The 57,671-nt window shown below is 54.9% G+C and carries 41 protein-coding genes (1 of these 41 running past the window's edge); 17 read left to right on the forward strand and 24 right to left on the reverse strand.

What is annotated here, in order from left to right; translation table 11 throughout:
• The 8 genes from ACT3TF_RS08425 to ACT3TF_RS08460 form a co-directional block, all read right to left on the reverse strand.
• Positions 1-5,166 (reverse strand): amino acid adenylation domain-containing protein (locus tag ACT3TF_RS08425; RefSeq protein WP_444672030.1); only part of this gene is annotated, 5,166 nt, incomplete at its 3' end.
• On the reverse strand, positions 5,163-15,029 hold the full coding sequence (locus ACT3TF_RS08430; protein WP_444672031.1) for an amino acid adenylation domain-containing protein: 9,867 nt from the start codon (positions 15,027-15,029) through the stop codon (positions 5,163-5,165). The genes ACT3TF_RS08425 and ACT3TF_RS08430, both read right to left, overlap by 4 nt.
• Positions 15,030-15,074: 45 nt before the next feature.
• Entirely contained in the window at positions 15,075-16,076 is a 1,002-nt protein-coding gene (locus ACT3TF_RS08435; RefSeq protein WP_444672032.1) for a TauD/TfdA family dioxygenase, read from the reverse strand.
• A gap of 31 nt (positions 16,077-16,107) precedes the next feature.
• Complete coding sequence (locus ACT3TF_RS08440) at positions 16,108-16,776, reverse strand: 4'-phosphopantetheinyl transferase family protein (RefSeq protein ID WP_444672033.1); 669 nt, start codon at positions 16,774-16,776, stop codon at positions 16,108-16,110.
• Positions 16,754-17,494: a thioesterase II family protein gene (locus ACT3TF_RS08445; protein WP_444672034.1), complete on the reverse strand. Its 741-nt coding sequence runs from the start codon at positions 17,492-17,494 to the stop codon at positions 16,754-16,756. Before ACT3TF_RS08445 ends, ACT3TF_RS08440 begins: the two co-directional genes overlap by 23 nt.
• A complete protein-coding gene (locus ACT3TF_RS08450; RefSeq protein ID WP_064236157.1) occupies positions 17,484-17,729 on the reverse strand; it encodes an MbtH family protein in 246 nt (81 codons plus the stop codon). The genes ACT3TF_RS08445 and ACT3TF_RS08450 overlap by 11 nt, the downstream gene beginning before the upstream one ends.
• A gap of 253 nt (positions 17,730-17,982) precedes the next feature.
• Positions 17,983-18,189 (reverse strand): FecR/PupR family sigma factor regulator, encoded by a 207-nt coding sequence (locus tag ACT3TF_RS08455; protein WP_444672035.1) that lies wholly within the window; start codon positions 18,187-18,189, stop codon positions 17,983-17,985.
• 123 nt (positions 18,190-18,312) lie between these two features.
• Complete coding sequence (locus ACT3TF_RS08460) at positions 18,313-18,840, reverse strand: RNA polymerase factor sigma-70 (RefSeq protein WP_444672036.1); 528 nt, start codon at positions 18,838-18,840, stop codon at positions 18,313-18,315.
• A 707-nt stretch (positions 18,841-19,547) separates the two neighbouring features.
• Here ACT3TF_RS08460 and ACT3TF_RS08465 point away from each other — a divergent pair.
• Positions 19,548-20,315: an ABC transporter ATP-binding protein gene (locus ACT3TF_RS08465; protein WP_193063482.1), complete on the forward strand. Its 768-nt coding sequence runs from the start codon at positions 19,548-19,550 to the stop codon at positions 20,313-20,315.
• The gene (locus ACT3TF_RS08470) at positions 20,312-21,166 is read left to right on the forward strand and encodes an ABC transporter substrate-binding protein (protein WP_441686569.1); all 855 of its coding nucleotides are present in this window, start codon (positions 20,312-20,314) and stop codon (positions 21,164-21,166) included. The genes ACT3TF_RS08465 and ACT3TF_RS08470 overlap by 4 nt, the downstream gene beginning before the upstream one ends.
• Positions 21,167-21,187: 21 nt before the next feature.
• Here ACT3TF_RS08470 and ACT3TF_RS08475 read toward each other — a convergent pair whose 3' ends face one another.
• Complete coding sequence (locus tag ACT3TF_RS08475; protein ID WP_441686568.1) at positions 21,188-23,356, reverse strand: TonB-dependent receptor; 2,169 nt, start codon at positions 23,354-23,356, stop codon at positions 21,188-21,190.
• A gap of 202 nt (positions 23,357-23,558) precedes the next feature.
• Here ACT3TF_RS08475 and fhuF point away from each other — a divergent pair, with 202 nt between their 5' ends.
• Positions 23,559-24,353: a siderophore-iron reductase FhuF gene (gene fhuF, locus ACT3TF_RS08480; protein WP_193063477.1), complete on the forward strand. Its 795-nt coding sequence runs from the start codon at positions 23,559-23,561 to the stop codon at positions 24,351-24,353.
• A 41-nt stretch (positions 24,354-24,394) separates the two neighbouring features.
• On the opposite strand, the gene ACT3TF_RS08485 is transcribed toward fhuF, so the two are convergent.
• Entirely contained in the window at positions 24,395-26,047 is a 1,653-nt protein-coding gene (locus tag ACT3TF_RS08485; RefSeq protein ID WP_444672037.1) for a multidrug ABC transporter permease/ATP-binding protein, read from the reverse strand.
• Between the two features lie 266 nt (positions 26,048-26,313).
• Here ACT3TF_RS08485 and pncB point away from each other — a divergent pair, with 266 nt between their 5' ends.
• A complete protein-coding gene (gene pncB, locus ACT3TF_RS08490; RefSeq protein WP_441686566.1) occupies positions 26,314-27,513 on the forward strand; it encodes a nicotinate phosphoribosyltransferase in 1,200 nt (399 codons plus the stop codon).
• 108 nt (positions 27,514-27,621) lie between these two features.
• Here pncB and ACT3TF_RS08495 read toward each other — a convergent pair whose 3' ends face one another.
• A complete protein-coding gene (locus ACT3TF_RS08495) occupies positions 27,622-28,179 on the reverse strand; it encodes a cytochrome b (protein WP_444624536.1) in 558 nt (185 codons plus the stop codon).
• Positions 28,180-28,284: 105 nt separating this feature from the next.
• Positions 28,285-29,157, reverse strand: coding sequence for a LysR substrate-binding domain-containing protein (locus ACT3TF_RS08500; RefSeq protein WP_441686564.1), 873 nt, complete (start codon positions 29,155-29,157; stop codon positions 28,285-28,287).
• Between the two features lie 101 nt (positions 29,158-29,258).
• Here ACT3TF_RS08500 and ACT3TF_RS08505 point away from each other — a divergent pair, with 101 nt between their 5' ends.
• Positions 29,259-30,137: a DMT family transporter gene (locus tag ACT3TF_RS08505; RefSeq protein ID WP_441686563.1), complete on the forward strand. Its 879-nt coding sequence runs from the start codon at positions 29,259-29,261 to the stop codon at positions 30,135-30,137.
• Between the two features lie 83 nt (positions 30,138-30,220).
• On the opposite strand, the gene ACT3TF_RS08510 is transcribed toward ACT3TF_RS08505, so the two are convergent.
• Positions 30,221-31,666: a hypothetical protein gene (locus tag ACT3TF_RS08510; protein ID WP_441686562.1), complete on the reverse strand. Its 1,446-nt coding sequence runs from the start codon at positions 31,664-31,666 to the stop codon at positions 30,221-30,223.
• A gap of 323 nt (positions 31,667-31,989) precedes the next feature.
• Between ACT3TF_RS08510 and ACT3TF_RS08515 the strand changes: the two genes are divergently transcribed.
• From ACT3TF_RS08515 to ACT3TF_RS08525, 3 genes are all read left to right on the forward strand, one after another.
• The gene (locus ACT3TF_RS08515; protein ID WP_096281849.1) at positions 31,990-32,370 is read left to right on the forward strand and encodes a septal ring lytic transglycosylase RlpA family protein; all 381 of its coding nucleotides are present in this window, start codon (positions 31,990-31,992) and stop codon (positions 32,368-32,370) included.
• 261 nt (positions 32,371-32,631) lie between these two features.
• The gene (locus ACT3TF_RS08520) at positions 32,632-33,630 is read left to right on the forward strand and encodes an NADP-dependent oxidoreductase (RefSeq protein ID WP_096281851.1); all 999 of its coding nucleotides are present in this window, start codon (positions 32,632-32,634) and stop codon (positions 33,628-33,630) included.
• Between the two features lie 231 nt (positions 33,631-33,861).
• Complete coding sequence (locus ACT3TF_RS08525; RefSeq protein ID WP_444624534.1) at positions 33,862-36,405, forward strand: glucose/quinate/shikimate family membrane-bound PQQ-dependent dehydrogenase; 2,544 nt, start codon at positions 33,862-33,864, stop codon at positions 36,403-36,405.
• A gap of 174 nt (positions 36,406-36,579) precedes the next feature.
• Here the strand turns inward: ACT3TF_RS08525 and ACT3TF_RS08530 are convergent, their stop codons facing one another.
• Positions 36,580-38,556 (reverse strand): TonB-dependent receptor family protein, encoded by a 1,977-nt coding sequence (locus tag ACT3TF_RS08530; RefSeq protein ID WP_441685783.1) that lies wholly within the window; start codon positions 38,554-38,556, stop codon positions 36,580-36,582.
• Positions 38,557-38,786: 230 nt separating this feature from the next.
• Between ACT3TF_RS08530 and ACT3TF_RS08535 the strand changes: the two genes are divergently transcribed.
• Positions 38,787-38,960, forward strand: a complete 174-nt coding sequence (locus ACT3TF_RS08535) for a YqaE/Pmp3 family membrane protein (RefSeq protein WP_096281858.1) — start codon at positions 38,787-38,789, stop codon at positions 38,958-38,960.
• A 145-nt stretch (positions 38,961-39,105) separates the two neighbouring features.
• Here ACT3TF_RS08535 and ACT3TF_RS08540 read toward each other — a convergent pair whose 3' ends face one another.
• Positions 39,106-40,368, reverse strand: a complete 1,263-nt coding sequence (locus ACT3TF_RS08540) for a dicarboxylate/amino acid:cation symporter (RefSeq protein ID WP_444624532.1) — start codon at positions 40,366-40,368, stop codon at positions 39,106-39,108.
• A gap of 117 nt (positions 40,369-40,485) precedes the next feature.
• Here ACT3TF_RS08540 and ACT3TF_RS08545 point away from each other — a divergent pair, with 117 nt between their 5' ends.
• Entirely contained in the window at positions 40,486-40,725 is a 240-nt protein-coding gene (locus ACT3TF_RS08545) for an Atu4866 domain-containing protein (protein ID WP_444624531.1), read from the forward strand.
• Positions 40,726-40,825: 100 nt separating this feature from the next.
• Here the strand turns inward: ACT3TF_RS08545 and ACT3TF_RS08550 are convergent, their stop codons facing one another.
• The 3 genes from ACT3TF_RS08550 to ACT3TF_RS08560 are packed head-to-tail and all read right to left on the reverse strand — an operon-like array spanning position 40,826 to position 43,793.
• Positions 40,826-42,322: a tripartite tricarboxylate transporter permease gene (locus tag ACT3TF_RS08550; RefSeq protein ID WP_444672038.1), complete on the reverse strand. Its 1,497-nt coding sequence runs from the start codon at positions 42,320-42,322 to the stop codon at positions 40,826-40,828.
• Between the two features lie 20 nt (positions 42,323-42,342).
• Positions 42,343-42,804 carry a tripartite tricarboxylate transporter TctB family protein gene (locus tag ACT3TF_RS08555; RefSeq protein WP_444672039.1) on the reverse strand — a complete coding sequence of 154 codons (462 nt, stop codon included), beginning with the start codon at positions 42,802-42,804 and terminating at the stop codon, positions 42,343-42,345.
• A gap of 44 nt (positions 42,805-42,848) precedes the next feature.
• Positions 42,849-43,793, reverse strand: a complete 945-nt coding sequence (locus ACT3TF_RS08560; RefSeq protein WP_441685779.1) for a Bug family tripartite tricarboxylate transporter substrate binding protein — start codon at positions 43,791-43,793, stop codon at positions 42,849-42,851.
• Positions 43,794-44,051: 258 nt separating this feature from the next.
• Between ACT3TF_RS08560 and ACT3TF_RS08565 the strand changes: the two genes are divergently transcribed.
• From ACT3TF_RS08565 to ACT3TF_RS08580, 4 genes are all read left to right on the forward strand, one after another.
• The gene (locus tag ACT3TF_RS08565; RefSeq protein WP_176483416.1) at positions 44,052-44,837 is read left to right on the forward strand and encodes a GntR family transcriptional regulator; all 786 of its coding nucleotides are present in this window, start codon (positions 44,052-44,054) and stop codon (positions 44,835-44,837) included.
• Positions 44,838-44,916: 79 nt separating this feature from the next.
• A complete protein-coding gene (locus ACT3TF_RS08570; RefSeq protein WP_096281869.1) occupies positions 44,917-45,405 on the forward strand; it encodes a DUF6438 domain-containing protein in 489 nt (162 codons plus the stop codon).
• 53 nt (positions 45,406-45,458) lie between these two features.
• Positions 45,459-45,674, forward strand: coding sequence for a TIGR02450 family Trp-rich protein (locus ACT3TF_RS08575; protein WP_096281870.1), 216 nt, complete (start codon positions 45,459-45,461; stop codon positions 45,672-45,674).
• Between the two features lie 252 nt (positions 45,675-45,926).
• Positions 45,927-46,133 (forward strand): cold-shock protein, encoded by a 207-nt coding sequence (locus tag ACT3TF_RS08580; protein ID WP_096281871.1) that lies wholly within the window; start codon positions 45,927-45,929, stop codon positions 46,131-46,133.
• A 118-nt stretch (positions 46,134-46,251) separates the two neighbouring features.
• Here ACT3TF_RS08580 and ACT3TF_RS08585 read toward each other — a convergent pair whose 3' ends face one another.
• Complete coding sequence (locus ACT3TF_RS08585; protein WP_444672040.1) at positions 46,252-47,205, reverse strand: putative RNA methyltransferase; 954 nt, start codon at positions 47,203-47,205, stop codon at positions 46,252-46,254.
• A 25-nt stretch (positions 47,206-47,230) separates the two neighbouring features.
• Complete coding sequence (locus ACT3TF_RS08590; protein WP_096281873.1) at positions 47,231-48,148, reverse strand: DMT family transporter; 918 nt, start codon at positions 48,146-48,148, stop codon at positions 47,231-47,233.
• 97 nt (positions 48,149-48,245) lie between these two features.
• Between ACT3TF_RS08590 and ACT3TF_RS08595 the strand changes: the two genes are divergently transcribed.
• The gene (locus ACT3TF_RS08595) at positions 48,246-49,175 is read left to right on the forward strand and encodes a LysR substrate-binding domain-containing protein (protein WP_444672041.1); all 930 of its coding nucleotides are present in this window, start codon (positions 48,246-48,248) and stop codon (positions 49,173-49,175) included.
• Between the two features lie 16 nt (positions 49,176-49,191).
• Here ACT3TF_RS08595 and ACT3TF_RS08600 read toward each other — a convergent pair whose 3' ends face one another.
• Positions 49,192-49,932, reverse strand: coding sequence for an XRE family transcriptional regulator (locus ACT3TF_RS08600; RefSeq protein ID WP_444672042.1), 741 nt, complete (start codon positions 49,930-49,932; stop codon positions 49,192-49,194).
• Positions 49,933-50,071: 139 nt separating this feature from the next.
• Here ACT3TF_RS08600 and ACT3TF_RS08605 point away from each other — a divergent pair, with 139 nt between their 5' ends.
• Together ACT3TF_RS08605 and ACT3TF_RS08610 are read left to right on the forward strand one after the other, a co-directional pair.
• Positions 50,072-53,542, forward strand: coding sequence for an acyl-[ACP]--phospholipid O-acyltransferase (locus ACT3TF_RS08605; RefSeq protein ID WP_441685773.1), 3,471 nt, complete (start codon positions 50,072-50,074; stop codon positions 53,540-53,542).
• 183 nt (positions 53,543-53,725) lie between these two features.
• Positions 53,726-54,325, forward strand: coding sequence for a nitroreductase family protein (locus tag ACT3TF_RS08610; protein WP_444672043.1), 600 nt, complete (start codon positions 53,726-53,728; stop codon positions 54,323-54,325).
• A 129-nt stretch (positions 54,326-54,454) separates the two neighbouring features.
• Here the strand turns inward: ACT3TF_RS08610 and ACT3TF_RS08615 are convergent, their stop codons facing one another.
• The 3 genes from ACT3TF_RS08615 to ACT3TF_RS08625 form a co-directional block, all read right to left on the reverse strand.
• Positions 54,455-56,188, reverse strand: a complete 1,734-nt coding sequence (locus tag ACT3TF_RS08615; protein WP_441685771.1) for a mechanosensitive ion channel family protein — start codon at positions 56,186-56,188, stop codon at positions 54,455-54,457.
• A gap of 243 nt (positions 56,189-56,431) precedes the next feature.
• Positions 56,432-56,956, reverse strand: a complete 525-nt coding sequence (locus ACT3TF_RS08620) for a GDYXXLXY domain-containing protein (RefSeq protein ID WP_444624526.1) — start codon at positions 56,954-56,956, stop codon at positions 56,432-56,434.
• Positions 56,946-57,671: the 3' portion of a DUF4401 domain-containing protein gene (locus ACT3TF_RS08625; RefSeq protein ID WP_444624525.1), read on the reverse strand. The gene runs 402 nt beyond the window's last position; 726 of the gene's 1,128 nt are visible here — the last part of the coding sequence; the start codon falls outside the window, past its right edge — the gene reads right to left on this strand; it ends in the stop codon at positions 56,946-56,948. Before ACT3TF_RS08625 ends, ACT3TF_RS08620 begins: the two co-directional genes overlap by 11 nt.

A 57,671-nucleotide genomic window follows, 5' to 3' on the forward strand; every position in this document is an offset into this window, starting at 1 on the left:
CTCAACAACGTTTAGCCCATCGGACACCGGCAACGCATCGCGAAGTTGCTGCTGGGTAAGCAGCAACTCGATGCCGCTGTCTTCGACCATATAGGCCAATCGATCACTCGGATAATCGGGATCTAGTGGCACATAAGCACCACCCGCTTTGAGAATAGCCAGCAGCCCTACCACCATCTCGATGGAGCGCTCCACGGCAATACCCACTCGGGTTTCGGGTGTTACGCCTAACCCGATCAGATAGTGGGCCAAGCGATTGGCACAGGTGTTAAGCTCGGCGTAGCTAAGTGACTGATCTTCAAATACGAGTGCTGTGGTTTCTGGGGTTGCCGCCGCCTGTTGCTCAACCAGATGATGGACTGGAGAAGAGCCTGAATACTGTTGCGCATTCTCCCCCCACTGGCTCAACAACTGCTGCTCATTTTTTCCTAGCAGACTAATCTCGCTGACCGCTTGCTTAGATGCATTTTGCAAGCTATCTACTATGCCAGCCACAGCAGCTCTCATGTAATCACACAGTCGCTGCGCACCAATCGTGCGACTTACCTGCCCTACCAGTTGGAACCCCTCCCCCAGGTCATCTACCGCCATAGTGATTGGGTAGTTGGTGCGCTCTTGACCGCCTAGAGTCTCTATCCCCTCCCAAGTAGGAGCGACACTCTCGCCCCGTTGAGGCACAGCCTGGCGGTAGTTCAGCAAGCTCGAGAACAACGGAGCGCCGCCAGGTAAGCCACTGCAACGCTGCGCTAGGCTAAGACTGGCATGTTCATGGTGCAGCAGCTCAGAGAGAGCATCATGAGTTTGCCGTAAGCATTCATCGACAACTTGGGAACCCAGTGTAATGCGCAACGGCAGCGTATTAATAAATACCCCTAGCGCTCGCTCAGCGCCTTCGATGCCTTGCATACGTCCGGAAAGTACCGTGCCAAAAACCACATCGTCCTTGCCGGTGGCTTTGGCAATGACCAGCGACCAGGCGAGATGGAAGAAGGCCGCCGCACTGACGCCGTGGCGCCGAGCGTGATCGCGAATCGCCGCTGCCAGCTCGCCGCCCACTACCATGCGCTGCTCGTCGATGTCATCACCGTTACCCATAACATCGTCGAGACCGAAGGGCAGCGTACCCTCGTCAAGATCGCCAAGGCGCTGGTGGAAGTAGGTTTTGTGCTCGCTATCGGACACACTCAAGCGAGCCTGAGCGATGAAATTGCGAAACGGCACGGGCTCGGGCAACTCTGCGGAACGCCCCTGCTCGATCAGAGCGATCTCTTTGACAGCCTGCTTGACGGTCATGTTGTCATCGATTAAGTGATGGATAAGTAACTGCAGCAGACAACTATCATCGGTCGTGTCCTCGATAGCCATGGCTCGCATCAAGGGCGCCTGGCGTGCATCAATCAGGCAACGACCGGGGGTGGCGGCGTGACGCAGACGTGCCAGTGGAGACAGCATCGAGCTTTCAATGCCATCGTCGGATGCCTTCCCGATCCACTCCACCAGCAGCGGTGCTTGGCGGATAACAACCTGTACCGGTTCCTCAAGTGCTTCCCAGAAAAAAGCAGTGCGCAGAATGTCGTGACGCACCATTACTTGGTTAAAACCATTGATGAAACTCGCCATGCGAGCACGGTCGTCGAAACGTATGGCATAGGAAGTGATGTAAGCATCACGCTCGACGTTCAGCCGGTGATGGAAGAGGATGCCCTCCTGTAGCGGCGCCACAGGATAAATGTCCTGGATGTTGGCACCACCACCCGGCACCGTCGATTCAATGCGCGCGATTGACTCCCGGTTGAGCGATACCAGGGGGAGCATCCAGGGCTCGAGAGTATCGCAGCGCTCAGGAATGAGGTTAGGTGGAACCTCCACTTTATGCAGGTCGTTCGCCGCTTCTAGCACCTGCGCGAAATCGCTTAGACGCGGATGTTCGAATAACGCACGGATGGCAATATCGCGACCGCGTTCGCGCAATCGCGCAATCAGCCGCAATGCGAGCAACGAATGCCCGCCTAACTCGAAGAAATTATCGTGACGGCCGACCCGCTCAACTTCCAGCACCTCACCCCAGAGTGCTGCCAGACCAACCTCCCACTTGCCGCACGGTGCCTCGAACTCGCCATTCCCGGTGCCAATGTCGGGATCGGGCAGCGCAGCACGATCAAGCTTGCCATTGGCGGTTAACGGCAGAGCGCCCATGGCGACCAGTGAGCTGGGTATCATATGGTCGGGGAGATGATGGCTCAGCCGTTTGCGCAGTACCTGAGGATCGACGTCAGCCACGGCCTCGACCATATACCCCACCAGCCGGTCGCCTCCCGGCCCTGAACATACCACGACCACAGCATCACGAATTTCCGGCTGAGCCAACAGGCAGGCCTCGATTTCGCCGAGTTCGATACGGAAGCCACGGATCTTGACCTGCTGGTCACCACGCCCCAGATACTCGAGCTGGCCGTCATCACGCCAGCGCCCCAGGTCGCCGGTGCGATATAACCGCCCACCGCCACTATCGAAAGGGTTGGCAACAAAGCGTTCGGCACTCAACCAGGCGCGCTTGAGATAGCCACGGGAAAGTCCTGCGCCCGACACGTAGAGTTCGCCGACAACGCCGATCGGCACGCGATTAAGGTCGTTATCCAGCACTTCGATACCGAGGTCGGGTATAGCGACACCCACCGGACTGCATTGCCCCTGCAGATCCGTGGCGGTGATCGGGCGATAGGTCACGTGAACCGTCGTTTCGGTGATGCCATACATATTGATAAGGCGCGGGTGCGTATCGCCGAAGAACTCAATCCATGGCCGCAACATTGCAGGCTCCAGGGCTTCGCCGCCGAAAATGACGACCTTCAGTGCGAGATCCTTGCGTATCTCGATACCGGGCACGTTGATTAATTGACGGAAGGCAGATGGCGTCTGGTTCAGTACCGTCACTTGCTCCCGGCAGAGTAGCTCTAGAAACTCTTCGGGGGATCGGCTGATCCAGAACGGCACCACGACCAACTTGCCGCCCGTGCATAGGGCACCGAATATCTCCCACACCGAGAAGTCGAAGGCGTAGGAGTGAAACAGTGTCCAGGTGTCTTGCTCAGAAAAATCGAACCAACTCGCCGTAGCGTCAAGTAATCGCGTCACATTGGCGTGACACAGCTGCACGCCTTTAGGCTGGCCGGTAGAGCCTGAGGTATAAATAATATAGGCGAGGTTGTCACCACTCAGCGCTATACCTGGGTCGTGCACCGGTCGCTCGGTGACGTCCAGGCTATCCAACGCGACATTAGTTAGCCATTCGCGTTGCGGGAGTTTCGTCGTTAGCCCCGACTGGGTAAGTAACAGCTCAATGCCGCTGTCCTCGACCATATAAGCGAGTCGTTCGGCAGGGTAATCCGGATCCAGTGGCACATAGGCGCCACCCGCCTTGAGAATACCCAACAGCCCCACCACCATCTCGATGGAGCGCTCAACGGCAATACCCACTCGGGTTTCGAGTTTTACGCCTAAATCAATCAGATAGTGAGCCAGATGGTTGGCACGAGCGTTGAGTTCTGCGTAGCTGAGAGACTGCTCCTCAAATACTAGCGCCGTGGCCTCTGGGGTTACCGCAGCCTGGTGTTCAATTAGGTGGTGGATAGGCGATGCATGGGGATACCGTTGAGAGCTTTTACCCCAGTCCTGTAACTGAAGGTGCTCGCCTTTATCAAGCAACTCAATATCGCCCAGCGCTCGCTCTGACGGTTCTGCAAAAGCCTCTATAATAGCGGCATAGTGATGCGCTAGGCGTTCAATGGTCGTTGAGTCGAACAACTCTTCTGCATAAACGAAGTTTGTTTCTAAGCAGCCATCCGCGCGCTCCACCACATTTAGCGTCAGCTCGAACTGCGCCTCGCCCTTATCTAGTGGCCAACTGCTCAGTTCCAGTCCTGGTAGTGTCTGCAACGCGCTATGATCCTGCCGCTGGTGGTTAAACATCACCTGAAATAGTGGCGTCTGGCTCATACTGCGTTCCGGCTGCAGCACTTCTACTAACTGCTCAAAAGGGAGATCCTGATGCTCTTGTGCGCCCAACGCCGCACGTTTGCTCTGTTGCAACGCCTCGGTCAAGCTCAGGCGACTATTCAATTGGTTACGCAGTACCTGAGTATTAACGAAAAACCCCACCACGCCTTGGGTTTCCGTGCGATGGCGGTTAGCGATAGGCACCCCAACCCGGATATCTTCCTGCCCGGTATAGCGATGCAGCAACGCCTGGAAGCCTGTCAATAGTGCCATAAACAGGGTGGCACCCTGAGCGTGGGTTTGCATGCGTAGCCTGCTTACCAGTGGCTCTGAGAGAACCATATGGTGGCGTGCAGCGTGATAGTGGCCATCGTTGCGACGAGGATGATCGGTCGGCAGTTGCAATATAGGGTGTTCATCGCCCAGCTCCACCTGCCAATAGGACAGTTGACGCTCTTTCTCACCCGCCTCCATCCACTGGCGCTGCCATAGCGCATAGTCGGCATACTGAGTCGGCAGAGCTGACGGCTGCCAATCCTCTCCTGTCACTCTATATGAGTAGCCTGCAGCAAATTCATCAATGATCAATTGCATCGACCAACCATCGGAGACGATGTGGTGCATTACCACCACCAGCAAGTGCTTCTCTTCTGCTAAGTGTAGTAGCCCCACCCGCAACAACGGCCCCTGTTCCAGGTCGAAAGGGGAATTGCAAAGCTGATCAACCTGACTCTCTACTGCCGCTTCGCGCTCAACCATCGGCATATGGCCTAGGTCGACCTCATGCAATGCGAAGTTGCTATCAGCCCGTATAACTTGAATTACCTCGCCGTCACCATTGTCACGGAACACCGTGCGCAATGCCTCATGACGAGATATTAAGGCGGTGAAGCTACCCCACAATGCGTCAGTATCCAGCAAGCCCTTAAGAGTAAGAGCACCAGTGATATGGTAAGCGCTGCTTTCGGGATCCAAACGCCAAAGAAACCATTGGCGCAGTTGCGCATAGGAGGGTGAGCAAGTACTCAATTGAGAATCAGGGCGCTTAAGAATAGGGAACTGGCCGATGCCCAACCCTTGAGTACGAATTTTGTCATAAACCACACGGCGTTGTTCGGCTGACAATCCGATGAAGCGCTCCGCAATACGACGGGTATCGATGTGACTCATTGAACGGTATCCATGCTGTCGATGAAGGAATCAATATCGGAGAGCGACTGCTCAAAGGAGTATTCGCTGTTTAGTACGGCAATACATTCTGCTAAGTCGCGAAGTAGGGGGTGTTTAAATACTGCAGATATTTTGAGTTCAACTTGCATATCAGCTTGAACGCGAGCCACCATTTGCACAGCAAGTAGCGAGTGCCCCCCCAGCTCGAAGAAATTATCGTGACGACCGACACGCTCTACGCTCAAAATTTCAGACCAGATCTCCGCCAGCGCTTCTTCCACCTCGCCTTGAGGCGGCTCGTACTGCGAGCCACTGGCCAAATCTGGCTCGGGTAGGGCTTTGCGGTCTACTTTGCCATTGGCATTCAGCGGCAGCGCTTCGAGCATGGCCACGACGCCCGGCACCATATAGTCCGGCAGTCGCTGTCCCAGCGTCTCACGTAGTGAGCTGGTGTCGAATTCACTCTCGGCCTGGGGCACCACATAGGCCACCAGCCTAGAACCACCGGGGCCTTCTTGAGCGACCACTACTGCCTCGCGAACCTCCGACTGAGAGAGTAGTTCGGCTTCGACCTCGCCAAGCTCGATACGCAGGCCGCGGATCTTCACCTGGTGATCGAGGCGGCCCAGGTATTCGAGCTGACCATCTTCTCGCCAGCGCACTAGGTCGCCGGTGCGGTAGAGACATTCGCCCTGCGCAAATGGATCGGCGATAAAACGTTCTGCGGTAAGGTCAGGGCGGTGCAGATAGCCGCGTGCCAACCCAATGCCTCCGAGATAGAGCTCCCCCGCAACACCCGGTGGCGCTAAGTTAAGATCTCCATCCAGCACGTAGGTGCGGATACCGGCGATTGGCTGGCCGATCGCTACGTGGTTGCGCCCATCGTCTTGGCAGGCCCAGTGAGTGACATCAATGGCCGCTTCGGTGGGGCCATAGAGGTTGTAGAGTGCCGTGTGAGGCAGCCGAGCAAAGACTTGGTTCTGCAATTCAGCAGGTAGCGCTTCGCCGCTACACACCAAGCGCGTCAGGCTGGTACAGGCTTCTACCTCGCCATGCGCCAGGAAGGCCTGCAGCATTGAAGGTACGAAGTGCAGCGTGGTGATCTTGTGGCTACGGATTAGCTCGACCAGCTGTGCCGGTTCGCGATGGGCACCTGGTGGCGCCATCACCAGCCGCGCCCCCTGCATCAGCGGCCAGAAGAACTCCCACACAGAAACATCGAAACTGAATGGCGTCTTCTGCAACACCGCATCGTCAGCCGTCAGGCCGTAAGCTTCTTGCATCCACTGTAGGCGGTTAGTAAACGCGTGGTGGCGGTTGGCCGCCCCCTTGGGTCGCCCGGTAGAACCCGAGGTGTAAATCACATAGGCGAGATGTTCGCTGTGCAGGGCCACGTTCGGATTGGTCGGCGCATGGTGAGTAACATCCAACCGATCCAGCTCAATGACGCTCAACCCATCAGCCACCGGCAACGTATCGCATAGATGCTGCTGGGTAAGCAGCAACTCGATACCGCTGTCCTCGACCATATAGGCCAGCCGCTCGGCGGGATACTCCGGATCCAACGGCACATAGGCGCCCCCCGCCTTGAGGATAGCCAGCAGCCCCACCACCATCTCGACAGAGCGCTCAACAGCGATACCCACCCGCGTCTCAGGTTTTACGCCTAGGCCGATCAGATAGTGGGCCAGACGGTTGGCGCAAGTATTGAGTTCGGCGTAGCTGAGTGACTGATCATCGAAGACTAGTGCCGTGGCCTCAGGGGTTATCTCGACACGCTGTTCAATTAGACGGTGGATCGGATCGGCTTTGGCATAGTGCTCGCCATTGACGCTCCAGGCCTCGATTTGCTGCCGCTCCTCATCACTTAACCACTCGATTCCCCCAACTCGTTGAGTAGCCGAATCGCTCAACTGCTCAAGCGCTCTCACCAGATGTTGAAGCAACATCGCGGCAGCAGAATCGTCTAGCTTTGATCGTGAATAGCTGCAGCAAAGTTCTAAGGTTTCCTTCTGGAAAACGGCCAGTGTTATGGGGTAATTGGTTTGCTCACGGTTAACCACCTCGCCGAACGTCAGCTCGCCCGGCAGGTTCTGATGCAATGCTGCATCCACGGGATAGTTCTCGAACACCAGCAAACTATCGAACAATGACTGGCCACCCTGCCCCGCCCAGCGCTGGATGTCGTAGAGAGGCGTATGCTCATGTTCGCGACTCGTCACGTTTTGTTCCTGCAACTGGCGCAACCACTTATCGACGCTCAGCGAGGGATCCAGTGAGACAATCACCGGCAAGGTATTGATGAAGGGGCCGATCAACTGCTCTGCCGACGTTAGCTCCGCAGGTCGCCCGGCCACGGTCGCGCCAAAGCAGATGTCATCTTGCCCTGTATAACGTGCCACCAGCAGCGACCAGGCGCCTTGCATTAGCGTATTGAGCGTTATGCGCGTCGCTTTGGCGAAGTTCTCCAATCGCTGAGTGGTCGTGCTATTCAGTGACAGGGTGATCTCTTGATGCCCAGCTTGCGCTTCATGGGGTCTAGGCATGGCGCTGACGAGGTGCGTAGGCGCATCGAGATGCTGTAATTGGTCACGCCAGTAGGTTTCACTGGCCTTAGCGTCACGGCGCTGTAGCCAAGCGATGTAGTCGCGATAGCGCCCTTCTGCAGGTAGCAGGACCTCCCCGGCGTAACAGCGCAGTACCTCACCCACCAGTTGCGAGGTACTCCAACCATCCAGCAGCAGATGGTGGCGCGTCCAGATAAAGCAGTGTCGGGTATCTGCGACTTTCACCAGCGCCAAACGCATCAGCGGCGGCGCTGTCAGATCGAATGGCGCCCGTTGCTCCTCGGCCAGCTTCTCCAGCGCACCTGACAGATCCGCTCGTTCGCGCCAATCCGCTTCGAACCACGGCAGCTCGACGGCGCGCGCTACCCACTGCAGCGGCGTTCCAGCAGGCTCCAGGAAACCGCTGCGCAATATCTCATGACGTACGAGTACGTTTTGCCAGGCGCACCGGAAGCGTTCGACATCCAGGTGGCTAATTTCCACCTGCAACTGGTTGAGGTAGGCCACACCTTGGTCATCGTAGAGGCTGTGGAACAGCATGCCCTGCTGGAGTGGTGACAGCGGATAGATATCCGCCAGTTGACCGGTGGCAATAGGCAAGCCGTCCAACTGGACTTGACTCAGCACAGCCAGCGGAAAGTCCGATGGCGTAGCGCCGCGAACGCCACTAGCACAGTGCTCAATCAATGCCTCTAGCTGCGCTTGGAAACTTGCCTGCAAGGCATGCATCGCTGCCTCGCGATGAATCTCACGACTGTAATGCCAGTCGAAGTGCAGTTGGCCCTTCTGAATCCAGGCCACTACCTCAACCCAGGTACGGCGCTCGCTTTGAGGCGCGCGGGGCTGCCCGGCGCTCTCTTTGGCTAGCTGCCAAACCGCATCGCCCTGCAGGGAGCGATCAAACTGGCCTAAATAATTGAAAGTGACCTGGGGGTAGGCGCCACCGACCAGCGCGGGTTCTTCTTTCAAATAGCGCAGCACGCCGTAGCCAAGCCCCTTGTCAGGCACTTGGCGTAGTTGCTCTTTGATGGCTTTTAGGCTCGACCCTGGTTCCGCATTACCCGGCGTCAGGCGAACCGGATACAGCGAGGTGAACCAACCCACGCTGCGGCTGAGGTCGAGATTACCGAACAAGTCTTCGCGACCATGGCCTTCCAGTTCGATCAGTACGCTGTCTCGCTCCGCCCATTGGCACAGGGCGCCCGACAGTGCCGTGAGAAGTAAATCATCCACCTGGGTGCGATAGGCTTTATGCACCGGCCCCAGCAGTTGCGTGGTTGCCTCAGTAGACAAGCTGCCTGCAAGTGATTCGGTATCGGCAACGATGTTGCTGCCCTGGGGATTCTGTGCCGGTAGGCTGGGCTCTGGCGCTGTGACGAGGCTTTCCCAATAGGGGCGTTGCTCAGCCAACGCCTGCGATGAGGCGTAGTCGACCAGGGTGCGCGCCCACTCATCTAGCGAGGTGGTGGCGGGTGGCAGGTCGAGCGCCTTTGCTGAACTTAACTGCGTGTAGGCCGTTTGCAGGTCATCGAGAATCACGCGCCACGAGACGCCGTCTACCACCAGATGGTGAGCCACTAGCAGCAGTCGCCCGCCGTGCTCGCCTCCCAGTTCCATCCAGATGGCGCGGAACGGCCGCGCCAAACTCAGACTGCGTTGCGCAGCATCGGCGGCCTGGGTGATGGCCTGCGCCGGATCCGCATGATCGCTTACATCCACGTGCTCGAAGAGATCGTCGGCTAGCGTGCCATAGGCTTGTTGCCAGCTATCGCCAACGCGTTCAAAGCGCAGCCGCAAGCCGCCATGGTGATCGACCACTGCCTCAATGGCGCGCCTTAGCCGCGCGGCATCAACACCACTGTCCGCCTCCAGCATCAACGACTGATTCCAGTGGTGTGGCTCGGCAAAGTTCTGCTCGAAGAACCAGCGCTGTACCGGCAGCAGTGCGAAGGGAGCCACCTTATCGGGCGCAACCAACTGTTTAGGGGCGGCCGCCACCAGGGGCATGGCCATCGCTGCCACGGCGGCCACGGTCTGCCCTTCCATCAACTGCTTGGGCGTTACCTTGTAGCCACGCTTGCGCGAGCGCGCGACGATCTGCAAGCTGAGGATGGAGTCACCACCCAGCTCGAAGAAGTTATCGTTACGCCCCACCTGCTCGCAGCCAATGACATCGGCCCAAACCGCTGCCAACGTTTCCTCTGCTTCTCCCTGGGGCGCCTCGAAGGCTTTGCCACTACCGTCTTGCTCTGGCTCGGGCAGCGCCTTGCGATCCAGCTTGCCATTGGCGGTTAGCGGCAAGGCATCCAGCCGTACCATGGCGCTGGGTACCATATAGTCCGGCACGCGCTCGCCTAGTTGCGTGAGTAACGCGGCATCATCGACGTCGCTTCCGGCTGCCATCACCACGTAGACATACAGTTGGGCGCGACCTTCCTCGTTATCCCGCGCAATCACCTCAGCCTCCGCGACACACGATTGATCGCGCAACAGGGCAGCGATTTCGCTCGGCTCCACCCGATAGCCGCGAATCTTGACCTGATCATCCACGCGGCCAAGGAACCCCAGGCTACCGTCGGCCAGTTGGCGCACGCGGTCACCGCTGCGATAGAGCCGCTCCCCCGCATGGAAGGGGCTTGCAACGAAACGTTCCGCCGTTTGCCCCAGCCGCTGTTGATAGCCTTGAGCCAGCCCCGGGCCACCCAAGTAGAGCTCACCGGCAACGCCCTTCGGCACCGGATTAAGCCAGGGGTCGAGCACATAGGCCTGAGCATTGGCCAGCGGCGTACCAATCGGCAGTGTGCTGGCACCACGATCGGCCATGTCGGCTTGCTGAGTGAGAATACCTACCGTGGTTTCCGTAGGGCCGTAGTGATTGAGCACCTGGCAGGTTGGCTTCAGCTCGGCGATACGCGCCAGTAGCGCCCAGTCGGTCGCTTCGCCGCCCAGGATCAGGCGCTTGTGGGGAAGCACGTCAGCCGGGGTTGCCGCACTCAGCAGTGCCCGCAGGTGGCTAGGCACTATCTTCAGCACATCCACCTGCTGTTCCCGCATATAAGCCGCAAAGGCATCCGGGTCGAAGGCGCACTCGGGGGAAATAAGATGCAAGGTACGCCCGGTGCACAAGGCACCAAACAGCACGGTATGGCCCAGATCCGCCGCTACCGTCGACACCATCGCCATATTGCGGACACCATCTGATAGCGCCAACGCTTCCAGAACGCCCTGAACGTAATTGGCCAGAGCACCGTGACTCACCGCCACCCCTTTAGGCTTGCCCGTGGAGCCAGAGGTATAGATCACATAGGCAGTCTGCTGGGGATGGATGACGGGCAGTTCGTGCTCTACGGCAGCCGGAATATCGTCGATAAACGCCAGCTCCATTACCGGAACGTCATCACTCCAGCCGCAAGGCGTACTGCTCAGTAGTAAGCAAGCGCCACTATCAGCCAGTTGATAGGCCAAGCGCTCGCGCGGCAGTTGCGGATCCAGCGGTACAAACGCCCCGCCCGCTTTAAGTACGGCGAGGATACCGAGTACGTACTCGCACGAGCGCTCAGCCTGAATGGCAACACGTACCTCGGGGCCAACGCCCTGTGCGATTAACTCTGCCGCTAGCTTTTGGGCCTGAGCATCCAGGCTAGCGTAGGTATAGCGGTATTGCCCATCGTCTACGGCTAACGCATCAGCATTAGCTGCCACCGCTTTCGACAGCAGAGTGGGGATATCCTGAGCAAGACATTCGCTTTGGTTGCCTTCCAGCACGGAGATAGGCTCGGGTAGCGCCAGCATCGCCGTGTGAGACCGCGGATCAGCGACGACCTGCTCGGCCAGGCATCGGAATGCCTGACAGAAACGCTCGATCGTAGTGGCATCGAAGAGCTCTGCGGAGTAAGCAAATAGACCTGCTACTCCCTCGGGCTCATCGCAAAAATCGAGACTCAGATCGAAGTGAGCAATGCCCGTGAATACCTGCTCGGCTTGAATGGCCAAGCCAGCCACGTGACGCTCCGCCTGCCACATTTCCTGCTGAGTACACTTCACCTGAAACAGGGGATGTACTCCCAGTTGCCGTTCGAGCTGTAGCGCCTCCACCAACTGATCGAAGGGGACATCCTGATGCAGTTGTGCATCTATCAGGGTGGCGTTCACTTCCTCAAGCAGCTGTTCGAAGTTTTCAGTGGGATCAACCTGAGTCCGCAGCACTACGACATTGATAAGGTACCCAATTAAGCCCTGAAGCTCGGCTTTATGCCGATTGGCAATCGGCGCCCCTACCTTGATATCTGTCTCACCGCTAAAGCGATACAGTGTTAGCTTTAGTAGTGCCAAGATCACAGCATAGAGCGAAACGCTTCGTTCACGAGCTAGGCTACGTAGCTGCTCGCTCAACTCACCCGGAAGCGTAAAGCGCAGCTGGCCTTCGCTCGGTGCAGACATCGCGTGGCGTGGGCGATCCAAGGGCAACGCTAGCGGGGGATGATCCCCGGCGAGGCGTTCACACCAGTGAGCAAGTTGGCCCTGCCGCTCACTACTATGTTGCTCACTACTATGTCGTTCACTGCTATCCTGCTGACGCTGCTGCCAAACCGCATAATCTGCGAACTGTATTGGCAGTGGTGCAAGTTTGACTTCTCGCTGTGTGCAGGCGCCTTCATAAAGTGCGCATAGATCATCGATGAGCACCTGTACTGACCACCCATCGCCAGCAATGTGGTGCTGCACGACAGCTAACACATGGTGCTCCGTGGACAAGCAGTAGAGGGCGACGGTTAAGGGAGGAGCCTGATCCAGGTCAAAAGGCTGCCGCGCCAGTTGAGTGAGTGCGTCATGCAGTGCCTGCTCTTGTTCAACCACGGTATCGCCGGGCATCTCGTTACAGATCAGCTCAGGACTCCAGCCCTGCGCTAGCCGCTGAACAGGGTCTCCCGCCTCACTCAAGGGGTAGTAAGTCCGTAAAACATCATGACGCTGCACCAGTGCCGCCAGCGCTGTTTCGAGCGCTGATAGATTCAATACTCCCTTGAGGTGCAGCGCACCAGCCATATTGTAGCCAGCGCTCTGGGGGTCGAGTTGCCACGTCAGCCATAGGCTACGCTGCCCTTCTGACAATGGTATATCGCCTTGACGTTGAGCATCTTCAAGGCGTGGGATGACCAGCACCCGTTGATCCAATGATGCCGCCAGGCATGCTTCGATAGCTTTGGCCATGGCAGACAAGCGCGGTTGTTCGAACAGCGAGTGCAGCGGTAGCTCGACGCCCCATTGATCACTGATGGCAGCGGCTAAGCGCACCGCCGCCAAAGAATTACCACCGCTGGCGAAGAAGTGAGCGTCGCTGCTTAGCGGTTGACTCTGCGACTGGGTGTCGTCATTGCCCAGCACTTGCCACCAGAGCTTCGCCAACGTCTGCTCCGTTTCGCTCCCAGCTTCCGCCGTAGATTGCGATGACGTTCCTCCGCCCTCAGCGTCACCACCACTGACAAAACGCCCAAAGGCGTGAATGGCGTAGGCATCCAGGCTACCCGCCTCCCAGCCTTGGCGGCAGGTGCTGCGCTGCAATTTACCGCTGGAGGTTTTGGGAAGACCGCCGGGGTTGAGTAGTAGCGCGACAGAAAGCGGTTCATGGCAGGCGGATCCTACCGCCTCACTGAGTGCTTCGATCAACTTCTCGGCGGTTACGAGCTTCTGCATACCACGTGAGACCTCTGCCGCCACGCCGATTCCTTCAGCGCCTTCAGGAGTGGTCACGGCAAAGGCCGTCACGCGCCCTTTGCGTACTGCTTCCACTTCAGCTTCGACAGCGCTCTCGATATCCTGGGGGTAGACGTTATGGCCGCGCAGAATGATCAGGTCTTTAATACGCCCGGCGATATACAGCTGCCCTTCGTGCAGAAAGCCTAGATCGCCAGTGCGCAGCCAGCGATCATCGCGAGCGTCGTGGTTCTGTGCATCAGTATCATCGGTGAGCTGCCAACTGCCCCCATCGCGGGCAACAAAGGCTTGAGCTGTTGCTTCTGGGTTCTGCCAATACCCGTGCGCCACGCTGGGCCCATTGACCCAGATCTCGCCGACTTCACCACTGGGAAGCGAGTGAAGCCCCTCAGGATCGACAATATCGATAGCGTGACCGGGTTCCGGTGTACCGCAGCCCACCAGGGTGTTGCCTTCAACCGCTGAGGCAGCCTTTCCCTCGGCCATCGACTGTTGAGAAAAAGCCGTGCCCACCACGCCTGTACCGCGTGAATTACAGCTAACCAATAGCGTCGCTTCGGCCAAGCCATAACAGGGTGCTGCGGTGTCAGCGGCAAAGCCCGCCGGGCGGAAGCGTTCAATAAAGCCAGTGAGGGTTGCGTGGCGTACCGGCTCGGCGCCTGAGAACGCGACCCGCCAGCTGGATAAATCGAGCGTCTCAATCTGCTCGTCGCGAATACGATCAAGGCACAGCCGGTAGGAGAAATCGGGGCCACCACTGATGGTACCCCGGTGGCGGGAGATAGCTTCCAGCCAGCGTACCGGCCGCTGTAAAAAGAAAGTGGGGCTCATCAATACCGCGGGGATACCGCGATAGATAGGCTGCAGCAGGCCGCCAATCAGGCCCATATCGTGGTAAAGCGGCAGCCAGCTAACGAAGACATCATCAGCACCAACCGAGAAGCCTGTCTCGATAGCACGCTCGTTGGCCATCAGGTTGCCATGGCTGACCATGACGCCTTTGGGCGTGGCCGTGGAGCCTGAGGTGTACTGCAAAAAGGCGATATCATCGCGCTTGGGGCGATGTTCGACCCAGTATTCAGAGCGGTTCTCATCTACGGCATCCACGGAGATCAGTTCGGCGCTACCGAATCCCTTGCTGGCCGATGCGACCACATCAATAATCGTCGTAGAGGTAAGCACACAGACGGCCTGGGAGTCAGTGGCGATAGCGAACAAACGTTCCAGATGCTGCTGTTTAGCTGATTCCGGCGGGAAGACCGGTACCGCAATCACTCCGGCATACAGGCAGGCGAAGAATGCCACCACGTAGTGCTCGTCGTTATCCAGCAGGATCAAAGCACGCTCACCCGCTGGGAACCGCTGCTGGAGCTCGCTGGCCAGGGCACGCGAACGCCGCTCCAGAGTGGCGTAATCAAGGGTGATTTCACCTTGAGCGTTTACCACAATCAACGCACGGTCGCTGGGCCTTTCACGAGCTAAGCGACTTAAATGCTCGACGAAGCTGTCAGCAGCACAGCTTTGCGAAACATCGTTGCGGGACGGATTGCTGTTACTTGTCTGGGCGTGCCTAATATTCATATGCGTACCTGCTGGGGCTCCTGGCCGTGGGATGAGGCGTTATGTTCAGTCGTTGGAGAGGTTGCCGTGGCCTTCCGCCATGGCGACGACGACTTTGCGCGACCCTTTAAACGGCGTGCGTGCGTGGGCGACCAACATATTGTCGAGCATCAACACATCGCCCGCCTGCCAGGGGAACATCACCGTTTCGTCGGCCAGGACGCCGCGTATCTCGTCGAAAATGGCATCGTCAATGGGGCTGCCATCGGCAAAGAAGACGTTGCGCGGCATGTCTTCGGGGTCGAGCAGCTCTTCTAGCGACTCACGTACTTCAGGCTGTAAGTTGGAGACATGGAAAAGGTGGCCCTGGTTAAACCACACCTGCTCACCAGTGACCGGATGGGTCTCTATGCTTTGGCATAGCTGGGTAGTACGCAGGTCGCCATCGGGTTTCCACTCACAGCGAATCCCCGCGCGCTGGCAGAATGCCTCCACTTCGGCGCGGTCTTCGGTGTTAAACACCTTTTCCCAAGGCATATCGAAATCGCCGTAGTTGCGCACGTAGAGAATGCCGGGGGCAAAGCGCTCGCGGATCTCTGCGGGCATACGGCGGTAAATAGCGCGGCTATCGGCTATCGGAGTTTCACCGCCCTCGGATGAAGCGGTGACACAGTGGAACCAGATTTTCATCGGCCACTCACGGGTATAGGCCTGCTCGTTGTGGAGGGGAATATGTTGATGGGCGGGGTATTCCGTGGAGGTATAAATGCCCGATGACACCGCTGAGCGTGGTGTTGAAGCGAACTCGTAACTCAGCAGCGGATGGCCAAAGGCGGCGGCAAACTGCTGAAAATCGTCAACGGAGGGAACATCAAAACCTCTTAGCAGCACGCCACCCACTCTGGTCAACAGTGACTCAATATCCGCACGCAAATCGCCGAAGGCTTCCAGCAGCGGCTGCCCTGGGTAGGCTGGGGAAATCATAATGGGCAGCTCCGAATCAGCTGGCCCCTGACGTTTGGATATGGCGTTGGTTTGTTGCGTTGGCACTGTGCTTTGGCTGTCCATTATTGATCTCCTAAAAAATCGTTGAGTAGCGTTATCCCTGGGCAAAGCCCAAGGCAGCGGCATAGCCACTCGGCGCGGGCAGCGGCCATGCTTGCAAAGGTGATAAAACGGGAAGCGAGTGCTCAAGGCAGTAACTAGTGGGCGACACCGAAGCTGGGCTAACCGAGAGCGCCTGTAGATGGTCAGCGATTCCTAAACCCAAGGTTTTGAGTACCGCTTCTTTAACCACCCAGCGCTCCATAAAGGGCAGCGTGGCGCCGCTAATGTGGTCGCGCTGCTCGCTCGGCGATAGCACCAACCCGTGTAGCGGCGCCAATTCCGCATCGGGTCGGCGACGCTCAATATCGACCCCCACCGCGCCGCCGGGGGCTAGTGCGATTAGGGCGACGTTGCCAGAGTGGGAAACATTGAAAGCAGGCCCATCAGCGTTTTCCAACGCGGGTTTGCCGTAGACGTTATGAGTGAACACCAGCTTTTCGGGTGCTATACCGGTGTGCGCGGATAACAGTCGCCGCAGGGCAGCGCGTGTCGCCACGGCGCGCACTACATCGGCGTGATGGCGAAGCCGCTGGGCGCGCTGCCACTCGGCTCGGCTTAGCAGCCGGTCATCGTCGTCGGCTATCGGGGCGTTAAGGTCGAGCGCTAAGCACCAAACCTCAAGCCCTTCGGGCACCCCTTCAGCTAACTGCAGTCGCTGCATGGGGAACCTCCTCTAGCCGTCGGGCCAACGCCCGCTCAATGGTCTCCAACGCTTGTGCTTGCTGCTGGCGAATAAAGAAGTGGCCGCCTTCGAACCAATCTAACGAGAACGCTCCGCCCGCTTCTCGCTGCCAAGCTTCCAGGCGCTCTCTTTCGATATCGTCATCGCGCCCAGCGAGCACCTGCAGGGGGTATGCAAGCGGCTCCCCGCCGCGATAGCGAAAACTACGACAGAGGCGATAGTCCGCCATCAAGATATCGAGGGTAAGGCGCAGCAGCTCTGGGCTTTCGAACACTTCTTCTGGGGTACCGCCCTGTTGGCGCAGATCTGCGATTAGGGCCTTATCGTTATCAAGCCCTGCCAAGCGCTCTGAGTCGCGCATTGAGGGCGCCGCGCTGCCTGAGGCGAATAGCATCCGTGGCTGAGGGCGCCCCACATCGCGTAAGCGTGCCGCCATGCCATAGGCCAGCAGCGCCCCCATGCTGTGGCCAAACAGGGCAAAATCACCGCGCATCCGCGTTGCCTGCTCTTCGCACAGCCGCACCACCTGGGTCTCGAAGTCATCAATAAGCGGCTCACCCAGGCGTTCGCCACGCCCAGGCAATTCGACAGGATATACTTCAACCCAGGCGGGCAATTGGCGCTTCCAGCGTAGATACATGGTGGCGCTGGCCCCGGCGCAGGGCAGGCAAAGCAGCCTTAAACGCTTAACCTGCATTCACCTGCTCCGCCTCAGCGCTGGCCTGCTCATCCATCCACTGGCGCAGCGAGAGTGGCCGCATATCGGTCCAGGTCTTTTCGACGTAGGCTAAGCAGGTTGGCTTATCGCCCAGCACGCCGGTATCCGTCCAACCGGCGGGAATCGCCTTCCACTCGGGCCAGAGGGAGTACTGCTCTTCGTGGTTAACGAGTACACGGAAAACACCATCTTCACGATCAAAACAGCTTGTCATGGGTCTAACCTCACCGTCGCTTAAGAAATGAGAAATAAAACGCAATTGCTTCTCATTACTTAACGACGAGTGAGTCGTTAGAAAATTTAGTGCTGGGGGAAGAAAATAGAAAAAACAAGGGGATGGTCTGCTAGGACGCCGGCTTGGAATTACCCTTGCCAAGCTAAACACTGCACCGGTGGGCGGCAGCTGTAGCTCGCGACCATTTAGTTAGCTTGATAATCTAAGGTGGGAGTAAAAAAACAGTGGCTTATCAGCTGCGTTCATCACCACTTGGGATCAATCCTGTTAGCAGCCAGAGCTGTTCTGCTTCATGAAATACACGGCGGTGCTGGGAAGAAGCCGCTAACCACGCATGCAGCGCTTTGCGATCAGCGTCGCTCAAAGTCTGCTCGTGCTCGCGCATCAGCCAGTCTAGCGCTGTTTGCCAAACGGCATCGTCGCCGCTGTCGTTATCCATCGTGACTGTCAAACCTCGCTATTGCTGCCTGCCTAATACCTGTCTATGGAAGCGTCTAATAGCATCAACGCTATTTGCTGACAGTGTAACAAAACGACAACAAAGAGAGGACGGAACGTCGGTTTACCTATCTGGCAACGACTGACCCTGTAACGACTGGCGGCAATGAGTCAGCGCATCACGAATCATAAAGTTAACTGACGTGGTAGAAACCCCTAACTGCTGGGCCACTTCCCGCTGGGTATGGCTTCCCGAACGGTAGAGCTCAAAAGCGCGTCGCGTACGCTCTGGTAGCTCGTCCAACGCTTCAACCACCTGGGCCAAGGCCTGGCGATCAATCGCAATTACCTCGGGTGAGTGTGAGGCATGAGAGGCGTTACTCCCCTCCTCCTCTTTCGCAAACAGCGCAGACTCAAACGCCGACCGGCGACAGCGATCAATAGCGAGGTTGCGCACCACACGTGATACGTAGGATATGGGCTGTTTTACCTCAAAAAGTGTGGTTGCTTTTGAAATTTTTAGATAGGCATCCTGCACGACATCGTCGGCTTGATCAGCATTGCCCAATACTTTTGCAGCGACAAAGCAGAGCCGGGGCCGCTGATTAATGAAGACGTCTTCTAACTCAGCGCTCCAGGTCTGGGTATCCACAGCACGGCCTCCTGCCTTGATTAACGCCACCGAATAAATAGCAATAATTATTATTTGCGTTAACGCACAGCAAGTCAACCGGTGAGAGCTGACCCACTTCTTATAACGATATGCTTGTTGATTTAGCTAATAGCGACATGTGATAGGGGCGTCTCTCATACACCAAATGCATAGATGATCTACCATTAACCCACGTTACCTCTGTCATCTCCGCATCATGAATGGATACAGTTTTTGCCATCCACTAAGACACGATACATGCCCAGGGGGACATACAGTGCTCGATAGCAATAATGACACTCGGCATGGTGAAGCAGGTAGCGTACGAGGCGGGCGCGCTGTTACGCGAGGGATATCCGCTAAAGAGAAGAATTGCCTTTGAGCAAAAGAGGGCGTCAGATTTTGTCGACTACTACGGTACGTCCGCCGGGAATATCATGGTAACAGTTTACTGGCGGCACACCCCGAGCGGCACAGCCAACTGCTAGCGTGTTTAACTTCTGCCTGATAAACGACCCAAGTCATTTCTACTCTCATCGGCTAGCCAATCAAACGTGGGCTAGCTGACCGAGACCGCCCCCTTGCCTGCTTTTCCCAGGCGGCGTTTGCCCTATCTCACGTGAATCTTTTCATTTTTTTGTTAAAAATGAGAACTATTAGCACTAGAATGGAGCCATTATCATTAACCCTATCGCCAGGAGTGATTCATGTTCGAGGTCAAAGGCGCCACTTTTGAGATTAATGGCAAACCAATTCTAACCCCCATTGACCACAGCTTTCATGAAGGCAAAGTTTACGGCCTGATTGGCCACAATGGCTCAGGCAAGTCGACCTTGATTAAATTGATGGCCCAGCAGCAGCCGGTCAGCCAAGGTGAGATTGACTTTGACCAGCGCCCGCTAAGTGATTGGGGAAACCGTGAGTTTGCCCGCCAGGTGGCTTACTTGCCCCAGCATTTGCCCAGCGCCGAAAGCCTTACCGGGCGCGAGCTAGTGGCCTTTGGCCGTTATCCATGGCACGGGCTGTTGGGGCGCCACACCCCAAAAGACAAAGAGGCCATTGATCGGGCCATTGCCCTTACTCACACCGAGGCCTTTGCCGACCGCCTGGTCGACACGCTCTCCGGCGGTGAACGCCAGCGCGTATGGCTGGCCATGCTACTCGCCCAGGGCAGCCGGTTTCTGCTGCTCGATGAGCCATTAGCAGCGCTGGATATCGCTCACCAAATCGAAGTATTGGCGCTGATCCGCAAGCTGTGCGACGAGCTAAATCTCGGTGTTATTATCGTGCTGCACGACATCAATATGGCCTCACGCTACTGCGACGAGCTGATGGCATTGCACAGCGGTCGTTTACTGGCCTGCGGCACGCCAAACGACATGATGTGCGATAGCACGCTGGAAGCTATTTACGGGCTCCCCATGCAGGTAATGAAGCACCCTAACGGAGAGCATAATATCGCCGTTGCCCAGTGACACCTCGTCTTCGCAACGGGCTATTCGCGTTGAGCTGCCTGAGCTCTCTCTCTAGTCAGGCCATCGCCTCAAACACTATTGTGACGCTGGACTGGACGATTGCCGAAACATTGATCGCCCTAGACAATCCGCCCGTAGGGTTAGCAGAGATTCCCCAGTATCAACGCTGGGCCGGCGCCGAGCAGCTACCGCCAGGCGTTGTTGACGTTGGTCTTCGGGCGCAGCCCAACCGCGAGTTAATGGCTCAACTAGCGCCAGATCATATTTTGCTTTCGCCACTGTATATGCGCTTAAGCGAACAGCTTAGTACCGTTGCCCCCGTGACCGCGCTAGACACCTACCAGCTCGGCGAGCCCTTGTGGCAACGCCTTGAGCGCACAACCCACACCTTGGCTGCGCTGAGCGGCAGCGAGGATGCAGCGGTCGCTATGATCAATGCCTTAGAAACCTATTTGGATCAGCAAAAAACGCAGTTAGAAGAGCAGCCATCGCTACTCGTTGTGCAGTTTATCGATGCGCGCCATCTACGCGTGTTTGGCGAACACAGCCTTTTTCAAGCGGTACTTGAACGCTTGGGGCTGAGCAATGTTTGGCAGCATCCGACCAACCAGTGGGGATTTTCAACGGTGGCGCTAGAGGAGTTGCTGTCCTATCCCGATGCGGCCATTGTCGTCGTCGAGCCACTGCCCGCGGGGATGAGCGACCGTTTTTCGAACAATCCACTGTGGCAGCACCTGCCCGCCGTGCAGGCAGATCGCGTTATTCGCCTACCGGCGGTGTGGAGTTTTGGCGGGTTTCCATCAGCAGCACGCTTCGCTGAGTTACTCAGCGAAGCGCTATTAGCTCGTTAAGCGAAATTCTTTAAAGAAAGCTTAAAAGTCTAATGCAGCAGAAAGCTTGACCGTACGAGGCTCGCCTTGCGTCAAATAACCGCCGGTCGCAGAAGCCCAGTAGTTCTCATCGGTGAGGTTTTCGATATTGGCACGCAGGGTGAGCGTGTTCTGATTTAACGGCATGGCGTAACGAACCCCAAGGTCCCAGCGGGTCCAAGCGTCAACCTCAAGCTGGTTGGCGGGGTCTAGATACTGACTGCCGTTACGCACCGCGCGGCCGCTCAATGTCCAGCCCGGAGCCTGAGGAATATCCCACTCGCTGCCAACCACTAAGCGGTAGTTGGGCACTCCCACCGCGTCGTTGCCTTGATTAGCGCCGTCATCGGTGCGAACCAGCTCAGGATCAATCCACATGGCGCTGCTCAGCAAACGCACCCCCTCCACCGGCTCACCGTACACACTGAGCTCCACGCCACGATTACGCTGCTCGCCGTAATAGCCAAAAACACCGGTTTCAGCGTCAATAAAGGCATTGGGTTGCTCGATTTCAAACAGACTCAAACTGCCGCCGATAGTACCCAAATCCAGCTTAGCACCCACCTCGTTTTGTCCTGCTTCGACCAAACCAATGCTCTGGCCCGCGTTTACCGCTCTTGTTGGCGCGGTGTCGCCTGGCTGGAGCGCTTCAATGTGATTGGCGTAAAGCGACAAGCTATCCGTCGGCTTTACTACGATGCCATACACGGGCGAAAGGCGCGTATCGCTAAAGCGAGCATCAAAGTCGCCGTCATAATCATAGTTGGTGACCTCGACCTCCTGGTAGCGCGCCCCTAGCGTGAAGAGCAGGCGATCATCCAGAAAGCCCAACGTATCAGACAGCGATACGCCGTTGTTGCGGGTACGGCTACGTAAACTGGGGTCATTCATATCTCCACCTGCAAACGCAGGCTCGCGTACGGCAATGTCAGCCGGTCGGTAAATATTGGACGGCTGACCGGGTGAAGCTAGCTCATAGGCCGAGCGCGTCGTGCGATAGACGCTTGAATAGCCAAGGTCCAGCTGGTGACTCACTGCACCGGTGTCAAACGCTCCGCGCAGACCCGCTTGGCTGCCAACGCTTTCCGCACGATAAGGAGCGCGCAGTTGGCCAATGGTGGAATCACCTTGCGCATTGTTAACCGTTGACGATGCATAAAGCCCGCTTTCGCGCGTGTTATTGCCACCCAGTGCGGCATACGCGGTCCAGCTGCCGGTGATATCGTACTCTCCACGCAGCATCGCGAAATTGGTGCGCAAATCGGTATTCGCCCACTCTGGCGAATAGTTGGCATCCGCTGAGGGTGCATTGGGAACCGCCGTTAGCCCAGCACCAGCATAGACTACCGAACGCCCACCGTTGACGTTATGAGTTTGATGGCCAATATCTAACGAAGCACGACCACGGTCACCGCGATAATCGAGTCCAACCACGGCAGACGTTGCCCGCCTCTCCTCATCGTTGATCGCGGTGTCGCCGCGACCGCGCACAACGTTAGCGCGCACGCCAAATCGATTCTCATCGCCAAAGCGTCGCCCAACGTCTATGCCACTTTCCACATAGCCGCTGCCCGTCACCCCGGTGGTTAGTCTTGTCAGCGGCGCATCCGCAGCGCGTTTTGGCTCAATGTTGATCGCCCCACCCACACCCGAGCCGCTGGGCGAAACGCCGTTAGCAAAGGCATTGGCGCCTTTAAACAGCTCGACGCGCTCGGCGATATTGGTCGCGACCACCTGGCGAGGTAATACGCCATAAAGCCCACCATAAGAGATATCTTCGCCATCAAGTTCAAAGCCACGAATCTGAAACTTTTCAGCATAGTTGCCAAAACCAAAACCGCTTTGCACCGACGCATCGTTAATAAGCACATCGGCCAACGTGTCCGCCTGCTGATTATCAATAAGCTCAGCGGTAAATCCAATGACGTTGAACGGCACATCGGCAGCATTACGCTGCCCCCAGGAGCCAACGCGCGCTCCGGCAGCCACCTGCCCCCCGGCAAACGCGGGCGACGGTGTATCACCGTGAGTGGCCGCTTCACCGATCACCGTGACCGTATCAAGCGGGGCATTATTACCAGAGGATGCTTGCGCCCACACTATCGTGGGCATCGGCAGCGCTCCCAGTAATACAAAGGTGAGCGTGCGCCAGGAAGGGGAAGGCAGCGACATGAAGCGAGTTCCTCAGTATCGATTAATAGCGGGCAGCAAGTGCTGAAAACATAGCGGGAATGCGAATGCTACAGCAAAGCAAAATTATTTTCATTTGATATTAAAACGCATTTAACACACACGCCACTATTTAACTGAGATGCATTACCGTTTAAAGTAAGCGCATTGTTATTCACCCAGCGCCCTGTGTTGGAGTCCGTTTATGCCCCTCGCCCTGCGTCAGCCGCAAATCTTCGAACCTTCATTAGCTGCCTGCTATATAGGGCCGTTAGCCAACTTTACGCCGCCTCTTATTGGCGGGACGCCCCCGCTGGAAGCCTTTAACGCTGCCCGCTGGCTCGATGCCCATTGGCTGAAAGAAGATATCGCCCTCATGGCGGAGCAATACCCAGGTGGGGACCTACGAGCCGTTGCCTCTATTTGGTCGAAGTGGCATTTCAGCGCGCTGGCACTGCCGACGCTTGTGGCCAACCTGCTGCTTAATCGCAAACTGCCGGTGGGATTGAATGATCTCCAGGTCGTCCTTAACGACAAGGGCTGTACCTCACGGCTGTGGCTGCCTCACGAAGGCACGCCATTAACTACCCACTCCCCATATGAACGCTTTGCGACGTTAATCGAGCAGCACTGGACACCGCTAATTGAACAGCTAGCGGCTATTTCCGGCGCGGCAACGCGGGTATTTTGGAGTAATGCAGGGAGCTACATCGATCATTTCATCAATGTGTTGGCTGAGCATCCCCTCGTCAACGAGGGCGCCCTTGAAGCGGCCAAAGCACTGCTAGAAACACGTACCTTGGCGAACGGCAAACGCAATCCGCTCTTTCAACCGGTTCGTTACGTTCAGCCTAAAGGCAGCGAAGAGGTAAAGCGGGTGCGCAAGCTGTGCTGCCTGCGCTACCTACTGGATGAATTAGGCACCTGCGGCACCTGCCCACTTGAAGCCTGCAATATCGAGGCAAGCAAGCACGCCCGAACCAACCAAGCCGCTTGCTAATTGAGCGACTTGCTCAGAAAAACAGGCAGGCGATAGTTGATCTAGATATTAATTTGCGCCACCGCATCGGCGCTAGCCAGCGCCCGCTGCTCGCCCTTAAGCTCGCTTAACTGCCCTTTCGACATTTCCAACAGCCTGTCAGCATGTTCGAAATAGCTATCGTCATGGCTGATAGCAAACACCGTGATGCCCATATCGCGCAAATGTGGCAGCAGCTCACGATAGAATAAACGACGAAACTGCGGGTCCTGATCGGCGGCCCACTCATCCAACAATAAAATTTCCCGCTTTTCAGCAATCGCAAGCAGCAGCGCCAGACGCTTACGCTGTCCTTGTGAAAGCTGCGTATTAGTGACTCGATCCCCTTCCCACTGCAATTTATGCTGCATTTGCAGCCGTTCTAGCCACGTCGCCACCGTTTGTGGATCAGCCGGCAGCCCACCTGGGCCCATGGCTTGATCAAACTGGTGAAAATCGGTAAACACGCTCGCAAAACGCGCTCTAAAGGCATGCCATTGGGCCGACGTCAGCACCTGGCCATCCACCTTTATTTGGCCACTTTGGGGCCGATAGAGCCCCGTTAATAGCCGCGCCAACGTCGACTTACCACTACCGTTGCCCCCAATAAGAAACACCTGCTCTCCGCGCTCCAGCGTCAGGCTAACAGGGCCGACTTGAAACCCTTCACCCTGTGCACTGGCCGGGTAATGATAGCTGACGTCGACCAGCTCAAGCCGTTGCCAGTCGTGCAGCGAATCGTCGACGCTAAAGCCTGGTTGGTAGTCGGCAAGCTCCAGGCTTGCCAGCTTATCAAAGGCTACCTGCGCGCTAATCAAGGTAGGCCACGCGCCGATGGCCTGAATCAAGGGAGTGCGTAAAAACAGCAGCGCTAGCGCAAACGTAGCGGCGACGGCAGGCGTTGCCCAGCCCAGCCCGTTAGCCATAAAGAAAACCACGCCAATGGCTCCAAGCATCATAATATTGGACCAGTTGCCGGCGCTTAGGTGATAGGTATCGGCACGAATAATGTGATAGAGATAATCACGGGCATTAGCAGTATAAGTTTCGTCGAAAAAGCGCTGCGCACGATCGCGGTTGAGCGCAAGCTCTTTACGCCCTTCAATAGCCGATTGATAGTCTTTATATAAGCGGTCTTCACTTTCACGCACTAAGCGAAAATGGCGATAGACCCGCGACACCAACACCCAGCCCACCCCCATGGTGAATGCGATCCACAGCACGGTAATCACCACCATTTGCGGCGATAGCCAAGCCAGGTAAGCGATTGAAGCCAGCGTTAAGGCCACCCCTTGAATCAGCTCTGGCAGGCGCACAAAGCCAATGGTGATATTTCGCACATCGCTCGATAAACTGGCAAGCAACGTGGAATTGCCCAGTTGCTCCAGGCGCTCGATATCGCTATCCAGGATGCGCTTCACCAAGCGTGAGCGCAGGTCAAATACAAAGTGATGCCCAAGCACGGTCAGCGCCAGCTGTGTCGCCAGCGTGATGGCGAGTAGCAGGGCCAATAAGCCCAAAAATTGCGGTAACGCGGCCAAGCTGCCTACTTCAATCAGCCGCTGATTAATAAACGCAATAACGCCCACCCCTAAGCCAGCACTTAACAGGCTCAAACCTATCGCGCCCAAAAATGGCCAGCGATAGTGGTGAAGTACTAAGCGCACCAGCTCCATGGGAATTTTCACCTTGTAAATAAAAGAGCGCTGAAGTTTGACGTACTGCCCAGCGATGTCAATAAAGGCATCAAATCTCGCTTACCTGTAAACTAGGCGGATGGCATGATTCCCATTCATAACGGGCAATGCATAAAAGCGGTGTATAAAAGGCGCATAACCGCCGCGGCTACACCCTCAGCTAGTCGTTACAATAACCAAGGAGACCCCATGCACTCAGTGAGGGCCCCGTTTACCAAGCACCAGCGCTACATTAGGAATGTTTCATGACAGCCACTTACCGCGACGGGCCTATCATCACCTCGCTGCTGGATACCGACTGGTACAAGATCACCATGATGCAGGGGGTACACCACAAATACCCCAATGCCAGTGTTACCTGGGAATTCCGGTGCCGTAATTCGGAAGATTTGGCGCCGTACCTGAGCGAGATTCGCGATCAGATCGATCAGTTAGGCACTCTCAAGCTCAGCGTCGAGGAATCGGCTTATCTCAGCACGATTAACTACCTCACGCCGGACTTTATACGTTTCCTAGAACTGTTTCGTTTCCGTCCCGAGTACGTTGACGTGTTTATGGAAGACCAGGAGCTATGTATCGTCATCGACGGTCCCTGGTCGCACAGCATACTGTTCGAAATCGTGTTATTGGCGATCATTAGCGAAGTACGTAACCGCGTACTCTACCCTGATATTACTATTGAGCAGGCGGTGAATCAGCTGCGCTATAAGCTCGATACGCTGCGTGACAACTACACGTCCGAACAGCTGGCAGGTCTGAACCTTGCAGACTTTGGCACCCGCCGTCGGCTTTCTCAGCCGGTGCAGGAAGCCATCATTACGGTGTTGAATCAGGAGTTCCCAGGCAATTTCGTGGGTACCAGCAATGTCGATATCGCCAGGCGCCACGGGCTCGCTCCCATGGGTACGATGGCCCACGAATGGGTCATGGCACACCAGCAGCTAGGTAGTCGCCTAGTCGATAGCCAGCGCGCGGCACTGGAAGCCTGGGTTCAGGAATACCGCGGACATCTTGGTATCGCACTCACCGACACCATCACGCTGGACGCCTTCCTGCGAGATTTCGATCTGTATTTTGCCAAGCTTTTCGATGGACTTCGCCACGATAGCGGCGACCCACTGCACTTCGCGGAAAAATGCATCCAGCACTATAAAACATTGGGCATCGACCCCCGCAGCAAGACGCTGATTTTTAGCGATTCGCTAACGTTCGATAAGGCAATGGCGCTTAAGACAACGCTTGAAGGCAGAATCAAAACAAGCTTTGGGATTGGCACTACGCTTACCTGCGACGTGCCCGGCCTAAAACCGATGAACATGGTGATTAAAATGGTGGCCTGCAACGGCCAGCCGGTGGCCAAGATCTCCGATGAACCCGGCAAGACGTCGTCACGAGATCAGGGCTTCGTCAAATACCTTAAGCGGGTATTTCAGGTAGAGCATTGAGACCGACGAAAAAGCAGGAGCAGGGCCAGAAACAGCCCCGACTCCCGCTTTTCCCGCCGTTACGGTGCCGCTCAGCGGGCGGCTATCGCAACGGCACGCTCGCCCGACTCAATCAAATAAGCTCATCCGCGTCATCACATTGTCGCGCTTGATTCGCCAATGGAACAGCGCCCCCGCGACATGCAGAACCACCAGTCCTAAAATGATCCAGGCTAGCCATCCATGCCATACAAACAACTGCTCGGACAGTTGCTCATGACGGCCGATTAAGCCCGGTAACTGCCACTTGAAAAACTCCACCGGAAACCCACCGCTTGCCGTCGCGGCCCAGCCCACTATCGGCATAATAATCAGTGCCAAATACAGCAAATGATGCACGCTAGTACTGACGGTACGCTCAAAGGCATTCAGCGGCGGTGAATGGTCCGGCACCACAAAGGCTAGGCGCGTAATGATACGCAGCGTCATCAGCAGTAAGATCAATACGCCGAGCGTTTTATGGCTGGTGTATAGCAAATTGGTAAGCACGCTTCCCGCCAAGTCAAGAATACGGTCAAAACCTACCAATCCTAATGTTAAGCCACTGGCCAATGAGAGCAGTAACGCCCCAGCGACTAGCCAGTGCAGTACCCGATGCGGGTAAATATAGTGATCCAGTTCGTGCATGCCATGCTCCTAACCGCCAATTTATTTGCTTATCATTCTAGTCAGTAACGCTCCCTCACGCTGATTAAAGCATTGCGCCACGTTCAACGCTAAACGTTACTTACCTTATAGCGCTTGTTCAGGTGCGGCTAGCTGCTCGCGAATCAACTCTCCTAAACGGCGCGCCGGCTCTGAGGGGCGATGCGGCGCACGGTGAAGTGCCAACTCAATCATTGGTAGCGCGGGCAGCCCGCTACTTTCATCTAAAGGCCGTAAGGATGGCGTCAGCATACTGCGCGTGACGACCACCACCGCAAGCCCAGCCGTCACGATAGGCGCTAACCCCGCCATAGACTGGCTGGTATAGGCAACTCGCCAACTGCGCCCCGCCGCCTGCAGCGCCTGCTCGGCCACTTCACGAAACACATCAGCGCCGGGGGAATAGAGCGCCAGCGGCAGTGGGTCACTGAGCAACGGCTGCTGATTCACGCCCACCGCCCACACCAACGGCTCGCGGCGAATGACATCGCCACCGGGGGAGTTGCGCTGGCGCGTGACTAAGGCCAAATCTAACTCTTTGGTCTTAACTTGCTCAACAAGCAGTGCGCTGGTGCCACAAATAACCCGCAAGCCAACTGACGGATAAAGCTGATGAAAGTAAGCAAACACGGAGGGCAATAACGACGCGTAATCTTCAGGAATCCCCAGGGTAAGATCACCGGTGACTTGGCGCGCCTGCATGTCGCTCCACGCTTCGTCGTTAAGCGCTAACAGGCGGCGCGCGTGGCTAAGCAAACGCTCTCCTTCCGATGTAAAGCGTATTCGTCGCCCTTCTCGCTCATGCAGCGTAAGCGTTAACTGCGCTTCTAATCGCTGCAACTGCATGCTGACCGTCGACTGCGTGTAATCCAAGCGCTTAGCCGCCGCGGTCACGCTACCGGTATCAGAAATAGCCACTAGCGTACGCAGCAAGGTGAGATCCAACGTCGGTGCGCGCATATATCATAATCCTTGATGAATACCATCAATAAAGATTGATATTGTGATGCATTGGCAATAAGTATGCTGCTCTGCACATGCTTAAATCAAGGAGATCGCACATGCATCCCGTTCACGCCCCCGTCATATTTCCACGCTGGTACAGCATTGGCGCGGCGCTAGTGGCCGTGATGCTTTGGAGTGCGGCGCCGCTGCTGGCTGAATTCGCAAAGGCCACGCCACCCCTGCAGCTAACGACGGTAACGCTATTAGCTGGGGCACTAGCAACGCTCCCCCTAAGCCGCCGCGTCAACGTCGCGGCCAGCAGCTTTGGCTGGCAGTTCAGGATCTGGGTAGGCGTTCCATTGCTCATTTTTGGTGCGGTGAGCACGTACTTTATCGGCATGCGTTTAGCGCCCGCCGCTGAAGCGGCGCTGATTACTTATACCTGGCCCGTGCTGTTTGTATTACTCACCCAGTGGAGTCGCTTTGGCCGCTTACGCTTAGCCGGGGCTTTAGGCGCACTGATTGCGTTTTCAGGCGCGGCGCTGCTACTCGTGCCCCAAGCGATCAGTGGCGGCCTAGGTGGCGCTACTACTGGCTACGCCTTGGCACTTTTAGCGGCTTTTTGCTGGGCTATCTATTCATGGTTGAGCCAAGCAGCTCCGGTGGCACTTACGCCGATATTACCTAGGCTGCTGCTTGTTGCTAGCGCTATCGCTACAGGTGCTAGTCTGCTATTAGAAGGGCACATTGCGCTGCCCAGTGGCGAAGCACTTTTGGCAGGTATCGCGCTGGGGCTAGGTCCGTACGGGATAGCGATGGTGGCTTGGGATAAAGCCCTTCGCTGGGGGCACACCAGCTTGGTTGGCAGCCTTGCTTACGGCGTACCCATTTTAGCCGCCCTGCTGCTGGTCTTGGCAGGAATGAGCGTTCTTGACTGGCGCCTACCCGCAGCGGCGGTGCTGGTCGTCGCGGGCTGCATCAAAGCAGGCCGCTAGCGGCAGTGTGCTAAGACAAATGAAAACGCCCTTGTCGCTATCAGCGGCAAGGGCGTTATGGACTGCGTCAAAAGCGCGGGAAATTACATATCTGGCGCAATATCCGCGGCTTCAGTCTCAACGTTCAGCTCAAACAAACCGCTGCCTGCGGTGCTGTATCCGCGTGCACTCACGGTATAAGTTCCCGGTAGCAACTGTTCCTGCAACTGCGAATTGGTACCGCCTGCGCCATCATCGTCACTTACAGCAACGCCTGGGCCGCTAATTTCTAAAAAGGTGTCGAAATCTGAAGAACGCATGGCAATCGTCACCAGCGAGCTTTCCTCGATCGTAAGCTCGTAAGTAAGCGGTTCACCGCTGTACCAGCCATTTAACGTCTCGCCAGACGTGAGCGCGCCTTCGTTTTGCAACTCAACGTCATCGGGCAATTCACGCGGCTCAACGGCAAGCGCGAATAGACCGCTCTCGGAACCATAAGCCGTGCGTGCTGTTAGCTGATAGGTGCCGGGTGCTAAAAAGTCAGCAATGCGCGCATCCAAGTTACCTGCACTATCGTCATCTTCGCGGTAGTAGCCATTGGGGCCTTCCAATACCAGATAGGAGTCGACTTCGCTGGAGCTCATCTCAATTTGGTACATGCCAGCTTCTTCAATCTCTAGCTCATAGCCAAGATCTTGACCGCTGTACCAGCCATTGAAGGACTCATTGGGCGCAATAGGGCCATCATTGCGCAGCTCACCATCACCTGGCAGCTCGCGCGGTTCTGCCGTTAGCGAGAACAAGCCATTGGCATCGCCATAGGCCGTGCGTGCGCGCAGCGTGTAATCACCCGGGGCAAGAAAATCCGAAATGCGTGCGTTTAAATCACCAGCACTATCATCATCTTCACGCAGATAGCCATTGGGGCCTTCCAACACTAGATAGGCATCGAAGTCATCGGCACGCATCTCTATTTGATACATACCGGCTTCTGCGATCGTTAGGGTAAATTCACGGGCTTCGTTATTGAGCCAACTATCGATAGGCGCATCAACGGTTAGCGTATCGGAATCACTGAGCTCGATAGTACGGCCATTGACGCTAAACGGGCCGTAGCTATGCGCATCAGCTCCGCTCACTACCACTACATAATCACCGCTCTCTTCAATGCGCTGGCGTACCGTTGGCGCACTTGCCAGCAGCTGCAGCTGATCATCATACAGAGCCACTATGCCCTGCAATGCGCCACGCAGAGAAATTTCGACTAAATCTTCTGCTTCCAACGTCATGGCATAGCGCAAAAAACGGCTGCCATCTTTACCGTTGAGCTCGCTAGCCGACGTTATTTCACCATTCATACGCTCGTTGAGTGTAAATTTCTTCAATCCCGCAACAGCAGAAGAAGGCTGTTTACCAGTCCCATCAACGTTTTCGACGGGCGTCGCGTCGGTTGACAGCCCCTGCAAAGGAATAACTTGAGCGGCCAAAAAACCAACGACAGCGCCGCCAACAGCGACAAGTACAAAACCCAAGGAAGAAGATTTAGCCATGAATAATTTCCTATTAAGTCGCAATGACAATGATTAATTAATGCGTCAATCGTAAGTATAAGATGCTTACGCTATTCAAGTGAGCGTTTCATGAAAAGCACTGTATTTCAGTCACGCTATTATTGACACAGTTCCTGCACAATTCGGTAAGTAGCTGAAATTCAAGGTCGCATAAGGCAAGTGTAAAAATCTCGAATATGAACCTAATTGCACCGATCTTCTTAAAGCTTGCTGAGCTTAAGCGACACGGGTACTATCGTTTGGCCTATAAGGCACCTCATCAAGAGTGCGGGATTCGTGACACGCAAAACTGAGGTACTCCCATGGGAGCCCGAAAAAGACTGATCCGAACGATTTGCTTGGCAGCGATCGTAACATGTAGCGCTGCCAATAGTGCCTTTGCACACGAAACAGAAATACAGGAAGGCGTCGCATCGTTTTACAGCGACCGCTTTCAGGGAGCCACCACTGCTAGTGGGGAACCCTTTGACCAACAGGCATTAACGGCGGCTCATCCAAGCCTGCCTTTTGGAACGAAAGTACTGGTGACACGCCCGGATACTGGGCAAGAAGTAGAAGTGTTGATCAATGACCGCGGCCCTTTTGTGCAAGGGCGAATCATTGATTTATCTAAACGCGCGGCGGTTAAGCTTGGCATGCTCCGACGCGGTACGGCACCGGTGATGGTAACGCTGTTGGATTAACGGATAACACATTCTTGGTTGGTGTGTGATACCCCTTAGCCTAATCAATGCGACAGCACACGTAGTATCGTAACAGCATCATATAGACAGGGCGACCAGCAATGGATCGCCCTGTTTTTTTGTGCGCCCTGTGTCTAAACGCGCGATTAACCTACATTGACGAACTTGCCAGCAGGCTAATGGTCTCTATGCTACAAGGGACACCGCACGCGTCGTACAACGCGTAATGTTCATCATGTAACGTATTCGCAGGAGACATTTATGCAGTCGCGCTTTTACACGCTTACCGCTTATCCCAACGGCCTACCCGACCGCTCTCTGTTCGCGCTTGAGACGCAAACGTTGCCTGACCTTGCCGAAGGCGAAGTGCGTATTCGCAACCACTGGCTGTCTGTGGACCCCTACATGCGTGGCCGCATGAGTGGCTTGCGCACCTATGTAGAACCGTTTGGAATTGGTAAACCGATGGAAGGCGGTGCGATTGGCGAGGTTATCGAGTCCAATGATTCACGTCTTAAGGTCGGTGATAACGTCAGTCACATGGGTGGTTGGCGTGATATTGCTCAGCTTCCCGCAGAAGGCCTCACGCCCTTACCGGAAAATGACGTGCCTGAACAAGCGTACCTGGGTGTTCTAGGAATGCCCGGCATGACTGCCTGGACCGGCCTCAATCTGATAGCCGAATGCAAGCCGGGCGACAACGTTTTAGTGAGTGCCGCCAGCGGCGCGGTTGGCTCGCTGGCTGTTCAGCTAGCGAAAGCAAAGGGCTGCCATGTCGTTGGCATTGCGGGCGCGGCTCATAAGCTCGCATGGCTTGAATCATTAGGCGTCGAGCCTGTCAGCTATCAAAACCGGACCGCGCAAGAATTAAGCGATGCGATCAAACTTGCCAGCCCTAACGGCATCGACGTGTATTACGAAAATGTGGGCGGCATCTGCCTTGAAGCAGCGCTCAGCCAGCTAAATGAAGGCGCGCGCATCGCCGTATGCGGCATGATCGATAGCTACAATGCTGAAGCGCCCTCGCCCGGCCCCAGCAATCTTTCTCAGCTGGTGATTCGCAAAGCGAAGATGCAGGGCTTTATCGTTGCTGATCACTGGTCAAGCTACCCCTATTTCCTAAACGAAGTGACTCCCCAGGTAGCGGCAGGCAAGCTGGCTTATAAAGAAACCGTCAAAGAAGGCCTGGAGAGTACGCCTGATGCCTTCCTTGCGCTGTTTGAAGGTGGCAACACCGGCAAAATGCTGGTTAAGCTATAACGCTCTCACCTGCTGTCCCACGTTACCGCAACGACTGCGACGTTGCGGTAACGTGCTCGCCTCAGAAAAAAATCAAACCGTTAGACCAATAGCGGCTTGATTACTAAAATAGCCACTGAAAAGGTGTGTCTTAACCCATCGGCGCTGTCGATGGGTTAAAGCGCGTTGTTGGCATGTTGCTTGTCTATCTAAATCAAGCAACGTTAGTACGTTTTCATAAGGGGACATCTCATGAAAGAAAGCACGCGTGACCACTGCAAATGGCCAGCTATCATCGCGGGCCTTGTTTTATTAATAGTGGGTTTAGTGCTCGCCGTTGGCGGCGGAAAGCTAATCAGCCTGGGCGGCAGCGCCTACTACTTAATCGCCGGATTGAGCATTATCGCGTGCGGCATTTTATTCATCTTGCGCCGAGGCGCCGCTCTCTGGCTCTACGCACTGGTACTTTTAGCCACCCTGGGCTGGGCACTTTGGGAAGTGGGCCTGGACTGGTGGCAGTTGGTTCCTCGGGTCGCGATTCTCTGCTTAATAGGCATTTTGCTACTGCTTCCCTGGTGGCGTAAGCCGCTCCATTCACGCGGCGGCAGCTTGGCACTGATGGCCAGCATTAGCGCGGCGATGATCGTGGCCATCGCCAGTCAGTTCAGCGACCCCGGCACTATTAAAGGTACCCTAGCCACAAACAACATACCCGGTGCCGGCGCCGTTAACCCCGCCCAGGTGGCAGGTGACGACTGGCCTGCCTACGGCGGCACCAACGCTGGCACTCACTACTCCTCGCTTAATCAGATAACGCCTGACAACATTAGCGAGCTTGAAGAGGTGTGGCGCATTCAAACCGGCGATCAGGCGGGCTCTAATGCACCACCCGAAATTACCAATCAAAATACGCCGCTAAAAGTTAACGACAGCCTGTATATCTGCACCTCGCACAGCCGTGCCATGGCACTCTCTCCTGAAACGGGTGAAACCCTTTGGGAGTTCGACCCGGAAATCAGCACTCAGGGGGCAGATGACTTTTCCAGCTGGGCGCACATGACCTGCCGCGGCCTCGCCTACTACGATGCAGCCAGCTATTCTTCTGACGCCACGCCTAACGACGACGCAACTAACATAGCGACAGACAGCGCACCGGCAAGCGACACGGCAATGTCTTTTGATATCTTCGATAACAACGATATTTTCAGCCTGGATCTTTCTTTTCTGTCGCTGCTGTTTGGCGTTGCAGACGATAGCACTACGCCCGCAATGCTGAGCGCCACGGATGTCATGTGCCCACGCAGGCTCTACCTGCCAACGGCGGATGCTCGCTTGATCGCCTTGAATGCCGATAACGGCGAACGCTGCGCTAACTTTGGCGATAACGGCGAAATTGATCTGACTAACAATATTGGCGATTTTGCACCGGGCGGCTACTACTCAACCTCCCCTGCCACGGTGACCGAGAACCTGATAATCCTGGGCGGCCATGTCACCGACAATAGCTCCACCGATGAGCCATCTGGGGTTATTCGTGCTTTTGATGTGCACACCGGCGAGCTGGTATGGAACTGGGATAGCGGCAATCCAGACAATACCGATCCATTGGCTGAAGGCGAAACCTACACCCGCAACTCACCCAACGTATGGGCGCCGATCAGCGTTGACGAAGAACTTGGCATGGTTTACCTACCCATGGGCAATGCCACCCCCGATCAGTATGGCGCCGACCGCACAGCAAATGACGAAATCTATGGTGCGGGCTTAGTAGCACTCAATCTGGACGATGGCCAAGTTGAATGGGCTTATCAGTTTGTACACCATGACTTATGGGATATGGATACCCCCGCCCAGCCGGTGCTGATAGATCTAGCCACCAACGACGGCACACAGCCTGCGGTAATCCAGCCAACCAAGCAGGGCAGCCTGTATATATTAAATCGCCAAACCGGCGAGCCGATTGTACCCATCGAAGAAGTGCCCGTGCCTCAAGGCGCTGTAGACGGCGACTGGACTGCTGAAACCCAGACTCAATCGGCGCTGAACCTACTGCCTCCGCCACTCACCGAACGTGATATGTGGGGCGCGTCACCGTTTGATCAAATGATGTGCCGCATTCAATTCAACTCATTACGCTATGAAGGCCAATACACCCCGCCGTCGCTGGAAGGCAGCATCATCTATCCCGGCAATGTGGGTGTGATGAACTGGGGCGGGGTTGCGGTTGACCCTGAGCGTCAAGCGCTGTTCACCGGGGCTAAGTACCTAGCGTTTGTGTCCACGCTGATCCCGCGTGACGAGGTGGAGGAAGGCCAAGGTTCTGCCAGCGAACAGGGCTTACAGCCCAATGAAGGCGCGCCCTACGCGGTTGAACTCGGCCCGCTGCTTTCCGTGCTAGGCCTTCCCTGCCAAGCGCCCTCTTGGGGTAACGTGGTTGGAATTGACCTACAAAGCGCAGAGGTCGTTTGGCAACACCGCAATGGCACAACTCGCGACAGCATGCCGTTTGGCCTACCGATTGGCTTGAACGTGGGGGTGCCTGCGCTTGGCGGCCCATTAACCACGGCGGGCGGCGTTTCGTTCTTAAGCGGCACGCTGGATCAGTATCTGCGTGGTTACAACGTCACCACTGGCGAAGAGCTATATAAAGCGCGTCTGCCGGCCGGCGGCCAGGCTACCCCAATGACCTATACCGGCACAGATGGGCGTCAGTACGTGGTCGTTACGGCGGGAGGCCACGGCACTTTTGGTACAAAAATGGGTGACTATGTCATTGGCTACGCGCTACCGGAATAATGTGAGCCAAGTAAAACGTTAACTATGCTCAGCTACGCTATTTTTTAGCGGCCCGCATTGGTAACGACAAACACAACGGGCGGCCTCAGGGCCGCCCGTTCTGTTGATGGGAAGTGGAGAATAAGCGCCTAGGCCATTCTCAGCGCAGCGCTTATTAGTACCTCAATTGCAGGGTTAGAACCTTACTTCCACTCCGCCATACACACTGCGTCCTGGCGCGGGCTCGTAAAAGCGCCCAAAGGTGCCGTTCAGGCGCACGTTAGCGAAATGCTCCTCATCAAGTAGATTACGTATGCCGACATAAGCATTCAGCCTGGTGTCGCTGCCCAGCGCCCAGCCATCCCCCACCCGCAAATTGACCAGCCAGTAGCTATCAACCTCTGTGTCGTTGGCATTGTCTGCGACCATATCGCCCACGTACTGGGTTTCCAGCGTTGCAAAGCGTTCATCAAGGCCTTGCCAACTTAGCTGATTGACCCATGTTTGCTCGGGCAAACCGGGAATACGATTACCATCAAAACGCTCAGCTGGCGTTGCAAAACCATCAAATTCGTAGCGCGCCAACGTTAAGGCGCTGTCCAATCGCCACTGGCTGGCTAACTGCCAACCTAGCGCCAGCTCAATCCCATCACGGTCGGTATCGCCCGCGTTTTGATAGAAGGTGCGAGCACCCTCGTCATACGGCACTAACTCATCGCGCACACGCACCGAAAACAGTGCCAAGTCGTAATCCATCGCCAGCGGTTCAACGTAACCGCGCAGACCTATCTCACGATTCCAGGCCTTTTGCGGCGAAATTGAAGGGTTGAAACCGCCACCCGAGGGGTTAGCAAACTCTGAGAAGGTGGGCGTTTCAAACGCGGTACCGGTATTCACATATGCCTGATGCTGTGGGCGATAGCGGTAGCTCAAACCCGCTGAGCCACTCCATTCGTTGAAGGTTTGCTCACCGCTTTGATCGCCATCGTCCAGGTAGCGGTCGTCGACCTCTAACTCTACTCGGTCAAAGCGGGCACCCAGCGAGAGTGTTACCTGCTCGGAAAGCGCCAAATCCCCCTGAGCAAAGACCCCGGCCGAGGTTGCCGTTTGCGTCTCTTCCGCCAATTGCTCACCCACCACGCCCTGAGCGTTTACATCATTACGAAAGCGCTCATCGTTTTGACGCGCCACATCCACACCGGTGATATAGCTCAGCGGCAGGCTGCCTACATTAATTTCATGATGATACTCAGCGCTCGCGCCCAGGTAATCACGCTGATAGCCCAACCGGCTACTGCCCACGAACGGCAGCTGCTGCTCAAAATCACGCTGCGCAACAAAACCCTTTACATAGAGCTCGCCAGGGCCTGCGGACAGATCTTCGTACTGTAAGCCGAGCAGCTGCTGATCAACGTTTTGCCTAGCATCCAATGCTATGGAGTTTGGGGCGGCCTGATCACGCCCGTTCGCGACTTCGCGTGCATTTAGCGCACCAGGATCTTCGGAGCGCGGGTTTTCAAGCAAATTGATAATGGCCGTTATCGCCCTTCCGCTGCCTAACTCACGGCGCAGTTTGGCATTTAGCAAATACTTTTCAGTCGAGCTCTGCTCACGATAGCCATCAACATTGAGCGCCGAAAGACTTACATGATGCGACCAGTCTCCTTGAGAACCGCCGGTTTGCAGCGACGTTTTTCGATAGCCGTCACTCCCAACCTCCGCGCGCAGGCGCGTTCCTGGGTTATCGCGACCGTCGGCGGTAGTCACCGCGATCACTCCGCCAGCCGCGTTGCCGTAAAGCACCGAAGAGGGCCCGCGGATGACCTCGATACGCTCGGCGCTGTCTAAATCGATGGCATCAAGCTGCGCTTGACCGTCGGGCAGCGTGTAGGGAATGCCATCGACCATCACGGTAATGCCACGCACGCCAAACGGTGCCCGCGCGCCAAAACCTCGAATAGAGATTCGCTGGCCCTGGGCAAAGTTATCGCGGTTTTGCACAAACACGCCCGGTACGCGCACTAATGCCTCATCCAGGCGAGCACGCTGCTGCCCCTGTGCAATGGCGTCACGGTCAAGCGTTGAGACCGCGGCAGGCGTTGCGTACAGTTCGCGCGCCAGGCGCGGTGCCGTGACCTCTAGCGTGTCCATCGCGCTGGAAGTCACTGGCATATTTTGGCCCCAGCTTTGGCTAGCCGTCAGACAGCTTAATAAACAAAAAGACGTGGTCGCTACTCTTCTCAACACGGGGTCCCTCCCAGATACCTCAACGTGAAAATGCATGGCAGGATTGAACGATTTCCTGATCTGGCTAGTCTCTAGTAGTTAATTGAGGCATAGATAAATTGTTTGGTAATGCTTAAACTTGTACAGGCTACACCCCTGAAAGCAAAGGAGGCTTCATGGCGTTTACAGCGACAGATCCAATCAAAATGATTTTTGCGGTTCTATTTCCGCCACTCGGCGTATTTCTTGAAGTCGGATTTAAAGGACATTTCTGGCTGAACATTATTCTAACGCTGTTTGGATTTATACCCGGCATCATCCATGCGTTTTATGTGATATTAAAGCACTAACATTTAGTTCTCATCGCTTGATAAATGCAACGCCGCCTAAGGTCACACTTAGGCGGCTTTTTTATGCCTAGTCAACGTGGCCATGGAGGCGCCGATGCCAGGAGTGAATGCATTCTCACGGGACTACAGGGCAAGCGCTTTTAAGCTACCCCTTTGCAACCTCTGACGCTTCTTCTACAGGCGTCTCACTTAACTGCTCGCCTTCGCTACGCGCAATCACCGATGTGCCGACTAAATCGCCGGTCACGTTCAAGGCCGTGGCGCCCATGCCTACCAGTGCATCAATAGCGGCGAGCAACGCAACGGTTTCAATCGGCAGCCCGACCTGGGCAAACACCGTGGCAATCATAATGATACCGGCACCCGGCACCCCGGCAGTGCCCACCGAGACCAGCGTACCAATCAGCACAATCTGTACCATGCTGATGAAATCCAGCGGCGCGCCAATCACGTTGGCGGCAAAGACTGCCGAGATAGCGATACGAATCGCCGCCCCATCCATATTCAAAGTGGCCCCTAGCGGCAGGCTGAAGCCATAAATACTCTTAGAAATTCCTAAACGGCGGGCCGCGTTGACCGTTAACGGCAGCGTGCCAGAGCTACTTTGAGTGGCAAATGCCGTGAGCATGGGCGTGCGTGCCTCACGGAAGAAGGTGCGTAGTTTCACACCAAATAAACGCATGATGCCGCAATAAAGCAGCACATGAACGCCCAGCGCGATATACAGCACAACCACCATATCACCCAACGATAGCAGCGTTTCCAAGCCTTGACGGCTCACCGTTTCGGCGACAATTGCAAAGACGCCGATGGGCACATAGTGCAACACCCCTGACATAACTTTTAGCGTGACATCGTTTAGTGCCTCAATCACCTCGTACAACCGCTCGCCCATCGCATGCTGGCGCGGTGATTGGCGCATTTTTAGCAGCGCAATACCAAACACTAATGCCGTAAAAATAATGCCCAGCATATTAAGCTCGGCAAAAGCCCCGATAATATTATCCGGCACGATGTTAAGCAGCGCCTCGACAACGCCAGGGTTTTCAGGCACCGAAAAACTGGCTTCGTCGTTGAGCGTCATGCCACTTCCTGGGCTAAACAGCGTAGCAACCGTTAAGCCCACCATAATGGCCAGCGCTGAAGACGCCAGATAATAGCCAAAGACCTTTCCGCCTATACGCCCCGCGCTACCCTCGCGCGACTGGTTAACCCCCACCATCAGCGTGAACAGCACGATGGGCACAATCAAAAAGGTCAGTAGCCGCAGCAGTAAATCACCCAGCGGCGCCAGCCAAACGGCCACTGTATCCCCGCCAACAAGCCCGACTAACACGCCCAATACCAGCGCGATGGTGACGCGTAAAATCAACGACGCGTTCAAATAGGCCTTCCATATGCGTGTCATTTGAGTCCCTACAGGTTTGAATACGTTGATGGGCCTATTTTGATAAGCCTGCACACCACCTTATTAGTGTGGCACAGCAAGATCGACAAGGTGAGTAGGCGGCAGTAAATCGAAGCTATGGCAGACCATCCGTATGTTGGTATGTGGGTAACTGAAGATGGACGTATTCGTCATGATCTTTTACCCAACAATCGCTACGACGAGGCCCGTGGTGAGCATAAAAGTGCTTACCAGGGCCGCTATCGAGTAACGAATAACTACATAGAATACTGGGATGACACCGGTTTTACCGCTGATGGTGAGTTCATCGATGGCGTGCTCTATCACGCAGGTATGGTGCTATATCGTAAAAAGTAAGCAATGCCATTCTTTACAGCGCTATTATTCAGTAACGGCAACAGCCACCGGCTTACTAAAAGCCAGTGGCTTTAGAGGCACAGCAATACAGTGGAGCAGTTTAAGATTTCTTCCACTTAGAGACGCTTCCTACAATGCGAGGCAGTATAGACAACAGTAGTAAAGCCAGAAAAATCAGCGTAATAGGCCGTTCCAATATAAACCCTAAGCTACCTCCGCTGATCTGCATACTTCTTACCAGCTCACCTTCAGCCATACTACCGACTAATAGACCTACCACCGTAGCGGCCACTGGAAAGCCATACAAACGCATCAGCCATCCCAGGATACCCGTAACCACAACGGTAATCGGGCCCACCATATTTCCTGTAATGGTGTAAGAACCTGCGACAGAAAGCACCATTACCACGGGAATCATGAATTTAAGCGAAATTTTGACGATATATCCCGCCAAAAAAATAAAGCCCAGCCCAACCACCAACAATAAGGCGGCCTGAGCCATATTGCCAAGAATCAGGGCATAGACAATGTCGGTATTTTCGCGGATGAACCGTGGGCCTCCCGTCACATTATGCAAAGCAAACGCGCTGAGCAATACAGCGGTACCCGCGCCGCCCGGCAACCCCAGCGCCAGAAGGGTAATCATTGAACCCCCTTCAGAACTGCTGTTAGCCGACTCTGCCGCAATGAGCCCGGAAGGATGGCCTTTGCCAAAAGACTCTGGCTCTTTCGACTGCTTTTTCGCCGTTGCATAAGCGGCAAGGTTAGCGATACTTGCCCCTACGCCAGGAATGGCGCCTATAACCGCACCCATCCCCCCTCCCCGCAGCACCTGTAGTGGCCTGCTTGCCGCAAACCCCATTCCTTCCAAAATACTGCGAAACCGGACAACACGATTTTCCTGTGCATCCACGATGTAGTTTTTACCAACCAGATTAAACAACTCAGATGCCGCGAAAAAGCCGATGAGCGCAGGTATGGCCGGAATACCATCCAGCAAGTACATACTGCCAAAGGTTCCTCGCATCTGTCCTGCATCGCTGTAGCCGACAGTGCTAATCAGAATACCCAGCGCGCCCGCTGCTAGCCCTTTAGAAATGCTAGCGTCATTTAACACGGCAATCAGCGTGACCCCCCATAGAGCAATAACCAACATCTCCGTTGGCCCTAGCTTAAGAACCCAATGGGATACTGATTGAACTGTCAGCAGTAGCAGCAAGTATCCGACTAACGTGCCTAGTACGGAAGCCATTAACCCAATGCCGAGCGCTTGAGCATGCTGCCCTTTGCGCGCCATAGGATAGCCGTCAAAGGCCGTGGCTACCGAGGAGGATGTGCCGGGTATATTCATCATGATAGCGGGTATCGCACCGCCGAAACCGCCGCCTGTAAAAATGGCAGTCAGAAATAGAATAGCGGGTAGAAAATCCATATACAGCGTAGCAGGGAGAAACACCGCCATGGCAATAGAAATCGACAGCCCCGGTATCGAGCCAAAGAACAATCCGATTATCAAGCCAGGGACGACCACCCACCACGCTGCTGGCGTGCTTGCGAGCAGCTCAATCGCGGCCTGGAATGCATCCGTATCAATCATGAATTTCAGCACCTTTGTCGTTAAAGCAGGATAGTCGGAAGGCGTACGTTAAGAAGCTGGACAAATACCAACACCACAACGAAAGAGACCAGCACGCCACTTCCTAGCAACACCCACCAGCGCTTTTCTCCTTGCACGTAAAGCGTCAAAGCAAGAAACACGAAGCTGCCTATATCAAAACCAATGAATGGCAGTACACCCACGTAAAGAACCAACAGCGCCATGAAAAGAAGGGTTTTGACTGGAACAGTGCGGCCTGAATCATGCGCATGCTCCCGGTACCAATCCACAATTTTCGTACCTGTAATAACCAATAGAGATGCAATGCCGATACCGGCGACGGGGACTACCAATACCCAGTCGGTAGCCCCACGAGCAGCGGCATGAACGCCGTGAGCGTAGTAGAAAAACGCCCCCGCTAGCGTTAACGAAAAAAGTACATTTCCCCATGGGAAGGAGCGGCTAAAAGTTGAAGACGTCATAACTCCTACTGCCTTTTGTAAAACGATCAAAACACCGTACGCGGCTACTTAACTAAAGGTGCGTACTGTTGAATAGCTTCATAGGTAGCATCAATAAGCGCCTGACTCTCTTCAGGCGTTAGCCAATCAGCACCCATTCGTGCGTTTTTCGCCCACTCTTGAAACTCGTCACTTTCTAACGTTTCTTGGTACACCTGCACGATGCGATCGTAACGTTCGGGATATTCCTCCTGCAGAGAAGAATGCACCATAAGGCCTGAGACATTCCCACCAATCAGCGGTAAAGGCTCAACGCCGAACTCAGCCAGTTCATCGTTTAGGAGTGGTGCATCCCAGCTATCGCTTGGCTGATCGTGTACAACAGCCAGTGCTCGCACCTCTTCATTTATCGTCAGCGCAGCCTCGGCGGCAAGAATCTCAAAATCCACTTGGTTGCCAGCCAGCGCCGTGCGTAATGGAGCACCGCCGCTATAGGTCACAAAGCGCACATTTTCATGATCGATACCCAGCGCATCCATCATGACGAGCGTTTGGATATGCCCCCCGTTACCCACAATAATGCCGGAGCTGACCTCACCGGGTTCGCGCATGGCCTCAATTAATTGCTCAAGATTTTCGTAGGGGCTGCTGTTGTGCACGGCAAGCACACCATAATCATTCCACTGCGCACTCAAGAGCGAAAAATCCTGCCACTCAACCGGCGCACCACTTACCTCAATGGCACTTGCTAAGTAGGGCGTCGCCTGCATGACAAGCAAGGTTTCTCCGTCAGCTGATTGTTGTTGAAAGTAGGTAGCGCCTAAAGCGCCAGCACCACCCGGTCGATTCACGACGGTAATAGGCACGCCAAAGCGAGGGGACATATGCTCGGCCAACCCGCGAGCCAACCGGTCTGCGCTGCCGCCCGCATCGAAAGGCACCACAATTTCCAGAGGGCTATCAGGCCAGTCGTCTGCAAGCGCTAAGGAAGATACACTTAACGTGAGCAAGGGGAGCACCCAAAGGGAGCGACAAAGAACATGAGAAATAACTGAAGCTTTCTTGAATCGCAGTTGATATGGCATATCACTTCTCCGATTATCGGATTGTTATTGAATATCTCGTTATTAAATATTTCGTTATTGATCATCTAGCAGACATGTCAGAGAGCTTTGTGTTATTGGTCGAGCTAACATGCGCTATTGATGCATGGTATCTTTGTTATGTCAATAGAACAAACAAAACACCCACCTTACCTAGGAGGCGATGTGCGAGAGCTATCTTACTCGCCCTCATTTGAGAGCTCTAACGATCCCTGGCCCAAACATCATCGGGTTTATCTGGTATTGCGTCAGGAGATCCTGGAAGGAAACTATCCTCCAGATCAATCAATGCCCAACGAAGTATTATTGGCCCAACAGTTTGGTGTTTCACGCATCACAATGCGTAAGGCAATGGAGCGCCTTAATCGAGAAGGATTGGTTGAACGACACCGCGGTAAGGGCACGTTCCCCATCGCTGCCAACGAAGCCTCGCCGATACAGGCAAGTATCTCTGGAGTTCTAGAAAACCTAATTGCGATGGGACTGACTACGGATGTGGACGTGCTAGATTTTGGCTACGTATCTGCCACCAGCATCATTGCCCATCAGCTGCAATTGACTGCCGGTAGCTTGGTACAAAAAGCAACTCGTATAAGAAGTCATCATGGCACCCCGTTCTCGCTATTAACCACCTATGTTCCTGAACATATAGGCCGCTCATTTTCGCAAGACGACCTAACTACTCAGCCCCTGCTACTTCTATTTGCACGAGCTAATGTAACGATTTCCCACGCAAAGCAAACAATCACCGCCAAACTAGCGACGCCAAAGCAAGCAAATCTGCTTAAGATGGAGCCAGGTGACGCGCTACTATGCATAAGTCGCATCGTTTTCGATGAACATCAGCAACCGGTTGAGTTCATCGAAGGTTTTTATTGCCCTGAAACTTATGAACATCAAGTATCATTAGGCGTTAAAACTCATGATAATCAGCAGGTTTGGGACACATGATGTTTTGCCATTAGCATGGCAGCCGCTATTGTGAGCTGCTTTCAATCAATCGTCATAGAGCCAAAAAAGGAATTTCTGCATGCGCGTACCCACCATCTGTTTAGCGGCAACGGCACTGGCACTTTTGATGAGCGGCTGTGCACAGCATCAGCCCGCGAGCAGTTCAGATACTTTGGCTGAAATTCGTTATCAGGTAGGCCCTTGCTACGGCACCTGCCCTGTTTACAGCGTAGCGGTTGAGGCAGATGGCACCACGCGCTTCACGGGCGAGCGCCACACGGCCACTGAAGGTGAACGCACGCTGGCTGGCGATGCGACGACGTTTAGTGCACTACAAACACGCCTAGCATCTTGGCAGCCGAATATGGGCACCACGCAACAAACGCTTGATTGTGAACCCCGCGCGACTGACCTGCCTCAATATACCGTCACCTGGATTAACGGCGAGGGCGAACAGGCGGTACTGGAACACGATACGGGCTGTCACTCTGACAGTGGCCGTGAGCTGACCAACACCCTCAGAAGCCTCAATAAAGAGCTGAACATTGAACAGTGGGTGCAGCAGTAAACGCATCGCTAGCCATGATGACAAGCATGCAAAATCGTCACCGAGGAGTACCCATGCACGCTATTAATCCCCGCAAGCTGCACCACAGCAAATGGACGGCGGTGCAACCCAGCAATAAAGAGAAACACTTCTTGGTGACCAAGCTGCTGCGCGATGAAGACGACAACGTCGTCGATGTCGTGATTGAAGCCATCCACTCGCATCGCGAAGTCGTTGTGCCGTGGCAACGTCTAAAAGATGCCAGCGTATGGAAAATGGGCTGGCAGTAATGAATCTGACCCTGCCATAGAGGCAAAAGCCAAGAAAGGCGTTGACACATCTAAATATTAATGACACTGTGTCGCCAGTTGGTTAGCAAGCAGCATGGTTTCAGAAGTGTACGAAAAAGATTCAGAAGTGTACGAGATTGATATGTACGAAATCTTTCGGCAAGCCTGTAATTGTATTCCTTGTTTTATCCGCTATTAATCTGGGTGATACCAGGAACTTTATTAAGCGCTTTGCGCGAAAGGATTTTTACTATGTCTACTGGCACAGTTAAGTGGTTCAACGATACTAAAGGCTTCGGTTTTATTGCTCCTTCTGACGGCGGCGATGACCTGTTCGCTCATTTCTCTGAAATTCAATCAGACGGCTTTAAAACCCTGCAAGAAGGCGCTAACGTTTCTTTTGACGTTACCCAGGGTAAGAAAGGCCTTCAGGCTTCAAACATCAAGCAAATTTCTTAAGCCTACGTTTTTTAAAACATAGCGCTTTTAAGTTTGCTCGAACCTTACGAGGTTCGAATAACAAGGCCCGCTTATGCGGGCCTTGTTGCGTTTGCTAGTTAACAATTGCGTTTGAGCCCTACTCACTTCGCAACCAATGCACCAGGCGCACCTCTACCGTAATCGCAAGTGCTTCAAGCGCCCCAGCGCGAGCACGGCCTTCGGCACTAGCTCGATAAAGGTGCGGCGTCATCGCCAGCAGATCCGAAATGTCTTCAGCGCCTTCAAGTGCGAGTGAATAGCAGAGGCGCTCAGTATGGTGATGTATAAAACCCTCCGGCACCTTTGACTCACTTGAACGCTCGGGCTTTAAGGTGGGGTAGATAATTTCCCGCAGCTCGCGCAAATGGCTTGGCCCCGCCTCAATCTGTAACAGCATGCCGCCCGGTTTCAACACGCGCGCAAATTCGCCCATGACGGGAAAGCCAAACATGCACAGCACACTGTCTAATGTTTGTGATTGCACCGGCAAATGCGCGTTGCTGCCGACCACCCATTGGCTTTGCGGTGTTTGACTATGTTCTTGTTGCCCCCCCCGCCGACTATCCTGCTTAGCCGCGGCCAGCACCGCCCACTTTGAGATATCCAGACCCATTAGCGCCAGCGGCAACGCATCCTGCGCCGCGCTAGCTAACTGGCGCAGGTAGTAACCTTCACCACAGCCTGCATCCAAACAGCTAAACGGCGTATCGCGTATCGACTGACGCTTCGCCTGGCTCAACACGGCACGACTCACCGCATCTGCAATTGGCCGATAGTAGCCAGCGTCAAGAAAGCGCTGACGAGCCGCCACCATGGCTTTACTATCGCCTGGGTCGCTTGAGCGCTTTTGCTGCACCGGAAGCAAGTTCACATAGCCCTGCCTGGCGGTATCAAAGCTGTGTTTTGAAGGACTAGGTTTTGAAGGATCATGTTTTGAAAAATCATGCTTTGAAGGGCTATGCCCAGCGCTACATCGCCAGGTGCTGCCTTCCAGATAAAGGGGCTCGCCATCCAGCGGGCATGCAAGTGATTGAAAAGGGGTTATGCTCATCGCTATTTCTTCGCAGGTTATGGGTTTAGCGCGTCACCAGGACAATGCCGACTAAGATAACGCCGCCGCCCATTAGAAAATTGGTGCTTAACGGTTCATTGAGCAATAGGGTACCAAAAAGCACGCCGAAAAGCGGGCCGAGAAAAGAGAACACGCCCAACTGCGAAGCGCGATAACGACGCAACAATGTGAACCACAGCATCAGTGCGGCAAACGAAATAATTAGCGCCTGAAAGCCAAGGCTAGCGACAGCCATGGACGTAAACTGTGCATTCACTAACTGGCCCGATAGAGCGGCCACTGGCAGTAACAATAGGGCCGTAATGCTTAGTTGATAGCTTAGAGTAAGCTCTGCCGGCGCCTCGGAAAGCGAGGTCCTGCGGATCACGACGGTCGTGGCCGCCCACGAAAGGCCAGCCAGCAAGCCCAGAGCATCGCCAATAATAATATGGATGCCATAAGCACCGCTTGGCGCCATCGCTATCACCATTCCTAAAAACGCTAGACCGACACCCCACCATTGGCGGGCTGAAAGCTGCTCACCAGGCACCCAAAGATGTAATCCCAACGCCGCAAAGATGGGGGCCGTATAAAGAAAGACCGACATGTGTGATGCAAGCGTATAGTTAAGCCCCCATGCAACAAAACCGAACTCGGCAGCAAATCCGAGTCCAACCAGCAACCCAGGGCCCCAGTGATGGCCCACCTCTTTCCAACGAATTCCTCGCCAATAGGCGAGCAACCCTACCAGGCATCCTGCGATAGCGGAGCGCAATGCTATTTGTACAACGGGTGAGATATCTTCAGCCACGCCTTTAATTGCCACTTGCTGAAATCCCAACACCAGACAAAACAACAGCATCAGCGATGCTGCCGTAGCATCCATCGACTTACGCTGAGAAATGGCAGCAGAAGTGAATGAGGCCGTCCTTTGATGGTTCATTACGTACTCCTGTAAGATCAAGGTGGCCATTTCAGCAGGGCGCTCGATTTTCTACAAACGATTACTTTTCAGGCCTAGGCTCAGGAAAACTCATGCTATGCGAATTGAAAGACTACCGCTGAATGCACTGCGTGCGTTTGCCGAAGCGGTGCGAGAAAATAGCTTCAAAGCCGCTGCACATCGCCTAGATGTTACCCCGGGTGCAGTTAGCCGACAGGTTAAACTGTTAGAAGACCGCTTGGGCGTGAAGCTATTTGAACGCCATGCTAATGGGGTTTGTGCCACTGAAGCGGGCCATATTCTGGCTGAAGATGTGCAAGCCGGCCTGTTGCGTATCGCCAACGGCGTACAGCATGTCACCGAGCGCTCCGAAGATGCCTTTCAATTGCTACTGAGTGCACCGCCTTCTTTTCTACAGCTGTGGCTACTTCCTCGCCTGCCCCACTTTGAAGCTAGCGAACGGCAAGCTGAAATATCTCTGGATGCCGAAGCGCGCTTAATCTCACCGTTATGGTTGCCTAACAGAGCACGCTTAGCGTTGCGCTATGGCCAAGGCCCCTGGCCGGGTGTTACCAGTCTGCGACTGTTTGAAGACACCCTCTTTCCCGTTTGTTCACCATCCCTACTCAAGCAGGCAAACTTGCAAGCCCCTAGCGACTTGCTAACCCAGACATTGCTCACCGTGGACTGGTGTCGTCATGCGGGTCCCCCAATACCAAACTGGCATGACTGGTTTAAAAGCACTGGGGTAGCGATGCACAAAAAACCCAATCAGCGGCAATACTCGCTATACAGCCTGGCACTCGATCAGGCCATTGCCGGGCAAGGTGTGGTACTTGCTAGCTACCCTTTGGTCGCTGATCGGCTCGCTAGCGGTGTTTTGGTACGCCCTTTTGCAGACAGATACTCGCTGGCGTCTCCCTTAACCTACGATCTACTTCTGCCTATCGAAGGAGATATGCCACCGGCGGTAGCTCGCTTCGTCACTTGGCTGCAGCAGGAAGCCACCAACTTCCGCACAATATAGTGGCTGCTTAGCGACGTTAACGATCTACCCGGGCGTACTCTTTAAACAACACCGATTGCCACTGGCGAACGGCCAGCACAGACGTGATGCCAAAGCGCTTATGGATAGGCAGGCTACTTTCCCGCTCACACAGGGCATGAAACTCTTTTGCGAGGCGCTGCATCGTCTGCTGCCACTCTTCATTACCCGCGGGGGACAACAAGCCGTTCAGCACCATTAGCTTTTCGCTGTCACTATCAAAGCGGGAGCGAAAAAACTCGCTGGCTAGATATTTCTGGAAAAAGCACTGGATCGGCCCATCCGGGCGCCAGCGAAAATTCGCGGCTACCCGGCGCCTTATCCGGTTACCTGGCAACAGGTCGATCAACTTAAGCCGTTCAAGTTTAACCAGTTGCTGTGTGCATTCGGCCTCGCTCAACTGGTATTGATGATGGATTTCGTTGAAGCTATAGCCATTAATGACGCACACAGCGACCAGAAACAGCTCGCGATCATCGGCAATACTTTGCTCTTGAGCCTGGGTCAGCTGCTGTAAACGCTGTTCGTCATTCTGCATGGCCTGTACCAGCTCGACGAACTCGATATTAAGCTGATCACAAATGCACTCAAGCCGCGCTAGCGTGAAGTGCTGTTCTGCGAACAGGCGCTTAACAGAGGCTTCGCTTAAGGCTAGCCACTGGGCGACATCAGCGTAGGTTTTACCCTGAGCACGAAGCTGGCGTTTCAAGGTCTTAATGAGTGAACTGGCCTGGGACACAAGCGCCTCCTAGCACCAAAAGTAGCAAATAAAGATACTCTAAAGCCTGCATGCTACAACTTAGCGCATTAGAGTTGCAAAAATATCGCCTCTTGCACACATTGCTGCTACTTCTAGGAATTGATAAGGCAACCTATACATGCGAAACGTACTGCACATGAGGGGCGCCTGGCCCTACTTGATCGCTATCTTTCTCAATGCGTTTGTGGATTTGGGTCACAAGATCGTTATTCAGAATACGATCTTCAAAAGCTATGACGGCACCACCCAGGTCGTACTCACGGCCCTGGTAAATGGCTTAATTTTGCTGCCATTTATTTTAATGTTTAGCCCCGCTGGCCATGTGGCAGATAGCTACCCCAAGGTGCGCGTCATGCGTGTTTCTGCCTGGGCGGCGGTGGCTATTTCACTCGGCATCACCGCCGCGTACTACCAGGGATGGTTCTGGTTAGCGTTCGCGATGACGCTACTGCTTGCCATTCAATCGGCTTTTTACTCCCCGGCTAAATACGGCTTGGTAAAGGGGCTGTTCGGCAAGCCACGTTTGGCGGAAGCCAACGGGCTGATTCAGGCGGTCACTATCGGCGCTATTTTAGCGGGCACCGTGGCCTTTACCGCACTGTTTGAAACCTGGGTATCGCCTGATGACCAGACGCCAGCGCAGCTGTTACGTCACATTGCACCGCTGGGCTGGCTGCTCGTGCTCAATAGCGCTCTCCAAGTGGTCACGCTTTATCGCCTGCCATTGGACAACACGCCACGCTCCCAAACACCGCTTACCTGGCAGCGCTACATTAAGGGCCGCGCGCTAAAAGACAACCTGCGTATCGTGGCGCGCCAGCCTGTTCTCAGGCTGGCGATTATCGGCCTTGCGACGTTTTGGTCCGTTGGCCAAGTGCTGCTGGCAGCCTTCCCCGCCTATGCGAAAGATGCGCTAAGTATCGATAACACGCTTGTGCTTCAAGGAATTCTCGCCGCGAGCGGCATTGGCATTGCAGCCGGGTCGCTGCTGGCGAGTAAGCTTTCCCGCAACCGTATTGAAACCGGCCTTATTCCCTTGGGCGCTATCGGCGTGGCCGCGGGGCTATGGTGCCTTCCCCTGCTATCAACGCCGCTTAGCCAAGCGCTCAATTTCGTGTTTATTGGCATCATGGGCGGGCTGTTTATCGTACCGCTGAATGCGCTGATCCAGTTTCACGCGGCCGATCACGAATTAGGTACCGTGCTGGCTGCCAACAATTGGATTCAAAATATCGCCATGCTGGGCTTTTTGATGCTCACGGCGCTATTCGCGCTGGCCGGTGTGGATAGTCACTATCTGCTGCTTCTCATCGCGGCTGTGGCCATGGTCGGCGGCGGTTACACTATCTTCAAGCTACCCCAAAGCCTAGTGCGCCTTCTGCTAAGCTTTCTGCTCACACGACACTATCGCGTGGATGTTCACGGCTTGGAAAACCTACCGGCACAAGGCGGCGTGCTACTACTGGGCAACCATATCAGCTGGTTGGATTGGGCCATGGTGCAAATTGCCAGCCCGCGGCCCGTACGTTTTGTCATGCTAAAAAGCATTTACCAGCGCTGGTATCTACGCTGGTTCTTTAAAGCGCTGGGCTGTATTCCTATCGAACGCGGCGCCGCTGCCGAACAGGCGCTAAGCGATGTAGCCGAACTGCTCAATGCCGGAGAAGTGGTGTGTTTGTTTCCTGAAGGAGCGATTAGTCGCAATGGCCAGCTTGGCGAATTTCGGCGCGGCTATGAACGCGCCTGTAAAATGGCCAATCCTGACGTCAAAATAATCCCGTTCTACCTGCGTGGACTATGGGGCAGCCAGTTCTCACATTCATCAAGCAAGCTCAAAGAGCTGCGCAATGCCCCACTGCACCGTTCGGTGGTGGTCGCTTTTGGAAAACCACTGCCCAAAGACACGCCCGCCGATGTGCTCAAACGACGTATTTTTGAACAGGCTAGCCGTTCCTGGCAGCGGGCCATGGGCGAACTACCCACGCTTGCTAATGCCTGGATTCAAAGCGTTAAGCGCCGCCCAGGCAAGCTTGCGCTGGCCGATACCCTTGGGCGTCCGCTCAGTGCCAGCCAAGCGTTAACTGCCAGCGTACTGCTATCTAAACGCATCCGTAAGCATTGCCCTGGGCAAAATGTTGGCCTATTGCTGCCCACCAGCAGCGCTGGAGTGATCACCAACATGGCCACACTGCTGGCGGGAAAAACCGTTGTGAACCTCAACTACACGGCGAGCCAAGAGACGCTGGCGTCGGCGCTCACCCAGGCAGAGATTACAACGGTGTTCACTTCAAAGCGCTTTGTAGCAACGCTAGCCCAGCGCGGGTTAGCGGTTGACCAGCTATTTGGCCAGCAGCAAGTAATGTATCTGGAAACCCTACAGGCAACGATCAGCCGCGCCGAGCGTGCCAGTACCTGGCTTGCCGTACGCCTACTGCCCACGTGGCTATTACAGCGCGGCTTTAGCCGTAGCCATGATGCGGATGCAACGGCCGCGATCCTGTTCTCTAGCGGTAGCGAAGGTCAGCCTAAGGGCGTGATGTTGAGCCACCGCAACCTCATGGCCAACATCAAACAGACCTCTGACGTTCTTAATACACAAAGCAACGACGTTGTGATGGGATCGCTGCCGCTGTTTCATGCCTTTGGCCTCACCGTCACGCAGCTGCTACCGCTCATTGAAGGAGTACCGTTAGTGTGTCACGCCGACCCAACCGATGCCCCCGGCATAGCCGGCACGGTTGCCAAGCATAAAGCGACCATTATGTTTGGTACCTCCAGCCTTCTACGCCTGTTCGTACGCAGCCAAAAGGTGCATCCGCTAATGCTGGATAGCCTGAGGGTGATCGTGGCCGGCGCAGAAAAGCTTGATGACAGCGTACGTACAAGCTTTGCACTGAAATTCCACAAACCGATTTATGAAGGCTATGGCGCGACGGAGACGTCACCGGTTGCCTCGGTCAACTTACCGGATGCCCTCGGCATTCATTACCAGCAGGTGCAGCGCGGTAGCAAAATTGGCAGCGTTGGCATGCCGCTGCCTGGCACTGGTTTCAAAGTCGTTTCGCCTGAAAGCTTCGAAGAACTACCCACTGGCGAAGCGGGTATGATTTTGATCAGTGGCCCACAGGTCATGCAGGGCTATCTTAACGATGTTGAACGCACGACCAAGGCGCTACGCGACATTGATGGCCAGCGCTGGTACGTCACTGGGGACAAAGGATTTCTCGACGAAGACGGCTTTTTAACGCTGATCGACCGCTACGCACGCTTTGCCAAAATTGGCGGCGAGATGGTCGCGCTAGGCGCAGTAGAACAGGCCGTTAAAGCCGCACTTGAGGAGCCTGACACCGCGCTAATGGCGGTCAACATCCCCGATAGTCGTAAAGGCGAACGCATTGTAATGCTATCGGAAACACCTGTAGATGCCAGTACCGTAAAAGCCGCTATGCTCGCTAACGGCACGAAATCAATGATGGTGCCCAGTGACTGGCTTACCGTGGATGCCCTTCCTCGCTTGGGGTCAGGCAAGCAGGATATTGCGGGCGCCAAGCGTCTGGCACAGAAAAGATTGGCCGAAAGCGCGAAATAGAGTGCTCTACTCGGCCACCGATACCTGCGGGCATCATTAGAGAGATGAATAAAAGGATTTTTTTCACTGAAACCGCTGACTTTTCTCCATGGTTTCTAATCCGGATGTGTATTAAATTCATTTCCAATGTTTTGAGGTTATCTTCCCCCTCAAAAATTCGGATAAACAAAGAAGGAGCGTTAAATGTCTAATCCAGCTATTGAAATCTTCAAGAAGCGTCGTAGCCAGTATGTCATTGGCAAAGACATTGCCATCAGCCAAGACGATACAGCGGCATTGATCAAAGAAGCCGTTAAGCAGGCACCCACGTCGTTCAACTCACAAAGCTCGCGTGCGGTTATTCTGTTCAACGAACAGCACGAAAAGTTCTGGCAGATAGTCATGGAAACGCTGCGTAAAATCGTACCTGCGGACTCTTTTGAGCCTACTGAGCAGAAGGTCAGCAGCTTTGCTGCTGGTGCTGGCACCGTGCTGTTTTTTGAAGACCAAGAGGTCATCAAAGGGCTGCAAGAGAAATTTCCGCTCTACGCCGACAACTTCCCTGTTTGGTCAGAGCATGCTACCGGCATTGCCCAGTTTGCCGTATGGACGGCCCTTTCACAGGCCGACATTGGCGCCAGCCTGCAGCACTACAACCCCATTATCGACGATGCCGTATTTGATGCCTGGGATCTACCGGCTTCCTGGACACTGCGCGCGCAAATGCCCTTCGGTTCTAATGAAGCACCGTTTGGCGAAAAAACGTTCATGGACGATGAGCAACGCTTCCGCGTATTTTCTTAAGCCACAGCTTAGGACATGTCCTAAGTAAGCGCCCATCACGGACTTGTTTTCGCCCGCTGCCACTGATTATTCAGCGACAGCGGGCGATGCCTTTTAGAGGCCGACCTTCATCAAGAGCGCTTGTGGTGCCTATTCAGAAGGCTTTACGTCAGCGCTATCCAATGGCGTAGAGCGCTTGCCCGGCTCACCCCGCGCAATATCGTTATGGCTAATGACCATGACATCGCGTGGCCACCAATCCGGATGGTTATCGCGAATAAAGGCCAGCAGTTTCTCACGCACGTTCATTTCTGCCACCCAGCCTGCTAGCGGGTCGGACGTCATCAGGTAAAAAGTAATGATCTGCGCCGTTGCGGTTTGCCCTGTCACATAACACAGCAGCTTATGGTGCTCGATAACATTCTCTTCATCCTTAGCAACGTCTAAAAACGTTTGCCTTAAGAGCTCAACGTCAGCGCTTAAGTGCAGCGTCAATTTCAAAAACCGATACATCTTGGTACTTTTGACCGAAAGATTCTCAAACGGTTTAGACACAAAATAGGTGACGGGTACGATCAACCGCCGCTCGTCCCATGAGCGCAATCGAATAAACGTATAAAAAATCCCCTCCACATAGCACCACTGCCCTTCAAACATAACCAAGTCACCGATTCGGATCGGCTTGGCCAGCGACAGCTGAAAAGAAGACAAAATGTTCCCCAGCATGGCCTGGCCAGCAATACCGACCAGTACCGCAAGAACGCTTGCGGAGGCGAGAATAGACAAGCCTAGTGTTTCGAAGATCTGAACCTGGCTGAGTACGTAAACCGATACTGCAATGACCGTGATCAGAATGATGACGCGGCGTAACGCGTAGAGCGATGTCAGCAGCCGGCGCTCATCACGCGATTTTGTATCATCAATCTCGCCCACTAAACGCCGCGTCATACGCAGCATAATGGTATCGACCAAGCGCAGTGCAATGGTTGCCGCGCCCCACGCCAGAATGGCGGTTAACACAACGCGGAAGGTACCCATAGCGATAGCAGAGAAAGAGACCACATAGTCCAGCACCACCTGCGTCACCAGAGACATCATGATGAGTGCCATGGGGCCTTTTATTCTGCCCACAAAGATGCTTTTTGCGCCGGAAGGAATTAGCTTCGCCAGCAACCCAACAAAGCGATAAACCCCCCACCCCATGAGCGCAACCAATATCAGGAAAATGGGAATGGCGATCCACTCCCAAATCATCAGCACGCCGAGCGATTCCTTAAAGCGTTCCGGAATATGCTCCTCCAGCATGGAAGGGCCATATTCTTTATAAAGTAGCGGAATCGACGACACGCTGTCTGACATAATCAGCCAAACGGGATCCTGATCACCGGCTCGGTAACGGCCCAGCCGTATATCGTAAGTATCACTGCCCACTTTCAGCGACGTTATTTCCAAGTCTCGACGCGGCTGGCCTGCTTGAGGATTAGGCTCCTGCCCAGCCGTATTCTCAATGAGCGCGTCTCGGCGGCCAGGAAGATTGGCAACGTTCAGCAACTCACCACGCTTGAATACTTCAGCCAACTGTTTGGCTAGCTCCGGGCCTTGTTCGCGCTGCTCGGCAGGCGATAAATCGGACAAATTGAGAACATGCGCCGCCGCCGCAAACTCTTCGTTGTCCGCCAGCGTTTGAAAACTTCGAATAGCCTCGCGTGGGGTAATTAAGTTGACGTCCTCCGGCGCTTCTTCAAGTCCCGTATTTACTTCATCAACAGCAAACCACCGATTATCTTCGCTCTCTTCTCCCTGAGTTTGCGCCACACACACGCTGGAAAATAGCAGTGCTGCGATCAGCACCATCCATGCGGGCCATAAGCCATTTGCTTTCATACATGCCTTTATTAAGTGAGATGAACCAGCTTACCGACCATCGACAGACCAATTACGTAGCCAGCCTTGTGATCATCACAGGGCCATCCATGTCAGTGGGGTAAAAGGAGTAAGCGTAAAGTACAGCCTATCTTATTTGATGACGCAAGGAGCAGCACCGTTCTCATCAATCATGCACTCCTTTTCTCTATTCGGTTTAGCAAACATAGGCATGCGCAATGCGAATATGTGTTTCACAGCACGCTATCTAACCAGGCTGCCTAGCGACTTCAACTCGCTATCGTATAAAGCAACCAGCAGCGGCGCGCCCTGGTTGTTAATGCGAAACTGCCCGTAGCGGGCGGATTGATAGCGTTCGGCATGACCTTCCTGGAAGAAGAAAGCATTGGTAGCAAAACGCACATAGCCATTACGTAGTCGATACTGTAGGCGCCGCTCCTGATCACCGATCGGGCTGCCATCATCTAATCGCTGGAAGTGGGCGATATACTGCTCATCTAAGCGCACAACGACGTGGCCATCGCTGGCGCTCAAGATATCACCCTCTGGATTCAACGCCATTTGAATACGGCTGGTGATAGCAAAGTTCAAAGACATGTAGTCGCCCTGCATCAATGAGCGCGGGTCGACCGGCGCGAGCTCAAGGTAGACAATCTCACCCAGCGCCAAATGACGCTCTTTCTGCCAAATTGCCCCATTAATCACGGCCAACACCAGCAACATGCCCACGAGAATCACCAGCCTGCTTGCTTTCGCGTTAGGCATCATTGTCTACGCTCCCATCGCTCGAGTGAGCAATCCTAGCTTCCCACCTCCGGTGTAGCCCAAAACGCAGCCCTAGCAGCAGGGTTCCCATCACCAAAAGCGCTATCGACTTCGTCAGAAGCGTTGCGTCCAGCCAGTAGTAATAGCTGCCGATCGCCAGCATCAGCGAAAGCATCCCCAACCCCGTCAGCACGCGATTGCCAATAGCAAAGCCTAACAGCATGACCACCACGCCCTGGCCTACGCTAGGGACATAAAACGTCACCCCCAACAGCACCACACCGGCAGCGTAGGTCATCCAGCGCACGCTAGCTAAAGGCTGTTTGTTAAACAGCGCCTGGAAAAGAATCAGCTGTGCCAGCGCAACGAGCCCAACGCTCATCCAAACCCCTAGCCGCACTAAATTGCTATCCAGCGCTTCATAAAGAAACGGCAGCGGATGACCCGCATGCGCTAGCCCCTGAGTGACCAGCAGGCCCAACGCTAGTCCATAGCCCCACGCCTGCATCTCTTTAATGCGACGTGGCCAGCGAAATTCGTTTAACCAAAGTGCGGTTAGTGCACACAGCACAATGCCACTGGCGGCCATCCCCGTTGCCGCTGTTACCCACGCCAGATACAGCGCTACGCTGGCAGCAAAGGCAGAAAAGCCACGATGCGTTACGCTTGGCATCACCAGCGCCAGTGCGCTCTGCAAACCCAGCATCGACCACCATAC

The sequence above is a fragment of the Halomonas sp. AOP25-F1-15 genome, assembly GCF_052378675.1.
GTDB lineage: Bacteria > Pseudomonadota > Gammaproteobacteria > Pseudomonadales > Halomonadaceae > Vreelandella > Vreelandella casei.

Excerpts from the sequence above, each read along its gene's own strand:
- ACT3TF_RS08430 (WP_444672031.1), bottom strand. The coding sequence starts at position 15,029 with ATGAATATTAGGCACGCCCAGACAAGTAACAGCAATCCGTCCCGCAAC.
- ACT3TF_RS08435 (WP_444672032.1), bottom strand. The coding sequence starts at position 16,076 with ATGGACAGCCAAAGCACAGTGCCAACGCAACAAACCAACGCCATATCC.
- ACT3TF_RS08440 (WP_444672033.1), bottom strand. The coding sequence starts at position 16,776 with ATGCAGCGACTGCAGTTAGCTGAAGGGGTGCCCGAAGGGCTTGAGGTT.
- ACT3TF_RS08445 (WP_444672034.1), bottom strand. The coding sequence starts at position 17,494 with ATGCAGGTTAAGCGTTTAAGGCTGCTTTGCCTGCCCTGCGCCGGGGCC.
- ACT3TF_RS08450 (WP_064236157.1), bottom strand. The coding sequence starts at position 17,729 with ATGACAAGCTGTTTTGATCGTGAAGATGGTGTTTTCCGTGTACTCGTT.
- ACT3TF_RS08455 (WP_444672035.1), bottom strand. The coding sequence starts at position 18,189 with ATGGATAACGACAGCGGCGACGATGCCGTTTGGCAAACAGCGCTAGAC.
- ACT3TF_RS08465 (WP_193063482.1), top strand. The coding sequence starts at position 19,548 with ATGTTCGAGGTCAAAGGCGCCACTTTTGAGATTAATGGCAAACCAATT.
- ACT3TF_RS08475 (WP_441686568.1), bottom strand. The coding sequence starts at position 23,356 with ATGTCGCTGCCTTCCCCTTCCTGGCGCACGCTCACCTTTGTATTACTG.
- fhuF (WP_193063477.1), top strand. The coding sequence starts at position 23,559 with ATGCCCCTCGCCCTGCGTCAGCCGCAAATCTTCGAACCTTCATTAGCT.
- ACT3TF_RS08485 (WP_444672037.1), bottom strand. The coding sequence starts at position 26,047 with ATGGAGCTGGTGCGCTTAGTACTTCACCACTATCGCTGGCCATTTTTG.
- pncB (WP_441686566.1), top strand. The coding sequence starts at position 26,314 with ATGACAGCCACTTACCGCGACGGGCCTATCATCACCTCGCTGCTGGAT.
- ACT3TF_RS08495 (WP_444624536.1), bottom strand. The coding sequence starts at position 28,179 with ATGCACGAACTGGATCACTATATTTACCCGCATCGGGTACTGCACTGG.
- ACT3TF_RS08500 (WP_441686564.1), bottom strand. The coding sequence starts at position 29,157 with ATGCGCGCACCGACGTTGGATCTCACCTTGCTGCGTACGCTAGTGGCT.
- ACT3TF_RS08505 (WP_441686563.1), top strand. The coding sequence starts at position 29,259 with ATGCATCCCGTTCACGCCCCCGTCATATTTCCACGCTGGTACAGCATT.
- ACT3TF_RS08510 (WP_441686562.1), bottom strand. The coding sequence starts at position 31,666 with ATGGCTAAATCTTCTTCCTTGGGTTTTGTACTTGTCGCTGTTGGCGGC.
- ACT3TF_RS08515 (WP_096281849.1), top strand. The coding sequence starts at position 31,990 with ATGGGAGCCCGAAAAAGACTGATCCGAACGATTTGCTTGGCAGCGATC.
- ACT3TF_RS08520 (WP_096281851.1), top strand. The coding sequence starts at position 32,632 with ATGCAGTCGCGCTTTTACACGCTTACCGCTTATCCCAACGGCCTACCC.
- ACT3TF_RS08525 (WP_444624534.1), top strand. The coding sequence starts at position 33,862 with ATGAAAGAAAGCACGCGTGACCACTGCAAATGGCCAGCTATCATCGCG.
- ACT3TF_RS08530 (WP_441685783.1), bottom strand. The coding sequence starts at position 38,556 with ATGCCAGTGACTTCCAGCGCGATGGACACGCTAGAGGTCACGGCACCG.
- ACT3TF_RS08535 (WP_096281858.1), top strand. The coding sequence starts at position 38,787 with ATGGCGTTTACAGCGACAGATCCAATCAAAATGATTTTTGCGGTTCTA.
- ACT3TF_RS08540 (WP_444624532.1), bottom strand. The coding sequence starts at position 40,368 with ATGACACGCATATGGAAGGCCTATTTGAACGCGTCGTTGATTTTACGC.
- ACT3TF_RS08545 (WP_444624531.1), top strand. The coding sequence starts at position 40,486 with ATGGCAGACCATCCGTATGTTGGTATGTGGGTAACTGAAGATGGACGT.
- ACT3TF_RS08550 (WP_444672038.1), bottom strand. The coding sequence starts at position 42,322 with ATGATTGATACGGATGCATTCCAGGCCGCGATTGAGCTGCTCGCAAGC.
- ACT3TF_RS08555 (WP_444672039.1), bottom strand. The coding sequence starts at position 42,804 with ATGACGTCTTCAACTTTTAGCCGCTCCTTCCCATGGGGAAATGTACTT.
- ACT3TF_RS08570 (WP_096281869.1), top strand. The coding sequence starts at position 44,917 with ATGCGCGTACCCACCATCTGTTTAGCGGCAACGGCACTGGCACTTTTG.
- ACT3TF_RS08575 (WP_096281870.1), top strand. The coding sequence starts at position 45,459 with ATGCACGCTATTAATCCCCGCAAGCTGCACCACAGCAAATGGACGGCG.
- ACT3TF_RS08580 (WP_096281871.1), top strand. The coding sequence starts at position 45,927 with ATGTCTACTGGCACAGTTAAGTGGTTCAACGATACTAAAGGCTTCGGT.
- ACT3TF_RS08585 (WP_444672040.1), bottom strand. The coding sequence starts at position 47,205 with ATGAGCATAACCCCTTTTCAATCACTTGCATGCCCGCTGGATGGCGAG.
- ACT3TF_RS08590 (WP_096281873.1), bottom strand. The coding sequence starts at position 48,148 with ATGAACCATCAAAGGACGGCCTCATTCACTTCTGCTGCCATTTCTCAG.
- ACT3TF_RS08595 (WP_444672041.1), top strand. The coding sequence starts at position 48,246 with ATGCGAATTGAAAGACTACCGCTGAATGCACTGCGTGCGTTTGCCGAA.
- ACT3TF_RS08605 (WP_441685773.1), top strand. The coding sequence starts at position 50,072 with ATGCGAAACGTACTGCACATGAGGGGCGCCTGGCCCTACTTGATCGCT.
- ACT3TF_RS08610 (WP_444672043.1), top strand. The coding sequence starts at position 53,726 with ATGTCTAATCCAGCTATTGAAATCTTCAAGAAGCGTCGTAGCCAGTAT.
- ACT3TF_RS08615 (WP_441685771.1), bottom strand. The coding sequence starts at position 56,188 with ATGAAAGCAAATGGCTTATGGCCCGCATGGATGGTGCTGATCGCAGCA.
- ACT3TF_RS08620 (WP_444624526.1), bottom strand. The coding sequence starts at position 56,956 with ATGATGCCTAACGCGAAAGCAAGCAGGCTGGTGATTCTCGTGGGCATG.